Raw genomic sequence first — 57671 nt, forward strand, 5'->3', positions numbered from 1 at the left:
GACCGGTGGACGGCACCGAGCCGTCGGATGACTTGAAGAAGGGGGAGGCCTCGCGGCCTCCCCCTTTTTTGCGTTTGCGGGGCGTGAATGACTCAATTACACCAGACGATCTTGTTGTTTTCGGTATTGAGCCTTTATTTAAAGAAAATAAATCGTATAACAAGGGCAACTGCTATGGCCGCAATGATCATAAGCAGGATTGTCAGCTGATGCTGCTTGCGTCGTTTACTTGACGAAACGAAGATTGATTTTCCCTGTTTTGGAGTCTCGAGATAGCGAGCCGAATGCGTCAAGGTTTGCTTGGGTCGAGGCCCTCTTTGTTGATGAGCGGCGGATGCTTTCATCGGCTCATCACTAGCTGCGCTGTTTTTAGATAATGGTGCGTCTTTCAGATATACAGGGTCTCCCGAGGCAACGCCCATATGTTTACGTCCCGTTTGGGCTTCTTCGAGCGTTTGATATCGGTTTCTTGTCACATATTTGGGCTCTGGGTCATTGATGGGCTCTTGCGAGATATGGGGGCGATGGAACCGTGGCGGCTGCGTAGAAGTATCTTCGCCCTGCGTCGGCATAAACATATTGTTCTGGTTTTGGTCGTCCATGATGCCCTTTAGCTCGTTACCAACAACGTGTACGCGCTCATTGTAAGCCCCTTGTTATTTGTAGCTGCGAACATACTTGTTATTTAAGCTCTGGTTCAAAGAACCTTAACCTTACTAAAACCTGAGTCATACACGCTTAGATATGCTTATAGTACTGGACTCAAAAAACTTTATAGTCGATGTATATATGAGCACTGGGTGGGCATATATAAGAGCGTCAAAAGAAGTCCCAGTCACCTAGAAGATGGCTCGGCAGTCCTTAAAAGGAGTGGTAAACATGGCAAGCATGGTTCCTTATCGTTCGGTTTTTGGCGTTCGTCCTTCTGCTAGCTCGCTGTTCGATCTGTTTGATGATATGACCGACCTTGCAAACAACTCGATTGCCTCCAAGGCGTTCCCCGTTGACGTTGAGGACAAGGGTGATGGCTACGAGGTCAAGGCGTATCTGACCGGTGTCGCCAAGGATGACATCGACGTTGAGCTCAATGAGGGTCGCCTGTCCATCAGCGTGAACGTCGAGGAGAGCGCCGAAAACGAGGGTAAGAACTTCCTCCAGAAGGAGTTTAGCTCGTACAGCGCGACGCGTGGCGTGTATCTGAAGGACGCTTCGAGCGAGGGCCTCTCTGCAAAGTATGCTGACGGCATCCTCACCGTTACGGTTCCTAAGATCGTCGAGAAGAAGAACGTCACGAAGATCTCCATCGACTAACGATGGCTCTGCTTCAATCGAGAGTATGAGTTAAGGGGGCTGGGAAGTGATTCCCAGCCCCCTTTTGTTGTCTTGAGGGGCTATTGAATAGTTGTCGGTTGATACTGACTTGCAGGGCGTATCGAGAGCTTCCGTGGTCCTTGAAGACGGGTGGCAGAACTGCCGAGTTCATCATCGAGACTTGCATCAAGCGCGTTGGCATAGCTTTTGACGGTAAGGCTTGGACGATTATTGTCCTGGCTGATATGCATGGCGATGAGCTGTTCGGTGCGATCGGTAACAAGTTCGCGCGCGGCTTCGGCGGCCTGGTTGTTGGAGAGGTGCCCCTTTGTGGACAGGATGCGCTCCTGAAGAAAGCGGGGGTACGCTCCTTCGCGCAGCATAGCTACATCGTGGTTGCTTTCGAGCGCGAGAACTCGACAGTCTTTGAGGATGCCTATGGCCTTGCTCGATAACTCTCCGGTGTCGGTGGCAAACCCAATGGAATCATCGAGAGCATTAAATCGATAGCCGACAGGATTGATGACATCGTGCGATGTTGAGTAGGTTTGCACGTGGATGCCGGCAATGGGGAGCGTGTCGCCGGGGTCAAATTCCTCTACGGGCAGGCGCGCGAGGTTTTCTTTGCATGAAAGGGTGTCCCTGCTGGCAAAGAGGGGACCATGCCAGTGCTTGCACCATACATCGAGCCCCTTGATATGGTCACCATGCTCATGGGTGATTACAAGAGCGGCGACGTCGTCTGCCGAGAGGCCAAGCTCCGCCATGCGTTTAAGTGTCTCGCGGCGGGACAGGCCGTTGTCGATCATGATGAGCCCCTGAGGTCCCTCGACGAGTGCGCAGTTGCCTTTTGAGCCGCTGCCGAGGATATGAAGGTGCAGGCGAGACATAAGATTCCAAAGGATACAATGAGTGCGGACGAATAGAGGAGGAAGCGAATGCCAACGGTATCTCAGCACTATGGACATCATGCCGCGCCGAGGACGGATAAGAGCGCCCTGGCAACGCGGCAGGCCGCTGCCCCCGTAGTGCTCATGGTATCAGGCGGTGCGGACTCGACGGCGCTGCTCCTTATGGCTTGCACATCAAAGCTGGATATCCAGGACGGGCGCGGCGTCGCTCCCATTGCGCGCGAGCGATTGCACGTGCTGCATGTAAACCATCATCTGCGCGGGGAGGCATCCGATGGCGACGAGGCCTTTGTACGTGACCTGTGCGCACAATACGGTTTGCCGCTGTGTGTTGAGCATGCCTATTTTGATGACGAATCGGGCAATATCGAGGCTGCGGCTCGCGAGGTGCGCTATGCCGCGGCACGGAGATACGTTCGCGAACTTTGTGCCGAATCGGGCGCACCGCGGACGGCGGCTCGTATCTGTACCGCGCATACTTCGTCGGACCGCGCGGAAACATTTTTGATGAATGCCATTAAAGGGTCGGGTCCCGCGGGTCTATCGAGCATTCCGCGCCGTCGGAACATTGTGGTTCGCCCCTTGCTCGACCTCACGCACGATGAGCTCGTGAGCTATCTGCAGGTGCACGGTCAGCCATGGCGGGAAGATGAAAGCAACGAGGACGTTTCGTACCTGCGCAACTATGTACGCCATCGGGTGATGCCGGTGGTGGCACAGCGCAACGCGAGCGTCTGTAAGACGATTGGCGCCGCTTGCGAAATTCTGGGCGACGAAGACGCCTTTCTTTCCCAGCTTTCGGCACAGGCGTTTCGAAGCTGCCTGCGCAGGGAAGCGGCGGGCGCACTTGTGCTCGATGCGCGCCGTCTTGCCGCCGCTGAGGTTGTGATTGCACGGCGTATCGTGCGATTGGCGATTAAGCGCATCGATCCCGACGCGCGACCGGAGATGCGGCACGTGGAGCGCGTGCTCGCCTGCGTCGCTGCGGGCTCGGGCTCGGTTACGCTTCCTGCGGGAATTGATGCCCGTGTGGAGTTTGGCACGCTGGCGTTCAAGGCCCCGGCGGCGCGCGAGGGTTTAGTGGCCGATTGGATCTCCGTTCCCGGTCGTCTGCCGCTGGGGGCGGGGCATATGCTGACAGCGGAGCCGATGGCTGTGGAGCCGGGGTGCGATATCGTGCACCGTGCCCGCGAGCTTGCTGCTGCCGGAAAGGTTGCGGCCTTGGTGGATGCGGCGGCCCTGGGGTTTGCCGACCGCGATAGCGAGCGGATGTTAGCCGGCTCGCGCGGGGAGATTCCCACCGAGGCACGATCGGCGCGCCTGTGGGTGGATAGCCCTGTGCCGGGAGACGTGATGTGCCCGTTGGGGATGAACGGCCGAAGCAAGAAAGTGTCAGACCTGTTAAACGAGGCGCGCATTCCTGTTTCAGACCGCTCTGGCGTACCCGTGGTAAGAACGGCTCCGGGAGGTGCCGTAGTATGGGTCGCGGGCGTTCGCGCGGACGAGCGTTTTAAATGCACGGCCGCAACGCGCGTGGCATATCTGCTTCGTGTGGTCGATGCGGAATAGCGCTTCGCGCCAGCTATTCTGTGCGACGTTGACGGTATTCCCGCGCTGATGGCGCACGTGCTGGTAAATATACCCCGTGCGCTGCTAGAATGTGTAGTTCGCGTCCATGCGGCGGTGCGTGGGCGATAAGCACAAGAAAGGGTTGTCATGGCTTCTCAACATCCGGATATCGAGAAGGTTCTGTTTACGCAGGAGGATATCGACGGTATCGTCTCTCGCCTAGGCGAGCAGATTACTCGCGACTACGCGGGTAAGGATCTGGTGCTGATTGCGGTCCTGCGCGGCGCCGTGGTCTTTATGGGCGACCTGATGCGCAAGATCGAGCTGCCGACCAACATCGATTTCATGGCTGTTTCGAGCTATGGCGACGGTGTGAAGTCCTCGGGCATCGTGCGTATCATTAAGGACCTGGATATCGACATCCGCGGTCGCGACGTGCTGATCGTCGAGGACATTCTGGACTCGGGCCTGACGCTCAAGTATCTGATGAAGAACCTCGAGAGCCGCAAGCCCGCCTCGCTGGAGGTTGCCGCCTTCCTGTGGAAGGACGTTGAGGACCGTACCTCGGCCGTCACGCCCAAGTATGTTGGAACCCATTGCCCCGATGCCTTTGTGGTGGGCTACGGCCTCGACTATGCCGAGCGCTATCGTAACCTTCCGTATCTGGGCATTTTGAAACCGGAGGTATATTCGTAAGATGCCCGACGACCGTAACGATAACAATTCCCAGACTCCCCGGGAGCCTAAGATCCCGGGGATGCCCGGAGGCAAGAAGCCCACGCGTACGGGCTGGCTGTATTTTATTTTGGCTTGCGCGCTTCTGGGCTACGCCTTCTTTAACATGGGCTCCGGCTTTGCCAATTCCAGCAATACCGTAAAGCTCGCGACGAGCGAGATGGTCAACGCCATTAAGCAGGATCGCGTCGAAGATTTGACCTATACGGTTCAAGACGGAAGCGTGGCGGGTCATTACTGGAAGACGAAAAAGGACAAGGGTGACACGAGCGAGCTCAAGAGCTTCTCCTCGACCTACGTCGGTTCAGATTCGCTTGCCGAGCTTATGGCGGAGCACCCCGATACCAAGTACATCGTCAACACCAATGACCCCGATTTTTGGGGCGACTTGGCGATGAGCGTACTTCCGACGATCGCCCTGATCGCCATCATGTTCTACTTTATGCGCCAGATGATGGGCGCCAACAACAGGAACATGCAGTTTGGCAAGACCAACGCCAAGACCAACGAGGCAACGCGCCCCAAGGTCAAGTTTGAGGATGTTGCCGGTGTGGACGAGGCAGTCGAGGAGCTCGAGGAGATTCGCGACTTTTTGAGCGATCCGGACCGCTATCGCAAGCTGGGCGCCAAGATTCCGCGCGGCGTGTTGCTGGTTGGCCCTCCGGGTACCGGTAAAACCCTGCTGGCCAAGGCCGTTGCCGGCGAGGCGGGCGTGCCGTTCTTTAGCATCTCGGGTTCCGACTTTGTCGAGATGTTCGTGGGTGTCGGCGCCAGCCGCGTGCGCGACCTTTTTAAGGAGGCCAAGTCTCAGGCTCCGTCGATCATCTTCATCGATGAGATCGATGCCGTGGGACGTCAGCGCGGAGCCGGCTTGGGCGGCGGCCACGACGAGCGCGAGCAGACGCTCAACCAGCTGCTGGTCGAGATGGACGGTTTTGAGGAAAGCGAGTCGGTCATCCTGATCGCCGCGACCAACCGTCCTGACATCCTGGATCCGGCATTGCTGCGTCCCGGTCGTTTTGACCGTCAGGTTACGGTCGACCGTCCGGATGTGAAGGGCCGCGAGCAGATCTTGCGCGTGCATGCCGAGAACAAGCCAATGGACGAGGACGTGAAGTTTGAGAAGCTCGCCCAGATGACCGTTGGCTTCACCGGCGCCGATCTGGCAAATCTGCTCAACGAGTCTGCGCTGCTGGCTGCCCGCCGCCATCGTTCCGTGATCTCGATGGACGAGGTCGAGGAGTCGATGGAGCGCGTGATTGCCGGACCGCAACGCAAGGGTCGCGTGATGACCGAAGCCGAGCGCACCACGATTGCCTACCATGAGAGCGGTCACGCTTTGGTGGGCCACATCCTGGAGCACTCCGATCCGGTTCATAAGATCTCGATCGTCAGCCGCGGTCAGGCCCTGGGCTACACACTGCAGCTTCCGCAGGAGGATCACTTCCTCAAGACCAAGAACGAGATGCTCGACGAGCTCGCCGTGTTCTTGGGCGGTCGCGTTGCCGAGGAGCTCATGTGCGACGACATCACGTCGGGCGCGAGCAACGATCTGGAGCGCGCGACCAAGATGGCGCGCGAGATGGTCACGCGCCTGGGCATGAGCGAGGAACTGGGTACGCAAGTGTTTGGTGAGGCGCAGCATCAGGTATTCCTTGGTCGCGATTACGCCGATCACCAGGATTACTCCGAGGAGACGGCGCGCCGCATCGATATCGAGGTTCAGCGCATTATGCGTGAGGCCCATCGTCGTGCGGTCGAGATCCTGGACGCCCGTCGCGATCAGCTCGATCTGATGGCGAAGGTGCTGCTTGAGCGCGAGACTGTCGAGGGCGATGCCGTGAATGCCCTGCTCGATAACGAGTGGGACGCCTACCTTGAGCGTGAGGGCGAAATCCTGGCGGCCAAGGAGGAGCGCAATGCCAAGGCGGCCGGCATGCCGACCAAGAAGCGCGCGCCTCGTATGAGCGAGGAAGAGCTGGCGGCTGATGCCGCGGCCTTTGCGCAGGCGGCCATGCAGGAGGATGCCGAAGCCGCATCCGATGATGCCGGTGATGGCAATGCTGCCAACGCTGACGGCAACACCGACGCCGACAAATAGTTCTTGTAGCGAAAGCCTCTGCGGGGAAACCTGTGGAGGCTTTTCTTTTGAGCGATATGTTGATTGGGGACAGACTTAAATGAGCGTTTTCACGCATTTAAGTCTGTCCCCAATCAACATTGCTGCGGCACTTTGCTCAGCTAAAGCGTACAATAGCGCCTATGCGAAAGGGGAACAGATGATCAATGAAACTATGTATGCTCGCGGTGCGGAAAGCTCCATCATCCGTGAGATCTTTAGCTATGGCCTTGAGCGCAAGGCACAGATCGGCGCGGAGAACGTATTCGATTTTTCGCTGGGTAACCCGAGCGTTCCGGCACCTGCCGCCGTGGCTGAGTCCATTAAGAAGGCCTTGGAGCTGCCGAGCGACCAGCTGCATGGATACACGCCTGCGCCGGGTCTGCCGCAATGTCGAGCAGCCGTCGCCGACTCGCTCAACCGTCGCTTTGGCACGAGCTATGAGGGCAAGGACGTCTTTATGACGGTGGGTGCCGCGGCTTCGCTCACCTGCACGCTCAATGCCGTTACGAACCCGGGCGATGAGGTTGTTGTTATCGCCCCGTACTTTCCGGAGTATCGCGTGTGGATTGAGAAGGCCGGCTGCACGTGTGTTGAGGCGCTCGCCGATGAAGATACGTTCCAGCTGAGCGTGAGTAACGTGCTCAAGGCGATTACCGATAAGACGGCTGCCGTCATCATCGACTCGCCCAACAATCCGACCGGTGCCGCATATACACGCGACACGCTGACGCGACTGGCCAATGTTCTGCGCGAGGCCAACGCTCAGCGCGATCCCGAGAATCCGATTATGCTCATCTCTGATGAGCCGTATCGCGAGATTGTCTATGGCGCCGAGGTGCCTTGGGTGCCTTCGATCTACGAGCACACCATCGTGTGCTACTCGTATTCCAAGTCGCTTTCGCTACCGGGCGAGCGCGTCGGGTGGATCCTGGTTCCCAATACGAATCCTCAGGCAGCTCGTCTAATGCCCGCCGTTGCCGGTGCCGCCCGTACGCTGGGCTTCGTGTGTGCACCGGCGCTCTTCCAGCGCGTGATCATCGATTGCATCGATGAGCCGAGTGATGTCGAGGCCTATGCTCGCAACCGCACCGCGCTTACCGACGCACTAGCGGAGTACGGCTACACCTATGTTGAGCCGGATGGTGCATTCTACCTGTGGGTGAAGGCGCTGGAGCCCGATGCGAATGCGTTCTGTGAGCGCGCGAAGAAGTATGAGCTGCTTGCGGTGCCCTCGGACAGCTTTGGCATGCCTGGTTGGTTCCGCCTGGGCTATTGCGTGAGTTACGAGACGATTGTCAATTCGCTACCCGATTGGAAACAGTTGGCGGACGAGTATCGTTAAAAGTAAAGCGCTCTGCTTACAATGTTTTACGTGAAACGGGGTTTGGTGTTAAGCCAGACCCCGTTGTCTATGCCGTTGTGTGATTGGGATGAAGCAGTTTTACGACTGCCGAAAGCTATGCGTACAATGAATATACGCGACGGCCATGCTGGACAAGGAGACCTGATGCCCTACCTGCTTTCCTGTGATATCCATACTCATACGATGTTCTCCGCGCATGCGTACTCAACCATTGAGGAGAACATCTATTGGGCGGCGGAGCGTGGCCTTCAGGTGCTCGGTTCCGCCGATCATTTAAGCTCGATGGTTACGCCTTGCCCCAATGACCTGCGCAGTTTCCAGTTCTTTATTAACCAGGATATCTGGCCGCGCATTTGGAGCGGCGTGCTGGTGCTCCGCGGCGCCGAGGCCGATATCGTTTCGCTGGACGGAAGCTTGTTTGGCGAGGACATTCCCGTTTCGCTCAATATCGCCGGCGATTCGTATAGTCGTGAGCATTCGCTGTTCGATTTGGTGACGCGTAATTTGGATTATTTGGTGGCAAGCGTGCATAACCCGCAGTTTGCCGAAGGCGCGACGCTCGCCGAGACGACCGAGATGTACATCAATGCCCTGGAGCACCCCAAGGTGTTCATGCTGGGGCATGCGGGGCGCTCGGGCGTGCCGTTCGATATCGACGAGGTGCTGTTGGCGGCTAAGGCCAAGCACAAGATTATCGAGATCAACAACCATAGTCTTGAGCACGGTGCCGACACTGAGCATTGGGCCGTATGCCGCAAGATCGCCGAGCGTTGCGCCGAGCTGGGCGTGGGTATTGGCGTGTCGACCGATGCCCACATTGGCATGGCCATTGGCAAGCTCGATCACGCGCGCAAGATGCTCGACGAGATTCACTTCCCGCTGGATTTGATCGTGACGCGCGACCGCGAGACGCTGCTGCGCGAGATGGCGGCAGCCGGCGTGTGTGACCTGCGCAAGGGGATGTAGCGGAGTTCATAAACCAAGCGAAGGGGGCGGTCCAGACGGGCCGCCCCCTTTCTTGTCTCGAAAATCTACCGGGGTGGATTAGCGGCGCTCGAGGACCGCTACGGTTTCGGTGTGGTCGGTATGGGGGAACATGTCGACGGGCGTGATCTTGAGCAGGCGATAGCCTCCGTCGAGGAGCTGGTGCAGGTCGCGCTCTTGGGTCACAGGGTTGCAGCTGATATAGGTGATGCGGCGCGGCTTGAGTGCGCAGGCGGCTTCGAGGAACTCGGGGGTGGAGCCGGCGCGCGGCGGGTCGATGGAAAGGACATCGATCCGCTCGTTGTTGTCGGCGGCGTCCAGGATGTAATCGGTGGCGTCGTCGGCCATAAACCAAGCGCTGCGGGTGAGGCCGTTGAGCTCGGCATTGCGACGTGCGTCGGCAATGCCCGCCGGGTTGCGCTCCACGCCGAGCAGCATAATGCCGATGCCCTTGTCCTGGGCATCCTTCGCGGCGCACAGGCCGATGGTTCCGCTGCCGCAGTAAGCGTCCATAAGAATGTCACCCTGCTGCAGGTCCATGCCGTCAATGGCAAGTCGATAGAGCAGCTCGGTTTGCTGCGGATTGGTCTGATAGAACGCGGTGGGGGAGATATCGAACTCGCAGCCGAGCAGCTGGTCGCGCATGCATTCGGCGCCATAGACGATACGAGTCTCCTCACCCAAGATGGCATTGCCGGGGCGACCGTTGATGTTCTGAGCGACGGTGACGATATGCGGATCGAGTGCGGCGACAGCCTCAAAGAACTCCTGCGCATGCGGCAGGTCGCGCTGAGCGGTCACGAGGGTGACCATAATCTGGTCGGTGCGCCAGCCGCAGCGAACGACGGCATAGCGAAGCAGTCCCAGATGCTTGTCTTCGTTAAAGGCGGGAATATGCAGACGTTCGGCCTCGCGAGCGATGCCGTTGAGAATCTGACGAGCGCCCGGCGCCTCAACGGGGCATTTGGGAACGGCGACGATTTTGTGCGTCCCACGTTCAAAAAAGCCGCAGCGGACAGCGCCCTCTTTGCCGGGAGCAAACGGAGTGGCAGCCTTATGACGAAAACCACGCGGCGCAGGATATTTACCCGGGTCTCCCAGGGTGACTCCCATACCGCGAATGGGGTCGACGCTAATGCCCTCGCGCTCGCAGAGCTCAGCAAACAGCTCCTCCATAGCAGCCTGCTTGGCCGCCAACTGCTTCTTATAAGGACGATTGAGTGCCGTACACCCACCACAAGCTTTCATGATCGAACAGGGAGACTTGGGATCCACGGCCTTACGCGCAGGCTGAGCCGAATCCTTGCGCGAGCCTTTGGAGCGAACGTGAGGCGCCTTATCCCCGCCCTGACGAGAGCCAGAACGCTTGGTCTTAACCTTGCCCTTCGCATCCTGAGACGACTTGGATTTCTTAGAAGATTTTTTCTCTTCCGACCCCTCAGCCGCCTCGATCAAAGCACGACGAGCCTTACGCTCCGCACGAGATTCTGCCATGAATTAACTCCACTAATTTACAAATTGAAATCTGAAAGCATTGTACCGTGCCAAGCTAGCGGACGATATGCAAGCACCCATTTCATGTTAGTGATAAGCCCAACGACGTTTGCCCGCCGGGTGCCGGGGCTGGGGTTAAGTTTGTCGCGAGTTCCGCACGAACAGGAGAGCACTTAATGTGCTCTCCGTCGTGAGCAGGACTGTAGAGCAGCAAGCTTAACCCCTGCCCCGGCACCCGGCGGGCAAATCCTCCCTTGTACTCTATCAAGGTAAAGTGTATGATGCTGAACGTTACATGATTCACTTTACCTAACTAAAGTGCCATCAAGGGGGAATACCATGAATACCGATATGTCTCGTCGTCAGTTTGTTGGTCTAGCCGGCTCGTTTGCCACGGTGCTTGGCCTTGGTCTTGTCGGTTGTGGCGGCGGTGCCGGTAAGGGCTCTGCTGCCGGCTCTGCTGCGGCCAAGGATACGAAGGGTGCCGCGGAGTCCAAGAAGCTCGTCGTGGGCTTTGACAAGTCCTATCCTCCGTATGGCTTTGTGGGCGACGATGGCGAGTACATCGGCTTTGACCTCGACCTTGCCAAGGCCGTTGCCGATAAGCAAGGCTGGGAGGTCAAATACGAGGCTATCGACTGGGATGCCAAGGACACGCTGCTCAACTCGGGTGCCATCAACTGCATCTGGAACGGCTTTACCATGGAGGGCCGCGAGGACGACTACACGTTCTCCGAGTCTTACATGCTCAACGAGCAGGTGCTCGTGGTCAAGAAGGACGCGGGTATCAAGAGCTGGGACGATCTTGCCGGCAAGACCGTGATTACCCAGACTGATTCCGCCGCACAGGACGTGCTCGAGGGCGACCAGAAGGATCTGGCCGCGACGTTTGCCACGCTCGATACCATCGGTGAGTACAACACGGCGTTTATGCAGCTCGAGAGTGGTGCAGTCGATGCCGTTGCCTGTGACCTCTCGATCGCTCAGTATCAGCTTGCCGCCAAGCCCGATGCCTATACGCAGCTCGACAAGCCGTTGTCCAGCGAGCACTACGCCGTTGGCTTTAAGAAGGGCGACACCAAGTCGGCCGATGCCGTGACCGAGTCGCTCAAGGCGCTCTATGAGGACGGCACGGTCAAGGACCTGTGCGATAAGTACGCAAGCTATGGTCTGTCCTTCGACAACTGGGTTCTCAAATAGCGGCTTTCCCAGGCACCCGATTTTGCCGTTCAAACCGTCGCTTGCGTACATTTAGTACGCGGCGCTCCTCTTTCACGGCAAACTCGGGCACCTGGAAAACCCGCTTTAGCATTGGGTTCGCTGTTCCGTTACTGTGAAAGAGAGCTTGGGTTGTCTATTCAGGTCATGATGCAGATGCTTGGCCAGGGATTCTTGGTCAGTTTGCAGCTGTTTGTGCTTACTCTGCTGGGGTCGATTCCGCTGGGAATCCCCGTGGCGTTTATGCGCATGAGCAAAATTGCGCCGCTCCGCTGGATTGCGCGCATCTACATTTCGGTCATGCGCGGTACGCCGCTCATGCTGCAGATGTTTGCCATCTACTTTGCCCCGTACTACGTGTTCGGCATCTCGCTCACGCCCGATTCCAAATGGACGGCGTGCGTCGTGGCATTCATCATCAACTACGCCGGCTACTTTGCCGAGATTTATCGCTCGGGCTTGCAGTCCATTCCATGCGGTCAATACGAGGCAGCCGAGGTGCTGGGCTATTCGCGTATGCAGACGTTTCTGTATATCGTGATGCCGCAAGTCGCCAAGCGCATTTTGCCGGCGATGGGCAATGAGATCATCACGCTGGTCAAAGACACGTCGCTGGCGTTTGCCATCGGCGTGGGGGAGATGTTCTCGACGGCCAAGGCGCTGGTTGCCTCGCAAGTGAGCATGGTGCCGTTTGCGATTGCGGCGCTGATCTACTGGGTCTTTAACTTTGTGGTCGAGATGCTGCTGGGCGCCGCCGAAAAGAAGCTGGACTATTATCATGACTAGATCGTTCCGCCGTTCTAACGAACGGCGGACTGCTCGACGCTGCGCGCGTGCCTGACGGCCAATCTGCTCCTCAAACCGTCGCTTGCGTACAGAAGTACGCGGCGCTCCTCTTTCGGAGCACATTGTCTCGCCAGTCACACGCTCGCTGACTCTTTAAACACATGGAGGCTCCCGTGTCCGGAACGGTAATGAATATATCGAACGCGCGTAAGGCGTTTGGCGGCTATGAGGTGCTCAAGGATATCTCGCTCGAGGTCAAGCGCGGTGAGGTTGTGGCGATTATCGGGCCTTCGGGCGGCGGTAAGTCTACGCTGCTGCGGTGTGCCACGCTGCTCGAGACGCTCGACGGAGGATCGCTCTCGTTTGGCGACCTTGCCGTTGCGACGGACGCGGGATCGGGTGCGGTATATGCGAAAGGCGACGTGCCCAAGCAGGCACGCTCGCGATTTGGCCTGGTGTTTCAGAACTACAATCTGTTTCCGCACTATACCGTGATGAAAAACATCACCGATGCTCCGATTCGCGTGCTCAAACGCCCGCGCGAGCAGGCCGAAGCACGTGCGCGTGAGTTGATCGCGCAGATGGGGCTTGTGGGAAACGAGAACAAGGTGCCATGTGAGCTTTCGGGCGGTCAGCAACAGCGTGTGAGTATCGCCCGCGCCTTGGCGCTCGACCCGGAGATCTTGTTCTTTGACGAGCCGACCTCGGCGCTCGATCCCGAGCTAACGGCCGAGGTGCTACGTGTCATTAAAGACCTTGCCGCGCAGAATATGACGATGGTGATCGTGACCCATGCGATGCAGTTTGCGCGCGATGTTGCCGACCGCGTGGTCTTTATGGACGGCGGTCGCATTGTCGAGGAGGGTCCTGCCGAGCAGGTTATCGACCATCCGCGTGAGCAGCGCACCCGTGAGTTCTTGAGCCGTATCGAGGGCTAGGCTCAGCTATGTATTGAGAAGAAGCCGCCGCAGGTCTTATGGTCTGCGACGGCTTTTATTTGTATCGATGGGGTTTAATAATCGCCTGGCATGCTTGCCCTGTCCTCTCGCCGCCTGTATTCATACGTGCGCCGAAAGGTGTGCATGGGCAGTCACCCGTGAGGGTAGGGTGGTGGCATAGGACATTTGGAGGGTGAGCCGGCTCGGCTGCCGACCATGCTGCTTCCGGGACGGCACCGACCGCGAACTCTCCCCGTTGGCGTCGCGCATTGCGCGCGGCCCTGCAAGGAGGTCATCATGGGTGCTCCCAAGACCGGTAATGTAAGGAACGTGGTGCTCGTAGGCCAAGGCGGGGTGGGCAAGACTTCACTCGCTGAAGCCATGCTCCACCTTTCTGGCAAGACCGCCCGCCTGGGCGGCCACGACGGCACCAAGCCCACGCTCGACTATGACCCTGAAGAGGTCAAGCGTGCATTTTCCATCTCGACGACCATCGCGCCGATCGACTGGAAGGGCACACGCATCAATGTGCTTGATGCCCCGTGCTATCCCGATTTTATCGGCGACGCCTTTGCCGCTATGAGCGTCTGCGAGACGGCTCTGTTTGTGGTCGACGCCGAGGCCGGCCCGCAGCCTACGACGGTTAAGCTCTGGTATGCCGCCGAGGACCTGCGCCTGGCGCGTGCGGTGTTCGTAAACCGCCTGTCGCGTTCCGAGGCCAGCTTTACGACCACAATGAACCTGCTGCAGGAGCGCTTTGGCACGCGCCTGGGTGCCGTGACCCTTCCCTGGGGCGAGGGCGAGGACTTTGACGGCATCATCGACCTGGTGCGCATGAAGGCGCGCCATTGCAACGGCACCGAAGCCGTTGAGTCGGAGATTCCCGAGGAGTATCGTGCCCAGGCCGAACAGGCCCATGACCATCTGTGCGAGCTGGTGGCCGAGGCTGACGACGAGCTGATGATGAAATACCTGGAGGGCGAGGAGACGCTGACGCAAGAGGAGCTTGAAGGCCTGCTGTCGAAGGCGATCGCCGAGCGCATCTTTGTGCCGGTCTTTGCGGGCGATTGCATTAAGGAGCAGGGCGTCAACTCGCTGATGGACGACATTGCTACGTACTTCCCGGCGCCGACCGACTACGGCGAGATGCCACTCATCGATGGCGACTCGCTCAAGATCTCGAGTGACGATGACCGTCCGGTGGCGTTTGTGTTTAAGACCCTGGCCGATCCGCAGCAGGGCCGCATCAGCTTTATCAAGGTGCTGACGGGCACGCTTGAGCCGGGCCTTGAGCTGATCAACGCGCGTACCCGCAAGAGCGATCGTCTGGCTCACCTGTATGTGATGTGCGGCCGTGACATGACTGAGGTCGGTCACGCCTATGCCGGCGATATCATCGTGGCGCCCAAGTTGGCGGCAGAGACGGGTGACACGCTCTCCATTACCGGTAAGGTCGAGGCGGCGGCGTTTAAGTTCCCCAACTCGCAGTACCGCATTGCCATCGAGGCTGAGAACCGCGGTGACGAGGAGAAGCTCTATACGTTTATCGAGAAGGCGTGCAAGGCTGATCCGACCATGAGCATCGACCGCGACGAGGAGACCGGCCAGACCATTATCTCCGCCGTTGGTGAGGCGCAGGTTTCGGTGCTGCTCAACCGTCTGGAGGACCGCACCAAGGTCGCTGCCAAGAGCGTGCCGATCCGCATCCCGTATCGCGAGACCATCCGCCGCACGGCGAGCGCTCAGGGCCGCCACAAGAAGCAGACCGGTGGTGCCGGTCAGTACGGCGACTGCTGGCTGCGCGTGGAGCCGCTCATTGGGCCCGACGGCACGAGCGATGGCTATGAGTTTGTGGACGAGGTCGTGGGCGGCCGCATTCCGCGCTCGCTGATTCCCGCCGTGGACAAGGGCGTCCAGGAGACCATGAGGGACGGCATCATTGCCGGCTATCCGCTCACGGGCATTCGCGTGGCTGTGTACGACGGCTCGTATCACAGCGTCGACTCCAACGAGATGGCGTTCCGCGCGGCGGCTCGCATCGGCCTGCGCAAGGCATGCGCCGATGCCGACCCGGTGGTGCTGGAGCCCATCGAGGAAATCACGGTGACAATCCCCGAGAGCTACGCCGGTGCCGTGATGGGTGACATCTCGGCCTCGCGCGGTCGCGTGACGGGTATGGAGACCGATGAGCGCGGCGACACCGTGGTCATTGCCCAGGCCCCGCTGGCCGAGCTGACGGATTACTCGACGCGCCTGCGCTCTATCACGCGCGGCACGGGCGACTTTACCATGAAGCCCGCAGGCTATGAGCAGGTGCCTTATGACGTTCAGGCCAAGCTGGTCGAGCGCTATGAGGAGGGCCGCGCCAAGTAACGTGTGGTTTTGCCTGCGCCACGCATGTTGATGCAAGGGCCGCTCTGGGTGATCCGGAGCGGCCCTTTTTGATCCCTGGGGGATGCAAATCGGTTCTTGTCGTGCTGAGGGGTTAGTCCCCCGAGGCCTGGTTGCGGCCGGTGGCGTAGTCGATCTGCACATGCGGCTGCAGGTTGTAGCAGTACGCGTGGAAGCACAGCGTTTTGCCGTGGTCCTCGACCGATTGTGCCTCGAGGCGAACGCCGCGGCAGACGAGTTCCTCTTCGTTATACATGGGCGTGACGCGGTAGAGCACGTGGTTGCCCGTGTCGCGGATGTAGCCGAGGATCTGCTCTTCAAACGGCAGCATGCCCGTTTCGTTGAGATAGCGCGTGCCGGTGAGGAGATTCTTGCGATTGGCGTTTTCGCCGCAGAGCGACCAGGCGATGAGGTGGCAGCGGTTGTAGAGGCTCTGGCCTGGAATAAAGTCGTAGCGCTGCTGGTGCCAACCGGCAGGATGGATACGCGAGATATCGCCGCGCTTACCCTGACCGAGCGATTCGGGTCCTATGCAGGCGAGTGCTTTGCGGGTACGGCCCAGGCTGTCGAGCTTTGAGAACTTCTTAAAGCATCCTTCTTCGGTGGCCCGCTCGTATTCATCGAGCGTGAACGACGGTGTGCCGAGCGGGTGCGTGCCATCGGCGCGAAGGGCAACGTAGGGGTTGCCGGCGTAGTCGGGAATGCTGGTGAGGTATACGCCGCGCGCGCGGTCGAGATCGGGGTTTTCCACTTCGTCGATGGGGGTGGCGTTCGAAGAGACATCGCCAGCGGTGCCGGTTGTGGTGGATTCGGAGCCATCGCCGGTGCTTTGGCCGCCTTTGGAATCCGAGGAGCTTGCCGTCCCCGATTCGAGCCGGGCAACCAGGTCTGCTTCGTCGTCGGTGCGGTTGGGGCTCTCGCTTTGCTTCTCGGCCAGAGCCGCCGCCTGCTCGTCGCTTTGCGGCGAGAGCAGCTTGGGCGCCCCGTCGAGCGATCCCGTAAACAGCGCAAACCCCAGCACCACGGCGGTGCCGATGGAAAGTACTTGCTTGTAGGCGGATTTGCGCGGCATTGAGGCTCCTGGATGGACGGTTCGGAATCTACCAGTCTAGCAGGAGACGCTGCAGGTCGTTTTTCCAGATAAAACCTGCCAAAATAAACCTGTCCCTTTTCAGCAGCTTGGCGCGATATGATATATACGTTATATACAAGTTGCAAAGTGGGGTGGGGTTGCGGTAACGCAAGCCGGCGAAGGGGGCCGATATGATCAAGGCTGTCATTTTTGACATGGACGGAACGCTGGTCGATACCGAGCGTTTGGACATGAGGGCATGGAAGGTGGGCGCTGCCGAGCTGGGGATTGCGATTGATGATGCGCTGGTCCATCAGTTTATCGGTCGCTCGATGCCCGATGTCAGGGACATCCTTGAGGAGCATTACGGCAGCCGCGAAATCGTCGAGACGGTCGAAGCCCGCTACAGGGATGCTCTCGACGAGATGGTCAAGACCGAACTGGAGCTTAAGGCCGGCGCCGCCGAGTGCCTGGACGAACTGCTGGCTGCGGGCTATCACGTGGGCCTTGCGACGTCGTCGCGCCGCGTTGCGGCCGAGCGCAACCTAAAGACGGTCGGCCTCTTTGACAAGTTTGAGACGGTGACCTGCAACGAGGATACCCTGAACGGCAAGCCCGATCCCGAGATCTACCTGCTCGCCTGCGAGCGCGCGGGCTTTGCTCCCGAGGAATGCGCCGTGGTCGAGGATTCCCGCAACGGCTGCGTTTCGGGCATCACGGCCGGCTGCCATGTCTTTGCCGTGCCCGATATCTTGCCGCTGCCGCAGGACGTGGCGGAGGGCTGCGAGGCCGTGCTCGATACACTGTTCGATCTGACGGCGGCGGTCAAGGCCGTGCGCTAAAGGTATGTGCCGAGGCTGATGACGGTGGCTTCGGCGTGGCTGCTTGCCCGGGTGCTGACGCGCTCGGCAATCTGGCTGCCGATGCCGTAGCCGTCGGATGCGGTATTCTACTCTCCGGCGCCAATGAACTCATTTTAATATCGGGATACGGGGCGAGGGTCTTGTGGATGCCAGGTATGCGCAGAGCGAGCTGCATGAATGCCGCTCTGCCCACAACGGTGATATGGCGTGTCCTTCTTCGCGTTTTCCCCGATAAAAATCCGCCAAAATAAACCTGCCCCTTTTTTAGTAGGTTGCGGGGGCTCGGGTTTGCTTGTTTCGCGTGACGTTGCGTGGAATAATCGAGGCGAACCATCTTAACTAGAATTCATTGCGCTTGCCCTTCGGCTGCGCCTATTTTCGGAGGCATCATGAGGGTCGTTAAGCGCATTAATCACAATGCCGCCTTGCTTGTCAACGATAAGGGAACCGAGCTTGTGGCACTGGGGAAAGGCATTGGTTTTCCTGACGGCCCCGATGAGGTTTCGCTTGCGCAGATTGAGCGCACGTTTTACAACGTTGATGCGCGCTATCTGCCACTTCTTAACGAGATCGATCCCAAGGTAATGGAGTTTAGTGCGCAGATTGCCGATGTCGCGCGCACCAACATTTCGCGCGAGCTGTCGGCGAACCTTCCTTTTACGCTCGCCGACCACATTAGTTTCGCCATCAAGCGCTGCCGTGAGCACATGTATGTTCAGATGCCGCTTTCTTGTGACGTTCAACAGCAATATCCCATTGAATTTAAGATTGCGATGCTTGCCCATGCTGGCATAGAGCGCGAATTCGGCATATCTATGCCACGCGGGGAGAGGGCGGGCATCGCACTCTGCATCGTTAACAGCGTTATGGCAAGTTCTAGTAAGGCGAAGTCAAACGACGTCCGCCGCGAGGAACGCCTGATCGAAAAGCTCGTAGCGATCATCGAGAAAGATCTTGCTATCGCCGTTGACCGCGATGCTTTTGACTATGCACGCTATGACACTCATGTACGCTACTTGTTAGAGCGCGTCCGCACCGGGGAGCCGCTTAATACCGATAATGCGGCGCTCTATCGTCCTCTCTGTGAGGAGCATCCGGCTATAGCGGCTTGTGTTGACAAAATGGCAGAAGCTATCGAGGAAACGTATCATGCCTCCATCGTGCCCGAGGAGAAGGTGTATCTCATGCTCCATGTCAATCGGGTCTATGCCGGCAACGTAACGGGCGAGGTGCCAGCCGACAAATAGGCGCTTTCTATGCCGTTCATCAAAGAAAGCGTACCGTTCGCAGACTTTTGGGCATCATGAGGCCGCCGTTCGCATGGTGAAGCTGATACCCTTAGCGCGACATAAGGTGTTATTCGAGAGCTGAGCTTCCGAAGCGTGACGTAAAGACAGGGCGACCTGTCGATGTCTCGTTTTGGAGCTTTTGTCTTTACGCCGTTTCCCTCAACAATCGAATACTTCCGTGCGGGCGACGGGCCACCGTCCGCTTTGTCTCCTCGCGCGCGCAGCGAGGGAGGAACCGGATCGTTCGAAAGGGAAGATGATATGGCTGACAATAAGAAGATCGCAGCCGATGTGCTCGAGGCGCTGGGTGGCAAAGACAACATCACCTTTGCAGCCCACTGCATGACGCGTCTGCGTTTTAACCTTAAGGATATGGAGTTGCCCGACATTAACGCTGTTAAAAAAATTAACGGCGTCATCGGCGCTCAAATATCTGGCGGGCAGTTCCAGGTGATTATTGGGCAAAACGTGCCTAAGGTATATGACGAGCTCATCAAGATGAGCGGCTTAGCCAAGCAGGAGAGCATCGACGAGAACCTCGACGCAAGTGGAGTCAAAACACCGCTTACCCCGGCAGCCGTCGGCAATGCGATTCTTAACTACCTCTCGGGCTCCATGGTTCCGATGATTCCATTGCTGCTCGCGTCGGGCATGTTCAAAACCGTTGCCGTCGTACTCGGGCCAACGATGCTCAATCTCATTGCGGATACGAGCGATCTTTATGTCCTGCTCAATATGCTCTACAACGTGACGTTCTATTTCATTCCGATCTTCTTGGGCTTTACGGCTGCCAAGAACATTGGCGCCACGCCCATGTACGGCGCTTTTATGGGCGGTGTGCTTATCGAACCGACGTTTATGCAAATGGCAGCCGAGGGAAAAGCCTTTAGCATTTATGGCATCCCTTGCGTGCCTGCAAACTATGCGCAGACGGTTATTCCCATTCTGCTCACGGTTGCGTTGATGTCCGTGTTCGAGAAGTTCTTGCGCAAGCACATGCCCGATTCGCTCACCACGGTCTTTACGCCGCTTTGCACGCTTGCCCTGACTGTCCCCTTTGCGCTTTGCCTGCTTGCTCCTCTTGGTTCTTGGTGCGGTAACGGTTTGGCGGTTGTCTTTGAGTTCCTCGGTGCCGAGGGAGGTATCGTGGCGATTATTGGTGGCGGCTTGCTTGCAGCAATTTGGTTGCCCATGGTCATTACGGGCATGCATGTTGCGGTCATCATGATTGCCATTGCAAACTTTATGTTGACGGGTTCCGATGGCTTCATTTTGGTTGCCCCCACGGTTGCGCTGTGGGCAGCCTACGGAGTGGAGATTGCATCATGGCTTAAACTCCGCAACAAGGAGGAAAAGAGCCAATGCGCCGGCTATCTTGTCGCACAGCTTGTTGGGGGCGTTGGCGAGCCGTTCATCTACGGCATGCTGTTCCGCTACCGTAAACTGTTTGCTGCCTGCATGGCAGGTTCGTTTGTCGCCGGTGCCGTGGCGCTCGCCTTGCATGTCAATGCTTACCTCGCCGGTGCTGCCTCCAACGTGCTCAATATTATGACGTTTGTTGGCGGCGGCAACGAGAACCTGATCAGTGCCGTCATCGCTTCGGCGGCTGGCTTTGTCGTAAGCTTTGCTGTGGCTTGGTTCTTTGGCTTTAGCGAGGATGAGCTCGAGAACGGTCCGATTTCCGAGCGCTAGAAAAGCGGTCGTAGACAGGCGGTCTAGTTCAAAATGTGCCGTCTAAAGATGATTTTGCAGGGCGGTATGTATGTTGCCCCCCCCGCATATTATGTCGAAGGGATTATTGTTACACATGCTTATCAGCGAGGCTATTCAAGCTATCCAGGACTACTGTGACGGCATTGATGCTTTTACCGGGAAGCCCATCGAGCTTGCGACGACGCGCGATCAGGTGCTTTACGGCGACATCGATCAGCAATGTACCGGAATAGTTACATGCATTTGGGCTACGGCGGAGGTGATTCGTCGTGCCAAGGAGCTTGGCGCTAACCTGATTGTTCCTCACGAGGCACTGTTCTGGAACCACGGAGACCGCCGTGAAGTGGTTGCGGGGAACAAGACCTTTGAGGCAAAGTGCGCTTTGCTTGACGAATGGGGTGGCGCGGTCTGGCGTTGCCATGACTATATCCACTCGGGTGTGCCGCTCGCCTCGGACGGTTCGATGGTCGACGGCGTCTTTTACGGATTCGCGGTCAAGATGGACTGGCTTGGCTCCGCGGTAGACGAGACATTCATGAGGTACCGCATTGAGCCAACGCCGGCCCGCGATCTTGCGCAGGCGCTCGTACACAAGCTTGGATTAAACGGGACGCGCTTGATCGGCGACGGTGACGCGCTCGTCCGCAATGTCGAGATTCCAATGCACATCATGGGGCGAGATAACGACGAGATTGCCCATATCGACTCCGAAGGCATCGATTGCATTTTGACTATGGAGTTTGTCGACTTTACGGTGAGCGAGTACATCCGCGACGCCGCAATGCTCGGTCAGGGAAAATGCGCCATCCATATGGGTCACTTTAATGGCGAGGAGCCGGGCATGGAGTATATGGCGAAATGGCTGCCCGCCGCGCTCGGGGACGCTGGCACAGGTCTGCCGGTTACCTTTGTCCCCATGGGAGATACGTATCAGTACGTGCTGGCATAAATAGAACAAGGCCGCGACGCCATATAGGTGTCGCGGCCTTGTCTGCGTTTCCCCAGATAAAACCTGCCAAAATAAACCTGTCCCCTTTCGGAAGGTCGGCAACTATTAATGTGGTTCAGGTTGAGCATACGCGAGCGAGCAGGTTCCGGGTGCGGCAAGGTGACGTGAAACAAGCGTGCGCTGACCTTTTGGTCGCGCCCGTGCAGTTGAACGTCAGATTGCCGTGCCCGGAACCTGCGCAGCGCCGAGCGGTTACGCCGTTTGTAAAACGGCGTAACTTAAAGATTCATGTCGCCGTGGATGTAGGGGGTGACCTCGGGGGAGATATGGCCGCAGCCTAGGTTGCGCAGCGCGGACTCGATAACGGCGGGCAGCGGGGTTTTGCCCTCGGCATCGACGGCGTTGCCACCGAGGGCGGCAATCTTGGCAACGTCTGCCGGCGCGGCCTCGATATGCATGCAGCCGCCGACCAGGCGTGCGCGGACCTGAGCCAGGTCAAGATCATGCAGGTAATCCTCGCAGGCGCGGATTACATCGACCTTCTCGCGTGTGAGCTCCTCGCCCGTGGGGACGCGCGTGGCCAGGCAGGCTCCTGCCGGCAGGTTCCAGACGGGGTATCCCCAGGCGCGCAGCAACTCGCGTTCCTCGTCCTTGGTAAAGCCGACCTCCATAAGCGGCGAGCGCACGCCGAGCTCCTGGGCGGCGCGCATGCCGGGGCGGTAGTCGCCGCGGTCGCTTGCGTTGCTGCCGTCGATGACGGTGGGAAAGCCCAGCGACTTGGCGTGGTTGACGATGGCGGTAAAGCCGGCGCGCTTGCAGTGGTAGCAGCGGTCGGCGTCGTTGCAGGCTACCTGGGGGAGCTGCAGCTGATCGACCGAGAGGTTGAGCACGGGGAGCTTAAAATGCGGCCCCTCATCGGCCTGCCCGTCAACCGCCCGCTCAAACGAAGCCTGCTCGGGCGTGCCGATGAACGGCGTGGTGAGGTGAACGAGAAGCGTACTGGTGGGCATGATGCGGGCGCAGACCGCGGCCAGAAAGCTGCTGTCGACGCCACCGGAAAAGCCGATGGCGACGCGTCCGTATGCCAAAAGCAGCTGCTCGAGCGCTGTGAGTTTGTCCTGAAGCCCCTCTGCAGGTGCGGTGGTGTCTGAAAGCATGAATCGATCCTTGCCGTTGAGTACTCGGTCGAAAACTATAATCCTACCGAGCCGCTTGTCATAAGACTTCTATCTATGTAACGAAAGTGCAATATGCTATATACGTTATATACAAGTTTACAAGTGCGGTAAAGTTGCGGGAGTACAGCAGCGCGAAGCGATGGGGGACCGATATGATCAAGGCTGTTATTTTTGATATGGACGGAACGCTGGTCGATACCGAGCGTTTGGGTATCAAGGCGTGGAAGGCGGGAGCGGCCGAGCTGGGATTCGCGATTGATGGTGCGCTGATCCATCAGTTTATCGGTCGCACGCTGCCCGATGTCATGGAGATCCTTGATGGGCATTACGGCAGCCGCGAAACCGCTGAGGCAATCTATCGTCGCCATAGGGAGATTCGCGACGAGATGGTCAAGACCGATCTGGAGCTTAAGGCTGGCGCTGCCGAGTGCCTGGACGAGCTGCTGGCTGCGGGCTATCACGTGGGTCTTGCGACGTCGTCGCGCCATGTTACCGCCGAGCGCAACCTTAAGATGGTCGGCCTCTTTGACAAGTTTGAGATGGTGACCTGCGGCGAGGACGTCGCGCACGGCAAGCCCGATCCCGAGATGTACCTGCTCGCCTGCGAGCGCGCGGGCTTTGCTCCCGAGGAGTGCGCCGTGGTCGAGGATTCCCGCAACGGCTGCGTCTCGGGCATCACGGCTGGCTGCCACGTCTTTGCCGTTCCCGATATCGTGCCACTGCCGCAGGACGTGGTGGATGGCTGCGAGGCTGTGCTCGATACGCTGTTCGATCTGCCGGCCGCGGTCAAGGCCGTGCGCTAGCGTTTGCACGCGAGTCGCCATGCCCCGCGCCCGATCTCGCAGGACGGTGACGGTAACGGCGCCTGCGCGGAGGCACTGTTCTAAAAAATGGAATTGAATCTATTTTAACAAAAAAGCTAATGAAAAATGGATTACATTCCATAAATATCCGTAGCCGCAGATCCGGCTAAACGGGGAAGGCCCGTGGGGTCAGCAAAAACGCCGCAGCGGGGCTGTTTCCGTTGCGGCGTTTTTTGTTACAAGTAGGCGCCCAGGTTGATGTCGGTTATTGGGGCCGCGGATGGGCCCGTCGGGTGCTGCTCGGCCTTTTGGGTGCTCACACGCTCGAGCAAGAAGGGGCGCACGAGCTCCTGACGGTTAATGTCCTCGGTGGCCGTGGCCGTGGTGACGGTACGCGCGGCGGAGCCGATGCGGACTCGTTTGGTCTTGGCGGCAGGTTTATCCTCGATTTGTTCCATGAGCAGCTGCACGCCCTTGCGGCCGATCTCGTAGCCCGGTGGTGCTACCGTGGTGAGGGGGACCGATCCGCTCCAGGCAAGTGGGTTGCCATCGCAGCCGGCAACAAGAATCTGGCCGGGGACGGAAATGCCCTTGTCGGTCAGCGCCGAGATAACGCCCGAGGCTAATACGTCGGTCAGACCGATGACAAAATCGGGGCGCTCGTCAGCAGGGCGCTCGGCAATCTGGGCACCGATACTGTAGCCGTCGGCTGCGGTATTCCATTCGCCGGCGTCGATGACCTCAATTTTGATATCGGGATGCAGGGCAAGTGCCTTGTGGATGCCAAGGACGCGCAGAGTGAGCTGCATGAATGCTGCTCGACCCACAACGACAATATGGCGTGCGCCGCGGGCGATGGCGAGCTCGGCGATAATGCGCCCCTGTGCCTCGTTGTCGGCGGCCACGTAGTAACCGGGTTCTGAACAATGGACGTCCAGATGGACGATCGGCACGGGCATTTTAGTCATGGCCGGGTGCCGGTCGGGGGATGCCATGGGCTGAACCATGACGCCGGACATCTGCGTGCCCATAAAGTAGCGCAGGTAATGATCCTCGAGAATATCGTCGTTATCGGCATTGGCGATGAGCAGATCGTAGCCGTGCTTGCGGGCCTCGTTGTGGGCGCCGCTGGCGATTTGGAGCGAAAAGCCGTGATCGAGACGGGGGAGCACCAGGCCAAAGGACTTGGTGGCGCCGCCCGCGAGCTGACGAGCGCTTTGGTTGGGCAGGTAGCCCAAGCGATTGATGGTCTCGTTGATGAGCTTGAGGGTCTCGGGACGCAGCTTTTCGGGGTGGTTGAGCGCGTTGGAAACCGTGCCCAGCGAAACCCCGGCCTCGCGCGCGACGTCGCTGATTTTCACCTTTGCCATAGCGGCCCCTTTGATGCGTTTCAAGTACAAACCAGATTGTAGCATCGCCCACCCCTAGGGTGTCAAAACCTGCCAATTAGGGACAGGTTTATTTTGGTAGGTTTTATCTGGGCAAACGCTGGAGCCCAAACCACCACAAAGGTGCCTGTCCCCATCGTGGTGGTTTGGGCATGTGTGCATCGAGTGGTATCTAAGTTGAGATACCACTTCTGGTATATCAGCTTGCGCTTGCGTGAGTACAATACTCGAACGTTATACGTCTCAGCGCCCCCTGTGCGTGGACGTCTTGCAGTCACGCGAACGAAGGGATTTATCCTATGTGCGGAATTGTCGGCTACACCGGCTCTGATATTGCAAAGAACATACTGGTCACAGGCCTTAAGCGCATGGAGTATCGCGGCTATGACTCCTCGGGCGTTGCGCTCGAGGTGGGCGAGGGCGCCGCGGCACACCTCGACGTCATCCGCCGCGTGGGCAAGGTTGCGGGCCTGGAGAGCGAGCTTTCCAACATCGACAGCGACGCTACCTGCGGTATCGGTCACACCCGTTGGGCCACCCACGGCAAGCCCTCCGTCGTTAACGCTCACCCCCACACCAGCTGCGACGGTCGTATCGCCATCGTCCACAACGGCATCATCGAGAACTTCGCCGAGCTGCGCGAAGAGCTGGAGGGCCGCGGCCACCACTTTAAGAGCGAGACCGATACCGAGGTCTTCGCGCATCTGATCGAAGAGGCTTATGCTGAGACGCACGACCTGATGGCCTCCGTGCGCGAGGCTTGCACCCACGTGGTCGGTGCCTATGGTCTGGCCGCCGTGTGCGCTGACGAGCCCGGCGTGATCGCCGTGGCCCGCAAGGATTCCCCGATCGTAGTCGGCGTGGGCGAAACCGGCTCCTATGTTGCTTCCGATGTCATCGCGCTCATCGACGCCACCCGCGATGTCGTGGTGCTCGAAGACGGTCAGTTTGCCAAGCTCACGCCCGCGGGCGTCGAGTACACCGACGAGGCCGGCAACGTTATCGAGCCCAAGGTCACCCACATCGACTGGGACCTAGACATGGCCGAAAAGGGTGGCTACCCCGACTTTATGCTCAAGGAGATCCACGAGCAGCCTCGCGTTGTGCGCGACACGCTGGTCGGTCGTATGACGCCGGCCGGCGAGCTCGACATCGACGAGCTGGGCCTTTCGCTCGAGGAGCTCAACGACATCGACCGCGTCTACGTGATCGCCTGCGGCACCAGCTACCACGCCGGACTCATCGCCAAGAACCTTATCGAGGGTTGGGCTCGCATCCCCACCGAGGTTGAGGCGGCCAGCGAGTTCCGTTACCGCAATCCCATCATTACGCCGACGACGCTCGTCGTTGCCGTGTCCCAGTCGGGCGAGACGGCCGATACCCTTGCCGCCATTCGCGACGCGCGCATCAAGGGCGCCAAGGTCTTCGGCATCACCAACGTGGTGGGCAGCCCCGTGGCGCGTGAGAGCGACGGCGTCATCTACACCAAGGCCAACAAGGAGATCGCGGTCGCCTCGACCAAGAGCTTCATCGGCCAGGTCGTGAGCCTTACGCTTTTGGCCCTGCTGCTAGCGCAGGTCAAGTACCGCCTGACCACCAAGCAGGCGCGCATGCTGTTCCGCGAGCTTTCCGATACGGCCGAGCAGATCCAGTGGATTTTGGATACCCAGACCGAGGCCGTGCATGAGGCCGCCCTGCTGTGCAAGGACGCGCAGTCCGCACTGTTCGTGGGTCGCGGCATGGGTGCCGCTATTTCCTACGAGGGCGCGCTCAAGCTCAAAGAGGTCAGCTACCTGCACGCCGAGGCCTACGCCGCCGGTGAGATGAAGCACGGCCCCATTGCCCTGATCGACCCGGGCTTCCCCGTCATCGCCGTGGCCACCAAGAGTGCCACCTACGACAAGACCGTGTCGAACCTTATGGAGTGCAAGGCGCGCGGCGCCAAGGTCATCGTCGTTGCCACTGAGGGCGACGAGGAGATCAACAAGATCGCCGACTGCATCATCCGCGTGCCGGCAGTCCGCGACGTGTTCAGCCCCATCACGGCGAGCGTTCCGCTGCAGTTGCTCGCCCGCGAGGTGGCCATCCTGCGCGGTTGCGACGTTGACCAACCTCGCAACCTGGCGAAAAGCGTCACGGTCGAATAATTGTTGTTCCGCCGTTCTAGTGACCGAGGCCCGGCTCCGTTGCAGCGGAGCCGGGCCTTTTCTGCATTTGCCCAGATAAAACCTGCCAAAATAAACCTGTCCCTTTTTGGCAGGTTAGCGGAGCTTGCTGGTCTCGAAGTACTTGGGATATTGGTCCAGGACCTCGGTCTGGTTGCGGAACATCATATGCAGGTGCTTGCTGACCAAAAAGCTCGCCTCGATGGGGTCGCGACCGGCGATGGCGCGGCGGATTTGCTTATGCTCGTTAACAGTCTCCTGATTGTCGAGCGTCTGTGTGGCGGCACGCAGCCAGCGGAAGCGCTCCAGGTCGGCATTGGTCTCTTCGAGCCACGACCACACGGTGCTACGGCATGCGATGCTAAAGATTATGCGGTGCATGAGGTTGTCGCTTAAAAAGAAGCCGATGCGATCCTCTTCGGCCATGGCCTTTTCCTGCAGCACGATGGCGCGGTCGAGCTGCTCGATGCCTGCCGAGGTGGCACGGGCGCAGCACTCTACAATCACCTGCTTTTCCAGGTGCTCGCGAATGTAGCAGGCGCTCTCGGCAAGAGTGAGGTTGATGGGCGAGACATAGGTGCCGCTTTGGGGCACGGTGCGCACCAGGCCTTCCTGCGCCAAGCGAACCAAAGCCTCGCGCACAGGGGTGCGCCCCATATCCAGGTCGTCGCAAAGTTGCTTGACGCCCAGCTTTTCGCCCGGCTTGTAGTCCAGGTAGACGATTTTGCGTCGAATGGTGTGGTAGGACTGGTCCTGTAGGCTCGTTTCCTGCTCGCCGACGTGCATCGATTCTTCCATAGCGCCTCGCAACTGTTCTATCAAACTCATATGTCAGTTGTTAATTATGCCGCGAATCAGCTCTCCGCGGTGGGTAATTCGGCTGTTGCCCAAGAACTATTGCGGCATCTTAGTCTGTGTTTGCGCAAGGCTGCGCTCAATGTTGCCGTATCATAAGCCGTCGCAAACGTGAAATAGAAAGAAGGAATCCCATATGCAACTGGCAAATATCGTACGCGAGCGCTGGAAAGGCGTTTTGTTCTGCCTGATCATCGCCATTCCCGCGACGTTGCTCGGCAAACAAATTGAGGTGGTCGGCGGTCCGGTATTCGCCATCCTCTTTGGCATGGTCCTGGCGCTCGTCTTTTCCAAGAATCGTCGTGAACAGCTCGCCGCCGGCGTCACCTATACGTCTAAAAAAGTCTTGCAGTACGCGGTTATCCTGCTTGGCTTTGGCATGAACCTCTCCCAGATTCTGTCCAAGGGCGCCCAGTCGCTGCCGATTATCGTGGCGACGATCTCGACCTCGCTTGTCATCGCCTTTGTGCTCTGCCGCGTTATGAACGTGCCGGGTAAGATCTCGACGCTTGTGGGTGTGGGTTCGTCGATTTGCGGCGGTTCTGCCATCGCCGCTACCGCGCCCGTCATCGATGCCGACGATCGCGAGATTGCCCAGGCTATTTCGGTCATCTTCCTGTTTAACGTTATCGCGGCGCTCGTGTTTCCAACGCTCGGCGGTATGCTCGGGCTGACCAACGAGGGCTTTGGCCTGTTTGCCGGCACCGCCATCAACGACACCTCGTCCGTAACGGCTGCGGCGAGCGCTTGGGACAGCATGCATCCCGGCGCCAATGTGCTCGAGAGCGCCACGGTGGTCAAGCTCACCAGGACACTGGCCATTATTCCCATCACGTTGGTCCTCGCATGCTGGCAGATGCATCTGGCGCGCAAGGCCGGCGGCGACGCCAAAAGCACGTTCTCGCTTAAACGCGCGTTTCCCATGTTTGTGCTGTTCTTTGTGCTGGCGAGCGTAATCACCACGGTGCTTCAGCTTCCCGTGTCCATCACGGCGCCCATCAAGGAGCTGTCGAAGTTCTTTATCGTGATGGCCATGGCGGCTATTGGCTTTAATACCGATATCGTCGAGCTGGTCAAAAAGGGCGGAAAGCCTATCGCGCTGGGCTTTTGCTGCTGGATTGGCATTGCGTGCATGAGTTTGGGAATGCAGCACGTGCTGGGAATCTGGTAGAGAAGTAGCTTATTTGCGTGCTGCGTGCTGGTGAGCGCATTCTCACGGTGGAGCGATAGGAGCTCTTGCGGGTATGGCTTGTCCGCAGGTTTATAAGTCCCGAAGAGCTCTTATCGCCCCGCCAGGATGGCGATGCGGGGCAACACCTATACTCGCAGGACGGCGCTCTCTGCCCTATAGTGTTTGGTGAGCAATATCGTTCAATTTTGAAACACTTGGTCGTGCGACCGTCGGCGGTTGCACGTCGCCACGGACAGGGGCAAATCATGGATAGCGATGCCAAGCTGAACATCTTGACCGAGGCCCTGGCTGCTGCCGGGGCCTCGGCATTGGCAATCGATGCGCGTGGGGACGTCGCGATCTCGACCATGAATGACGCGGCGCTTGAGCGGGATGTGGCGGCTTTTGTCGCTGAGCGCCTCGACCGTATAGGAGACGGCGCGCGCCTGGTTATGGGGCGTGCGGGTACGCGCCTGAGCCTGACCGTTCGCCCCACCGACAAAGAGGGCGGGGGCCTTTGGGTCGTCGTGGTCCGCGAGGTGCGCGGCGCCGCGGCGCATGCGGGCATCGAGTGGCTCAACGCCGACGAAGTTGAGGCCCGCTACGAATCGAGCGCGTACGGCATCGTTGAAGGCGCCGCTGCGGTAGCCGCACCGGTTGCCGAGAGCTATGCGCGCGGGGTGCCCCTTATGTTCGAGGGCGAGTTGGGCGCGGGCCAGGCCGAGATCGCCATGCGCCTCTATCTGGATGGCCCTTTTGCCGATCAACCCTTTGTTTCCGTCGCGCTCGATGAGCTCACCGAGCGCGGTTGGCGCCACGTGCTCAAAAGCGCCGAATCGCCGTTGTTCCAAACGGGGCTGACCCTTTGCATTGAGGGCTGGAACGCGGTTGGCCCCCAGCGCCTCCGCGAGCTGGTTTCCACGATGGCCGACACCGCGTTGGCGACGCGCTGCCATGTGGTGCTGACGGCGAATGACATGCCGGGCGGCAGCGAAAGCGATCAGGCTGCTTTTGTGACCGAGCGCTTCGCCTGCGCGGTGAGCGTGGCGCCGGCAATCGCCGAGCAGGGAGCCGCGTCGACGAAGGTCGCGTGCTATTTGGAATATCTCGCTGATGCATTTGGGACGACAGCGCCCACGCTGTCTGCCGCGGCGACGAAGACGCTCGATGCTTACCGCTGGCCGCGCAATTATCTGCAGCTCCGCGAGGTCTCGGAACGACTGTATATATTGGTGGGGGCGGGCGCGGTGGACCGCGCTGTGGCGGAGGAAGTGCTCGCCCAAGAGGACGTGATTAAGACCGCAACCTTTGGCGCCCCGACGCTCGAAAGTGACCTGTATATCCTGCGACCGCTGGCCGATACCGAGCGAGATATCGCGCATCTGGTTGTAGACCATCTCCACGGCAACCGAACCCGTGCGGCGGAGGTGCTGGGCATAAGCCGTACAACGCTGTGGCGCTTGCTGAAGGACGATGACCGTTGAGCGAGGCACCCGTGACCGCGCGCGACGCGTGTGCTACAGTCCAAAGCGTTATTGTTTCGATTTGGTTACGGCGTGCGAGGGCATATGGCTGAGACTTCAAAACCGAGCCGCAGAAGGCGGAGTGCCGCGCCGGTTAACCGACGCACGACATCGGTGACGTGGGGCAAACACGCCTCGGGGTTTGATGGCTCGTTCAAGCGCACTAAATATGGCTACCCTTCGGCAAGCGCTCGCTTGGCCATGCAGGCCGAGTCGTCGCTGTGGGGCCGCAAGCGCGTGGTGGGCTCAAAGCTCAAGCACGACGGAACGCTCGGTTACATCAGCCGCGGGGCGGCTCGTCGCAGCGGGCTCAATCCCGCCGGCTGGCATCGCTACGTGCCGATCGTGGCTGTCGTTGCAGCGATCGTCATCGCACTTGCTGCGCTTGGCTACGCCGGCGGCGGCGCCAACTTGGACGCAATGTTTAAATCGCCCGAGCTCGCGCATGCAGGCACAGAAGTTGTCGAGGGCGCTCAGGTCCAGACGGGCGTTGCGCCCCAACGCGGTATCGTTGCGGCAGCTTCCACTATCGCCGATGCGCAAAAGGACGAGGACGAACAAGGCAGCGAAGCCGAAACAACTCACACGAACGAAACGACGACAACTCCATCGGCAAGATAAGTTGCGAGCGGAGCAGCAAATTTGGGACGGGGCCTTTTAGCTGCCCAAGTGTCGAATGTCAACAGTGGCGCACCTGATGTCAGTCGCCAACAGCGAGCGAGCCGCATTTGCGCCAAGGTGACGTGAAATGAGAGGGCGCTGACCTTCTGGTCGCGCCCTTGAAATTGAACGTCAGATTGACGTGAATGCGGCCCGCGCAGCGTCAGCGGGTCCGCCGTTCGTTAGAACGGCGGAACTAATTACTTCACGTACACCACGTTGTCGCGGCGCGGCTTTGCCTCGGGAAGCGCGTCCTCGGCATAGCCCAGAATGCAGTGACCGACACCGCGCAGGCTGCCGTCGGCGGGCAGGCCCCAGCTTGCCAGCAGTTCCAAGCCTTCGGGCGAGTCGAAGACCTCGTGCGCGCGATGAATCCAGCACGAATCAACGCCCAGCGCATAGGCAGCATTGAGCAGGTTGCCCATGGCGAGCGAACCGTCTTCCAGATGCGTTGGCACGCTGCGGTCAACCAGCACCACCACAACGGTCTTGGCGCCATAGAAGGGGTCACCGTTGCTGCCCATGACCTGGGCGTTGAGCTGTGAGAGACGCTCAACGGTTGCGGGGTCGGTGACGGCGACAAACGTCACCGGCTGGCGGCCCATGCCGCTCGGTGCATATTGGCCGGCTTCGATAATACGTGCAAGCTTCTCGGCCTCGACGGGACGATCGCTGTATTTGCGGCAGCTGCGGCGGTGAATGAGCGCTTCGATGGTTTCCATGGTGTCTCCTTGTGGTGGCGTTGCAGATGCCACGTTCATACCCGTCGGGCTCAAACGATAGACGGTCAATTGCCCGGCCAAAAGGATAGATTCCAATTGGGAAAGTAGGTTTGCATAAAAGTACCTTCAGAATGTGACAAACCAATGGGATGGTTAAACGTTTTATCCCGTCTACCCTGCGGTTTTTTACCACTTGCCTAAATGACGAACGCATAACCTCTGATAAAGGTTTTACTAAAGGAGTACCAACGTTTATCAATGCGCCGTGGTGGCGCCGGGCCAGGAGGTAACATCATGTTCCAGGCTGGAGATGTCGTCGAGACCGATTTCGAAGGATTTCTGAAGCTGCTGCGTTCCAAGACGCGCGCTTTCGTGTCGATCAACGATCACGAGTACTACATCACGCACACCGATGGCTATTGGCGTGTTCAGGATTGCGAGGCCCTCAACGACAAGGGCCACTTTACTGACTGCTCCGAGCTGGTCAACACGGTCTGCGAGGTCGTCGAGCTGCCGTGGATCTGTGGCAAGAGCCTGCATGATAGCTTCTCGGGCGCTACGGTCTATGAGGCCGTTGCCGCTTAACAGGCAATAAAACCCGATTTTCACGTGACCGCTGGCGCCGCCCCCGCGCCGGCGGTCTTTTTCTGCCGATGGGCCATAAAAGTGCACGCATTTGCGGAGAGCCTGTTGACGATAGTCAAAACTCGGACTAATCTAGAGACACAAAATTGGTCAAAAGTCGGACAATCGAATGGTGGGATAGATGAATAGTGCGGTTACACTGGTCGACTTCGACCGGTTGCTCAATGGACTCGACCATATCTATTCGGAGTTCTCGCGCGCCTGCGGCCTTTCGGACTGCGCTTACTGGATGCTCGTCGATACCAGCACGGCGGGCGGCAGTATTGCCGTAAGCCGTCTGACAAGCGAATGGTTCTACAGCAAGCAGACTATCAACTCGGCAATTAAAACCTTGACGGCGCGGGGCTTCGCAACGTTGGAGTTTGCCGAAGGCAGCCGTAAGAACAAGGTTGTGAGCCTGACCGAAGAGGGCAGGCGATTTGCCGAGCGTTATGCGCTGCCGGCACTCAAGGCCGAGCAGCGAGCCTTTGGCGCGCTTGAGCCGTGTGAGCAGCGCGAAATCATGCGCTTGATCGGCAAATTCTCTCAGGTGCTCGGCGAGGAGTGCGATGTCTTTAAGCAGCATATCGCTGTCGAGAGCCAGGCCGAGAATCAAGGTGAGGGGGAGTCGTGCGACTCTTAATGAGGTTTATGAAGCCGTATCGCAGGCTTGTCGCGGTGACGTTGTTGGTGCTGCTAATCGACAACGTTGGTACGCTGTTGGTTCCCACGATGCTGGCGAACATGGTCAACACCGGTATCACCACGGGCGATGTCGACTACATCCTGCGCAACGGCCTCTACATGCTTATCGCGACCGGCATGGCCAGCGGCGGCGCGGTGCTGGGCTGCTACCTTTCGGCCCGTCTGGCGGCCAATGTGGCCTGCGACATCCGCAACGCCGTCTACGATAAGTCGCTCGAGCTGTCCGCCAGCGACTTTGAGCGCTTTGGCACGGGCTCGATGATCACGCGCTCGCTCAACGACATCAACGTGATCCAGCAAGCGATCCTGCAGACGATTCAGCTGGTGCTGCCGGTACCGTTTTTGGCCGTGGCGGGCATCATCTTCGCCTGGCATATCGATCCCGCCATGGGTACGCTGCTGGGTGCAGTCGTGGCGATTGTACTGGTGGCGGCGGTCTTTACGGTGGCTAATGCCGCGCCGATCTTTATGCGCCTGCAGAGTTTTATCGACCGCATGAACGTCGTGCTGCGCGAGAACATCGTGGGCGTGCGCGTCATCCGCGCGTTTAACAAGGAGCGCCATGAGGAGCAGCGCCTAGACGAGGTGTTTAGCGATTACGCGGCCAACGCCATCAAGGTCAACCACCTGTTTGTGGGCCTCGACAGCTCCACCTTCTTTTTGATGAATATCGCAGAGGTGGCGGTACTGTGGGTGGGCGGCAACCGCGTAGGCGTCCACGCCATGCAAATCGGCAGCATCTCGGCCGTGCTGGAATACGCGATTCTGATCCTGTTCTTTGTGATGATGGCGCAGATGGTGATTCTGACGCTTCCGCGCGCCGCGGCGTGCCTCAACCGTGCACAGCAGGTGCTCCAGATTGAGCCGAGCATCGTCGATGGCGAGCGAACGCTGGGTGACGGGGCGCCTGCCTCCGGGGGCGATGCGGATGCGGTCGCTGAGTTCGATCACATGTCGTTTCGCTTTGACGATGCCGACGAGGACACCCTGTGCGACCTGAGCTTTGCCTGTCGTCGCGGGCAGACCACCGCGATCGTGGGCTCGACCGGTTCGGGTAAGTCGACGGTGGCAAAGCTCTTGCTGCGTTTTCACGATGCCACGAAGGGCGCCGTTCGCCTGGACGGTGTTGACCTGCGCGACCTTTCGCAAGACGAGATTCGCGGGCGCATTGCCTATGTGCCGCAGAAGGCGTGGCTGTTCTCGGGCACCGTGGCAAGCAATCTGCGCTTTGGCAACGAGGACGCGACCGAGGCGGACATGATTCATGCGCTGCAGGTTGCCCAGAGCACCTTTGTGCTCGATCAACCGCAGGGGCTCGATACCCCGGTTGCCCAGGGCGGTACGAACTTCTCGGGTGGTCAGCGCCAGCGCCTGGCCATTGCTCGCGCGCTCATGAAGCGCGCCGACCTGTATATCTTCGACGACAGTTTTTCGGCCCTGGACTTTAAGACCGATGCGGCACTGCGCCATGCGCTGCAGGACGAGACGCGCGATGCCGCGGTGCTCATCATCGCCCAGCGCATCTCGACGATCTTGCATGCCGACCAGATCGTGGTGCTCAAAGACGGCGAGATTGTGGGCCTGGGCACGCACGACGAGCTCATGGAAACCTGCGAGGTGTACCGCGCTATCGCGGAATCGCAGATGAAGGGAGGTGAGTAGCATGACCGAGGAGCTCAAGAAGCAGGGCGGCGTTGATGACGCCGTTGCCGCGGGGCTGGTTGAGGAAACGGCTGCCGCGGTACCCGAGCCAGATGACGCCGCCAAGGCAGCGGCGGAGCGCGAGGCTCGCCGCCAAGCGCTGTACGAGGAAAACGAACGCGCCGAGGACGAGCGTGCCCGCGCCGAGGCAGAGCGCATGCGCGATGTGGACGACGAGGACGAGGACGAGAAGCCCCGCGACACCTGGGCGACGGTGCGCCGCCTGTGGAGCGAGGCTGCCGGCGACCATTGGCGCTTCTATATCGTGTTCGCGAGCATCGTGTTCTATGTCATCTTTAACACCGCGGCGCCGGCTTACAGCGCTCGCGTGATCGATGAGCTGTGGGGGCATATGAAGCTGGCGTTTGCCAACAACACTACCTTCAGCATTACCTGGGAGAACTGCGGCAGGACCATCTTCATCTACTTTATGATCTGGACTGCCGCCGCCTCGTTCTACGCACTCCAGAGCTTTTTGATGTCGAGCGTTGCCGAGCGTCTCAACCTGCGTCTACGCAACCGCATCGCACAAAAGCTCAACCGTCTGCCGCTTGCCTACTTTGACGCGCATCGTCCCGGCGAGGTCGTCAGCCGTGCGACCAACGACTTGGACAAGATGTCCGAGAGCATGCAGCGCGGACTGCTGCAGTTGCTGGTGTCGATCGGTACCGTGGTGGGCGCCGTGAGCGTGATGTTCGTGTTTAGCGTGCCGCTCACGCTCGTCTTTTTGTTCTTTACGGCGCTTTCGCTGCTGGTGACGAAGGTCGTGTCGCGCCGCACGCACGATGTGACGGGCGAGCGCCAGGAGTGGGTGTCCAAGATTACGAGCGCGGTCGAGGAAGGCTACTCGGGCCGTCTGGTGATCCGTGCGTTTAACCGCGAGCGCCAGAGCTCTGCCGAGGTACGCGAGGCTTCGAAGGAGCTGGCGCGCGTGAGCACCAAGGCCGACTTTATGATTAACGCCGTCGGCCCTGCGGTGCGCTTTATCGGCCGTTTGGCGCAGATCGTGATTGCGCTGGTGGGCTGCAGCATGCTGGTTGCCGGGCATATGACCGTCGGCGTGTTCCAGGCGTTCTTCCAGTTTATCTACGAGGCGTCCGAACCCATGACGCAGTTGTCGTTTACCTTTAACTCGCTGCAGAGCGCGCTGGCGAGCGCAGAGCGCGTGTTCGACCTGCTCGATGAGCCCGAGATGGAGGCCGATCCGCAGCCGGGCGCGGCTGCCAAGCTGCCGGGCAAGGTGGAGGGCCGCGTCGCTTTTGAGCACGTGCGCTTTGGCTATGCGCCCGACAAGCCGCTCATGCGCGACGTGTCGTTTGCCGCCGAGCCGGGTCAGAAGATCGCCGTGGTGGGAACCACGGGTGCGGGTAAGACCACGCTCATCAATCTGCTCATGCGCTTCTACGAGATCGACGGTGGCCGCATTACCCTCGACGGTGTGGACACGAGCCGCATGGACCGCGGCGAGCTGCGCCAGCAGTTTGGCATGGTGTTGCAGGACGCCTGGCTGTTCGATGGCACCATTGCCGAGAACATCGCCTATGGCTGTCCCGAGGCGACGCGCGAGGAGATTGTCGCGGCCGCACGTGCCGCTCAGGTCGACTTCTTTGTGCGCACTATGCCGCAGGGCTACGACACACGGGTGGCTAACGATGCCGAGAGCATCAGCCAGGGCCAACGTCAGCTGCTGACCATCGCGCGCGTGCTGCTCAACAACCCGGCGATCCTCATCCTGGACGAGGCGACGTCGAGCGTGGACACGCGCACCGAGCTTGCCATCGGCCGCGCCATGGACGCGCTCATGCGCGGGCGCACCAGTTTTGTGATCGCGCATCGCCTGTCAACGATCGTGGACGCCGACCTGATCTTGGTCATGGACCACGGCAACATCATCGAGCAAGGCACGCACCAAGAACTGTTGGCTGCCGAAGGGGCCTACGCCGACCTCTACCTGAGCCAGTTCGCATAATGTGACAAAGGGACAGTTCCTTTATCACATCAAGAGGAATGGCGCGCCGGGGATGAATTCCCTGGCGCGCCTTCTTGCGTTGATGCCGATGTCGTTTTGTGCCGCTTGCGTCCCTAGCGCTCGTCCACGAGCTTGGTGACGAGGGCTTTGAGCTCGGCCACCTCTCGCTCGAGTTCTTTGACGCGGCGGGCGTTCTCGGTGATGCCTTGGCGGTTGAGGGCACTCTGCTCGGCGGCGTCATCGGGCATGTACTCGCGATGCTGCTTGGCGTCGAAACTCTCCTCGAACACACGGCAGCCGTTGCGCTTGATGATGCGTCCCGGCACGCCCACGACGGTGCAGTTGTCGGGCACGTCCTTGACGACAACCGAGTTGCCGCCGATTTTGACGTTGTTGCCGATGCGAATGTTGCCGAGCACCTTGGCGCCCGTGCCCACGGTGACGTTGTTGCCCAGGGTGGGGTGGCGCTTACCGGTCTCGTTGCCGGTGCCGCCGAGCGTGACGCCCTGATAGAGTACGCAGTTGTCGCCCACAATGGTGGTCTCGCCGATGACGACGCCCATGGCATGGTCGATAAAGAAGTGCTTGCCAATCTGCGCGGCAGGGTGAATCTCGACGCCGGTGATATGACGGGTGAGCTGCGAGAGCGCACGGGCGAGCGATCGGTGGCCGTGCTCCCAGAGCCAATGCTCGGGTACGTGGTTCCACTTGGCGTGAAGACCGGGGTACGAAAGGAAAATGACCAGACCGTTTTGCGCGGCGGGGTCCTGTGCCTGGACGGTCTTGATGTCCTCGCGAATGGTATTGATAAAGCTCACCGGCCGCCCTCCCTTAGCGCCATGGCAATGCGATTCAATAAAGTATAGCGATTCGCTAGGGATTAGGAAGAGCAATCTTCCACGGCTTAGCGTGACAGATGTCAGTTATGCATACTTGCTGGTAATGGAGTCATGCTTTTGTGCGGTCGTGTGCATGGCCGCGCCGCAACCGTATACTGGTCAACTTGGACGTATCCGCGCCCACAACTGAGAGGTTTTACTTCATGGGTTTCATTAATTTTATCGCCGAGTTGCTCAAAGACCCGCGCACCGCGATCGCCAGCTGGATCGCTGCCGGCCCGCTTATGGCCTATGGCTGCGTGTTCCTGATCATCTTTATCGAGACGGGCGTGGTGTTCTTCCCGTTCCTTCCCGGCGATTCGCTGCTGTTTGCCTCAGGTTTCTTTGCCCACAACGGCGGCTTTAACATCGTGGCTCTGCTGGCCGTCGCATGGACGGCTGCTATCTTGGGCGATCAGTGCAACTTTATGATCGGTCATTTCTTTGGCCAAAAGATCATCGCCTCGGGCAAGGTGAAGGCCATGACGCCCGAGCGTATCAAAAAGTCCGAGGACTTCCTGGACAAGTGGGGCCACCTGGCCATCTTCCTGGGTCGCTTCTTCCCGTTTATCCGCACCTTTGTGCCTTTCATCGCCGGCATGGGCGGCATGCACTGGCGCAACTTTGTCATCTTTAACGTGCTGGGCGGCATTACCTGGTCGACGGTCTTCACGCTGCTGGGCTACTTCTTTGGCGGCATTCCCTTTGTGCAGGAGCACTTTGAGCTGCTGATTATCGGCATCGTCGCCGTGTCGATCATTCCGACCGTGGTCGGTCTGGTTAAGGCTAAGCTGGGCAAAAAGAACGCGTAGCTCGAGCCAGCGCGTAAACCGTGCAGTTGAGGCCCGTCACCGCTTACGGTGGCGGGCCTCTTTAGTTTCGGTCAAATGAAAATACTTTACTTAGTTAAAGAAAAGCGTTTTATCAGACGCGTACGGGGAGTACAATCTCGTGCATGCGAATCGACGTGCCATCGGCTTTGATGCCGTCCGCGTGTCCCGTCCGGCTCTACGCTCCGGGCGTGCGGCGTTGCGACGCGGCCGGCCTCGGTCCTTGCGTGCGAGTTCGCGAGTATACAACTGTGTATGTAAGGAGCGACATATGACTGTCGAGAAGAAGGATATCGATTGGGGTAGCCTCGGCTTTGGCTACATGAAGACCGATTACAGCTACGAGGCCCATTGGAAGGACGGCGAGTGGGACGAGGGCGGTCTGACCACCGACCACACCTTGCATGTCTCCGAGTGCGGTGGCATCTTCCATTACTGTCAGGAGGTCTTCGAGGGCCTGAAGGCCTACACCGCCGAGGATGGCAGCATCGTCTGCTTCCGTCCCGACATGAACGCTGAGCGTATGTACAACTCTGCCCAGCGCCTCGAGATGCCCCCGTTCCCCAAGGATAAGTTCGTTGAGGCCGTCAAGCAGGTCGTTTCTGCCAACGCCGCCTGGGTTCCGCCCTTCGGTTCCGGCGCGACCCTGTACGTGCGTCCGTTTATGATCGGCTCCGGTGACGTGATCGGCGTGGCTCCCGCTCCTGAGTACACGTTCCGCATTCTCGTGACCCCGGTCGGTCCGTACTTTAAGGGTGGCCTCAAGCCCGTCAAGCTGCGCGTTTCCGAGTATGACCGCGCTGCACCGCACGGCACCGGTAACATCAAGGCCGGCCTGAACTACGCCATGTCCCTTAAACCCACGATGGAGGCCCATCGCGAGGGTTATGCCGAGAACCTGTATCTCGACTCCGAGTCCCGCACCTATGTCGAGGAGACCGGCGGCGCCAACGTGCTGTTCGTGAAGGAGGACGGCACCCTCGTCGTTCCGCAGTCGCACACCGACTCCATCCTGCCCTCCATCACCCGTCGTTCGCTCGTTCAGGTTGCTCAGGACCTGGGCATTACCGTCGACCAACGCCCTGTCGAGTGGGCCGAGGTCAAGGCCGGTACCTTTGTCGAGTGCGGCCTGTGCGGCACCGCTGCCGTTATCTCCCCGGTCGGCGAGATCGACAACAAGGTTTACGGCGCCGACGAGACCGTGACCTTCCCGGCTGGCTACACCGAGATCGGCCCTGTGATGAAGAAGCTTCGCGAGACCCTGACTGGTATCCAGTCTGGTGCTGTTGAAGATAAGCACAACTGGGTTTACACCGTCGCGTAAGCTGCCATAGCTGTTCGGCCCGAGGGCAACCTTCCTTTCCGGCGCGTCCTCGGACATGAAAGAACCTCCGCTGCGCACTTCGTGCGGCGGAGGTTCTTTCGTCCTGCGGAGTGCGCCGGAAAGGAAGGCCGCGCTTTTGTTTTGGTTCGCGCCATGTGGGGGTGGTGGCGACGTGCATTTTTGCGAGTATTCTGCAATCGAAGGCCCCTGCATACCGACCTCGGGCAAAAAATCGGGATTTCTCGATGTTTTCTACGAATGATGGGCGGGGTTATGGGCCGACAGCGTTTGATTTGCAGGGATATTTGCGCTCTTTGGCATTTATCGCGGCGCCCGAAGTCCTTGGTTATGTTGAATACTCCTAAAAATGCACGGCGCTTAGAGGGGGACCTTCGCGAAAAAGGAAACCGCCCCGTCGAAGTATGCATTCGACGGGGCGGTTTATACATTTGTCCGATTAAGGATGCGCTGTCAAACTACTAGAACTTGACGGTCGGTGCCTGGTGGGCGGCCTCAGCTGCTTCGAAGCCCTGACGCTCCTTAAACTGGAAGATGCCGGCAAAGATGACAGCCGGGAACGTCTGAATGGCGTTATTGTAGCTGAGCACGCAATCGTTGTAGCTCTGGCGTGCATAGCTAATCTTGTTCTCAGTATCCTCGAGCGATGCCTGCAGCTGCGTAAAGTTGGTGTTCGCCTTAAGGTCGGGGTAGGCCTCGGCTACGGCGAAGAGCTGGCGCAGCGCACCGGTCAGCACGTTGTCGGCTTCCATTTTGGCCTCGGGCGTGGTGGCCTTGACGGCGGTGTTACGCGCGCTGATCACGGCGGAGAGCGTCTCCTGCTCGTGCTTGGCGTAGCCCTTGACGGTCTCGACCAGGTTGGGGATCAGGTCGTTGCGGCGCTGCAGCTGCGTATCGATGTTCTGCCAAGCGTTATCGATGCGGTTACGCTTGGTGACCATGTTGTTGTAGATGCCGGCGATGGCGCAGACAATCACAATGACAACAACGATGCCGATGATGACGGTAATCATGATGTCTCCGTTTCGAATGGCCGCGGCGGCATGCGCCAGCTGCCGTTGGTATAACGCTACTAGTATACCCGCAACGTTTTGCCGTGCCGAACTTTCCGGTAAGCGTTATGTTTTCGGCGGGGTTGGCACCGGGGCAAAGCGCGCGAGGTACAGGTGTAAGATATGCGACAGATTGTCGAGTGTTGTCTTTGCCCTGAGGATGGCGATACCAGTGGACCTTCGCATTAAGAAAACCTACCGCGCCCTGTTCGATGCCTTCACCGAACTTCTCGAGGAGCATCGTTTTGAGGACCTGACGGTTGCCATGCTGTGCGACCGCGCCATGATTCGCCGCACGACGTTCTACAAGCACTTTCGCGACAAGAACGATTACTTTGCCTTTTATATCGATGAGCTCATGTCCGGCTTGCCGCAAAAACAGCCCGATGAGGCCGGCACAGTGTCTGCCGAGGACGTGCGCGCGCTTCGGCACGCGATTTTGGACGATGCCATGGACCTGATTCTGGCCCATGAGCAGCTCATGGACAACATTTTGGCGAGCAGCATGTCGGGAATGCTGACCAACGTTATTTGCGACCGTATTGCCCGCTCCATCCGCGAGCGTGTGATGAACGTGCTTGCCGAGGATGCCCTGGCCCCCGTGTCACTCGAGACGACGTCTGAGTTTGTCGCCGGCGGTATTATTCGACTTTTCACGATATGGTGGGAATCGGGCCACGATCTTGAGCGTCGACCCGAGATGGCCGACGTGGTCGATGCGCTGTTTGAGCGGACCATGACACCGGTGCATCACTAAAAGTGGCGGAGAGAGGGGGATTCGAACCCCCGGAACGCTCTCGCGCTCAACGGTTTTCAAGACCGCCGCATTCAACCGCTCTGCCATCTCTCCGTGAGTCGTAATGATAGCATCGTTTTGAATTTGCAACAGGGAAGGCGAACGATGACGATCACCGAAATCGACGAGAAGTTCATGCGCGAGGCGTTGGCGGAGGCGCGAGCCGCCGCGGCGGTGGGCGAGGTTCCCATCGGAGCTGTAGTGGTGCGCGACGGCGAGATCGTCGCGAGGGCGCATAATCGTCGCGAGCTCGACCAGGACCCTTCGGCGCATGCCGAGTTTGCGGCCCTGTGCGCCGCTGCCCAGGCGCTTGGCCGCTGGCGCCTTTCCGACTGTACGGTCTACGTGACGCTTGAACCCTGCTGCATGTGTGCGGGGCTTATGGTCAACGCGCGCGTGGGGCGCTGCGTGTATGGCGCGAGCGACGCCAAGGCGGGCGCGTTGGGATCCCTATACGATTTGAATGCCGACTCGCGCCTGAATCATCGGTTTAATGTGACCGCCGGCGTGCTGGCAGACGAGTGTCGTGAGGTGTTGAGCAGCTATTTTAGTGGGCTGCGTGGCACCGATGGTGCTGGCTGCGGTTGTGGGGCCGATCTTGAGGCGCATGCCGCTCATGCCGAGGCGCTCGCGTGTGCCGAAGATATTGCCGTTGAGGCGGTCGATTTTGGTGCCGCGTGCCGCCGGCCCCGCCGTGTGCTGTTGGCGATCGATTCCTTTAAGGGTAGCGTGTCGAGTGCACAGGCGGAGGCGGCGGTTGCCGGAGGCGTGCGACGCGTTTGGCCCGATGCCGAGGCGTGCACATTGCCGCTGGCAGATGGCGGCGAGGGAACGCTCGATGCCGTTGCCGCGTGCGGCGGTGAGATAGTGACCTGCGAGGTGGCAGGTCCCTTGGGCAAGCGTGTGCCTGCCCGGATGCTGGTTGATGTCGAGCGCGAGTCCGCGGTCATCGAGATGGCCGAGGCGGCCGGCATTGGGTATTCGCCTTGCACGGAGTCGGCGGCGTTGGCGGCCACAACCTATGGCGTGGGCGAGCTCATGCTTCGCGCGGTTCGCGCGGGCGCAAAGACACTCTATATTGGTCTGGGCGGCAGTGCCACCAACGATGGTGGCGCCGGTATGCTGCAGGCGCTTGGCGCCCGCCTGGTCGATGAGTGTGGCTGCAATATCGCGCCGGGGCTCGCGGGCCTTGAACACGTGGCGAGTATCGATTTGGCACCGGCGCTTCGGGCACTGAATGGCGCGCGTGTCGTGGTGCTTTCCGATGTCGAGAATCCGCTCGTGGGACGTCGCGGGGCACTTGCGGTGTTTGGCGGGCAAAAGGGCCTGCCGACAGACGATGTCGAAACACTGGGCGGGTACGACGGCTGGATGGTCGGCTACGGTCGCCTGCTCGATACGGCGATTGCCGAGGCTCGGGCTCGGGGATTGCTGCGCGTGCCCGAGGGCGCGCGGACGTTTGGCTCGGTGCTCGGCGTGCCCGGCGCCGGTGCTGCTGGCGGTCTGGGCGCCGCGCTGCTAGCACTCGGTGCAGAGCTATGCTCGGGCGTGGAGACGGTGCTCGACCTCGTGGGGTTTGACGAGCGCGTGCGCGATGTCGATCTGGTCATAACGGGCGAGGGCAACATGGATGAGCAGTCTGCCGCCGGCAAGGCGCCGGTGGGTGTGGCCCGCCGCGCCAAGCGATATGGCAAGCCGGTGGCCGCTGTCGTGGGCGGTCGCGCCGACTATCTGGACGCGGTGTATGGGCAGGGCATCGACTTGGTGCTTCCGATCTGCCGCAAGCCCATGCCCCTCGACCAGGCGCTCGGTGTGCAAGAGGCCACAACCAACCTCATCTGCGCCGGCGAGGCAGCTGCCCAAGCCTATGACCTCGCTCGCCTCTAAAACCCATCCCCTCGATAAGTTGCGGTGAAATACGGAGTGTTTTTGCCTTTAAGGTGCCAATTCAGTCCGTATTCCACCGCAACTTCGTGAATGGTCATGCGAGGCTGGTCGCCTTGGGCCTTGGGTCGGACCGTCCGCCACGAAATGCGGCCATCTACTACGTTTAACCGACCACCCTCGACCATCTCGGAATTTGCAAAAATAAAACCGCAGGTAGAGAGCTTGCCGGTTTTCGAAAAAACCGGCTATGGTTGACCCCTGCGGCCTAAACGTAGTAGATAGGCCACTTTCGTGGCACAGCGTCAGACCAGTCTTTTTGGAACGGGGCTATTATGACTACTTGCCGATTCGATTGCCCGAGTAGTCAAAAAAGCTTCGTCCCAAATTAGCTACCTTGCCCCATCGGGCGGGAGCGGGTAAGATATATCGAGCGCCTAGCGCGTTCGATGGGTTCGGATGACGACATGTTCCGAATCTGGTCAGGTCCGGAAGGAAGCAGCCATAAGGAGCCTCTGTCGGGCATCCGAATCCATCGAGCGCGCTTTTTTGCGCGGTTTTCCAAACCGCGCAATGTTCGACGCTGCGCGCCACCCAGAGCGACAATTTGTCATTCAAAAGGCAAGGCATGACCGGAAGGTCTATGCCTTGCCTTTTGAATGACAAATTGTCGCTCTGGGTGGCGCTCGCTGGCTTTGCCAAAACATCGACGGCTACGTGCTTCAAGAGGCGATGAAGTGTTTGGTGTCTCGCTGGTCCTCGGCTTCGCCTGCGGGATCGCTCGACTACCAAGCGCCCTGCCGGCACTCGCGGGTAGCCGACCAAAACTGCCTGAAGGGTCACATTTATCTGATAATTGAATCCCTGGCGTTATGTCGCTCGCTGACTGCGCCAAAACAGTGGCGTTTTTTACCACCGCTCAAGACTCTTCTGTAACGAGTTGCTTACGCATCTTCAGGGTTCGCCGTACTATCATGAATCAGATTGAAGAGAGATGATGATAGGGAGCGCCTTTTTATGATTGAGCTGCTCAGGCGTTTTGGTGGTAAGTTTCGCCGGTATATGGTGATTGGCCCTGCGTGCAAGCTGATCGAAGTGATCTTTGACCTGCTTACGCCGCTGGTGATTGCCCAGATGATCGATAAGGGCATCGGCGCACACGATGTCAACGCCGTCGTCCGTTACGGCGCGGTGCTCGCCGCCATGGCTGTAATCGGCATCTCGTTTACGCTCGTCTGCCAAAAGATGGCGGCGCTGACCTCGCAGGGCATGGGCACCGACATCCGCGGTGCGCTCTACGGGCACATTAATAAGCTGAGCTATGCCGAGCTCGACCGCTTTGGCACGCCGTCGCTTATCACCCGCATCACCAACGACGTCAACCAGGTGCAGCTCGCTGTGGCGCTGGGCGTGCGCATGCTCATCCGCTGGCCCTTCCTGGCGGTGGGCTCCATGGTCGCGGCCCTTGCCATCGACCTTAAGCTCGGCATTATCTTTTTGATTTGCACGCCCGCCATCGGCCTGGTGTTTTGGTTTGTCATGGCGCGCTGTATCCCGTACTACAAGCAGCTGCAGGCAAAGCTTGACCGCATCGCGCTTATCTGCCGCGAGGGCCTTTCGGGCGCCCGCGTGGTTCGCGCCTTCGTGCGCGAGGACCATGAGCGCGAGCGCTTTGCCCAGGCAGCCGACGACCAGGCCAATACTGCCATCGCGGTGGGCAAGCTCTCGTCGATTCTCAACCCCGTCACGTTTCTTGTGATGAACCTGGGCGTGTGCGCCATCCTGTGGGTGGGCGGTATCCAGGTCAACGTGGGCGAGCTCACGCAGGGCCAGGTCATGGCGTTTGTGAACTACATGACGCAGACGCTCACCTCCATCGTGTACGTCGCCAACCTGGTTGTGGTCTTTACCAAGGCGAGCGCCAGCGCGTCGCGCATCAACGAGGTGCTCAATTGCATGCCGAGCATCACCGACGAGGACAACGAGACGGTCGCACTGCCCGAGCCGGGCAATGTCGCTCCCGTTCCTGCGCTGAGCTTTGACCATACGAGCTTCTCGTTTGGCGCCGGCGCGGCCAATGCTGTCAACGATGTGACGCTGGAGCTCCCGCTGGGCAAGACGCTCGGTATTATCGGCGGCACGGGTAGCGGCAAGTCCACGCTCGTTTCGCTTATTCCGCGCCTCTACGATGCGAGCACCGGCAGCGTGAGCGTGATGGGTGCCGACGTGCGCACCTGGCCGCTCGACCAGCTGCGCCACGTGGTCGCGACCGTACCGCAGCGCGCGTCGCTGGTGAGCGGCACGATCCGCAGCAACCTGACCTGGCGTGACGAGTCGGCAACCGACGAGGAGCTCTGGGCGGCGCTCGACATGGCGCAGGCGAGCGAGTTCGTGCGCAACAAACCGCAGGGGCTCGATGCCCCGGTCGAGGCGGGCGGCAAGAACTTTAGCGGTGGCCAGCGCCAGCGCCTGACCATCGCGCGCGCCTTGGTGGGTTCGCCTCGGATATTGATCATGGACGATTCTGCCTCGGCGCTCGACTTTAAGACCGACGCGGCGCTTCGCCATGCCATTCGCGAGCGCAGCGTGCGCGGTGCCGCCGAGGGCGGGCTGCCGCTGACCACGGTGATTGTGAGCCAGCGCGTCTCGACCGTGCGCGACGCCGACATGATCTGCGTGCTCGATCACGGTTCGGTCGCGGACCTGGGCACGCATGGCGAGCTGTATGCAAGCTGCCAGCTCTACCGAGAGATCTGCCAGTCGCAGCTTCGCCGCGAGGAGCTCGAGGGCCGGCAGGGGAGTGCGACACCCGCGTCCGCCCCAACCGCCCCCGCATCCGTCTGCGCAAAGGAGGGCTGCTAGATGAATCCGTATACTTCCTCCGGTTCGGTCGCCACGATGACCGCTAACGTGTCCGGCAACGATAACCTTAACGACCTGGGCGACGGTCCGCGCCAACCCGGTGATCCCGAGCGCTATCCCGTGGGTGCGGTGACCCGCCGCCTGCTGGGCTATGTTCGCCCGCACCGCGTCTCGTTTGCGGCTTCGTTTGTGAGTGCCGCCATCTCCGTTATCCTGCAGCTCTACACGCCCATCCTCATCGGCGAGGGCATCGACCTCATCGTTGCCGCCGGGCAGGTGGACTTTGACGCGCTGCTGCCGCTCGTCACCAAACTCGCGATTGTCGTCGTAGGTGCCGCGGCCTTCCAGTGGCTGCAGGGCTACTGCGTTAACCGTCTGTCCTACGAGACGGTGCGCGACATGCGCGTGGAGGCGAGCGACAAGCTCAGCCGTATGCCGCTCAGCTTTATCGACAGCCATGCCCACGGTGACCTTATGAGCCGCGTAGTCAACGACGTCGACCAGGTGGGCGATGGTCTGCTGCAGGGCTTTACCCAGCTCTTTACCGGCGTCATCACCATCGTGGGCACGCTCGCGTTTATGCTTTCCATCAACCTGACCATGACGCTCGTGGTGGTGCTCGTCACGCCGCTCTCCATCTTTGCAGCCGGTGCTATTGCCAAGCTCTCCAACAAGAGCTTTACGGCGCAGCAGCGTATTCAAGGCCAACTCGGCGGTCATATCGAGGAGTATGTGGGTGAGCAAAAGCTGGTGGACGCCTTCGCCTACGGCCCGAGCGCTCAGCAGCGCTTCGATGCCCTTAACGCCGAGCTCTATACGGCAGGTGAGCGCGCGCAGTTTATGGGCTCGCTCTCCAACCCCGGCACGCGCTTTATCAATAACATCATCTATGCCGTGGTCGCTGTGATCGGCTGCGTGGGCGTGATCACGGGTGTGCCGGCGGCGCTTACGGTGGGCGGCGTGCAGATTTTCCTGTCCTACGCCAACCAGTACACCAAGCCGTTCAACGAGGTCACCAACGTTATTACGCAGATTCAGACCGCGTACGCCTCGGCGCGCCGCATGTTTGCGCTGCTCGATGCGCGCGAGCAGGAGCCCGATGCGCCAGATGCCGTGGAGCTTGCCGCCCCACGGGGCGAGGTGACCTTTGAGCATGTGGACTTTAGCTACGTTCCCGACCGCAAGCTGCTGCAGGACATCTGCATCGAGGCTAAGCCCGGTATGCGCTTTGCCCTGGTCGGTCCTACGGGCTGTGGCAAGACGACGCTCATCAATTTGCTACTGCGTTTTTACGATATCGATGCCGGTCGCATTGCGGTCGATGGCCGTTCCTCGCGTGACTACACGCGCGCAAGCCTGCGCCGCGCCTTTGGCATGGTGCTGCAGGACACATGGCTGTTCGAGGGCACGGTGGCGGACAACATCGCTTACGGTTGCCCGGATGCCGCGCGCGAGCAGGTTATCGAGGCCGCCAAGCGCGCGCATGCGCACAAGTTTATCGTGCAGCTGCCAGGCGGCTACGATACGGTGATCGGCGAGGACGGCGGCACGTTTAGCCAGGGTCAAAAACAGCTGCTGTGCATCGCGCGCGTCATGCTCACCGACCCGGCGATTCTGCTGCTGGACGAGGCGACGTCGAGCATCGATACCCGCACCGAGCTGCAGGTTCAGGCGGCATTTGACGAGCTCATGGCAGGTCGCACAAGCTTTGTGGTGGCGCATCGCCTGAGCACCATCCGCAACGCCGACTGCATTCTGGTGATGCGCGACGGCGAGATTATCGAGCGCGGCACGCACGACGAGCTGCTAGTGGCAGGCGGCTTCTACGCCGAGCTCTACCGCAGCCAATTCGCCCAGTGAGCAAGCCCGTGGGGCATGTAATGCAGCGCTAGGGCGCGAGTGTGTCAACGGGGGCAACGATAATGCCCTCGGGCATTGTATGGGCTGGCATGCCGAACCCGATGACGATGAGCTTGGCCGCGGGTGGTCTCTCGCCACGCTCGACAAGTTTGCGCTCGAGTCGAAGCAGGTTTGCAGATGCCTCGGGGATCTGCGGACTTCCGAGTTTTATTTCCACGGCAATCCAAGTTCCATCGCGCCTGTGTATAACGGCATCGACCTCGAGATCGTCGGCGTCATGGTAGTGGGACACCGATGAGTCATTTGCGGCTGCATAGACCTTAAGGTCGTGCAGGACGAGGGATTCGAAGAGCAGTCCCAGCGTCTTAGGGTCGGATGCCAATGACTCCGGATTTGCTCCGAGCAGTGCGACGGCAAGCGAAGGGTCGGCGAGGTGCCTTTTTGCACTTTGCCGCAGCTTTACCGGAGACCTGAGCGCCGGATGCCAAGCCGGGATATCATCGATGATGTGTATTCTGCGCAAGGCATCCGTATAGCGCCGCAGCGTACTTCTCGATACATCACCGCCGAGGTCTTTCTCAAGAGACTTTTCGCCGGCAAGAGTGGATTCGTTGCGCGCAAGCGAAGACAGAAGAGCCCTGACTTTCTCCGGGTCACGCTTCACGCCGTCAACCCTCGAAACATCCGATTCGCAGACACCGTCGATGTAGGCAGCGGATATACGCATTGCATCGGCAGTCGTCTTGCCAACCGCCTGAGGCCAACCACCACGACATAGCAAATCGGCGATATCGGCGATGCCGTTGATGGATCCAAGTGCCGCTTTGATGGGGCATCCGTTAAGCAGCGATTCGAGCGAGACCGCCCCTGAGGAAACCCCGAGTTCGGCCAGAGTCATTGTTTCCATGCGCAAGCGTGATATGCGTCCGATGCCGCTGTGCATCGGTTGGTCGGCGTCGTTTGGTGTTGCCGACCCCGTAAGCAAAAACTGCCCTGGCTCACCGGTCCGACGATCGCATTCGAAACGTATTGCGTCCCACAGTTTTGGCTCTTCCTGCCACTCATCGATGAGTCTCGGCGTTGCGCCGACTATTGCTTGAGCTGGGTCGATCCTGGCAAGCTGCAGTGCGGCAAAGTCTCCGGCAGGGTCGGAGAGAGACAGCGATGATTCAGCGAATCGCTGGGCCGTAGTCGTCTTTCCGCACCACTTCGGTCCCTGAATGAGCACGGCACCAAAAATGCCAAGATCGCGTTCGATTGAGCGATCGATACATCTACTCATATACCTAGTCATCGTACTTCCCGCCATTCAAAGAAACATTTTGTTTTATAGCATCTTACCAGCGCGTAAAACATTTTGACGAAAAACCATGACACAATCTGACGGTATTTCGTGAAACAAATTGACGATATTATATGAAACAATTTGACGGCGTTTTGTGAAACAGTTTTTCGGCCATTCGTGAAACGTTCTGCGGCGGTTTCAATCCGAAGTACATACTGTTCGAAATCTGTCCAAAGATGTCGTCTGCGTCGCCAATCGACAGACGGTGGTTTACATCTGTCACGTTAGTACTAAGATATTCATCTAATAAATTGCATTAGTGGCTTTAGTTTTGGGGGAAACGAGGCAACGTGACTATGACGTGCTCTTTGGTGGTTAACAGCAAGAGCGGTAATACCAGGATGGTTTCGGGTGCGATCAAGCGCGCTCTACAGGCTGCGGGCGTTGAGTTTGTCCACGCCGCGGCGTTGAGCGACGATGCGGATGCAGATCAGGTTGCGCTCGAGGCACGGGGCGCCTGCGCGGCCGACACGGTGCTTGTCGGCTTTTGGTGCGACAAGGGCGCGTGCACGCCTTCGGTCGCGGCGTTGCTCTCCGCCTTGCACGGTAAGCGCGTCTTTTTGTTTGGCACCTGCGGTTTTGGCGCCGACCAGAGCTACTATCAGCAGATTATCGACCGCGTAACTTCCAATTTGGCCGAGGATGCCGAGCTTGCGGGCTGGGCGATGTGCCAGGGCAAGATGGGCCCCGCGGTCAAGCAGCGCTACGAGGCAATGCTCGAGCAAGATCCCGACAACGCCCGATTTAAGATGCTGCTCGACAACTGGGTTGCCGCGAAGGACCATCCCACCAAGGAAGATATGGATAACATGGCTGCAGCCGCAAAAAAGGCCGTTTTGGGCGAATAACTTCGCCGCTTGCGGTGCCGCGCGTTCAATCGTACAAACGTGAAAGCCTCGAGATTCTCGGGGCTTTTTTCATGACACGAGGGCGCCCCTTTATTGATGGAAGGCCTAATAAGCTGATTGTTCTATGCCCGGATGTGTGCGGAGTGGGATGGGATTTCCGGATGGGTGGGGTTGCGGAAGCTGCGTCCCGGAATTTGCCTTTGGAATGGGATGCGGTTTCCCGTTGAGGGGCTCTGTGGAAACCGCATCCCAGTTTTCGGCCGAGAAATGGGATGCCGTTTCCGGTTGAGGGCCTTGGCGGAAAGCGCGACCCGGAATTTGCGATCGGAGTGGGATGTGGTTTCCCAACGGGGCCACAAGCGGAAACCGCATCCCACTCCGGACGTGAATTCTGGGACACGGTTCTCAGAGGATTATGGGCTGCGAACTACATGGGGCTGTCATAAAACTCCGGCAAGGGGAGGGTCGGAAATAAATGACACTTCCAGTAGTTTGTTTTAATGTGGGGGGGGGTACCATTATTTTAGTTTCGCAAAAAAATCGAACCTCCTATGGGGAAGTTGCGTAGGGGGTTAGTCGTAAGTATTGGATAAAACAGACTAATTTGGGGATAAATGGCCACTTACGCCAAAATAAGTAGCATTTAGCGATAAAACATTGAAAAATGTGTAGCACATCGCTATGTTTTTATTACGAAAAGATTCCAAATTGGCTTATTTCGGACTCACTTTTCAAGCGCCTTGCGGTTCCTGTTGAAACTTGCTGACCTTTGGATGGGTAGAATAGGTCCTCAAGGGGGATGAATTATCACTTTGACGGCGCGCAGACTCAAACGATTTATTACGCTTTTGAGTAGCTTGGCGTTCGCGCTTGTCATAGCCCTTGCCGTTGTTTCTTTTGTGCCTCGCGCATTTGGATACACACCCTTTGCTGTGCTTTCGGGCTCTATGGAGCCCGAGTTTCCCGTCGGCTCCATGGTGTTTGTTCGCCAAGTTGAGCCAACGGATATTGCCGTGGGCGACAATGCAACCTTTTACCGCTCCGACGGTGCCGTGGTGACGCACCAGGTGTACGAGATCGACCCTGTGGCACAGACGATCGGTACGCAGGGAATCGCAAACAAAAATGCAGATGGAACCATCATGCACGACGCCGAGCAGACGCCTTTTTCACGCGTGATCGGTGTCGTTTCTTTTTGTGTCCCTTACCTGGGCTTCGTTAACGCATATTGCACGACGATGCCCGGTTTGCTTGTTGTGGTGGCCGTTCTGGCGCTGCTGGTCGCGGCGTCGATAGTGCTCGATCGGGTGGTTTCCGACGAGCCTGCGGGTAAGCATGCCCGCGTGCATGCGAGGGAGCGGCGTTCATAGCGGCAGGGAAAAGCGTCGGCGGCGGTAGGGGCCGTTGCCGGGGAAGACGATTCTCGAAAGGAAGAGAACGATGGAAAACAAGAAGAAAAAGCGCTACGGCATCATTGCCGCCCTGTTGCTGTTGGTGCTGGCTGCCGGCGTGGGTACCTATGCATGGCTGACGGCGACCCAAACCAAGGTGAATGAGTTCACGGTCGGCAGCATTGACAAGCCTGAAGTGAAGCCCGACCCCGATCAGCCGAACAAGCCCGGCACTGATCCCACGAACCCCTCAGTGGACGGATATCTGTTCGAGACCAAATGGACTGATAAGTCGAAGATGGTCCCTGGCACTGTAATCAATAAGAATCCGAACGTGGGTATCGGCAAAGATTCTGACTCTTCTTATGTGTTTATCTATGTGAAAAACGCCATTGTGAAAGATGTAGAAGGCAAACTTGCCAAGACTCCATACTTCACTATCAATAATGGATGGACGAAAGTCGATGGGGAATTTACCGGAAAGGCTGTGACTAACGGCACTGAAGGCCAGTACGTGAGCGGTCTGTTCGTGTACACCAATAACACCAGCGCGCCGGCTGCGCTTGCTCCCTCCGACGGAAAGGCAGCCTATACCGGCGAGCTGTTCAGCCAGGTGAGTATTCCGAATACGCTGAACAGCACGGATGTTGTTCAAAGTCCCGCTATGACAGTCTCCTGCTACATCTTCGGCGCTGATCAGAAGGGCGACAAGGCCGATGCGGCCACCAACGCCCTTGAGCAGGCCAAGGAATGGGCTAAGACTCAGGCTCAGGCTTAATCCCTCCCCACCGAGATCCCGGCCCGCTCCCCATCCCCATTTTCGGGCCGGGATCTCGGCTCCCCTTTAATCGACGATTGGCGAACGTAATGCTCAACAATCTTTCCGACAATCAGAAACGCACCTTGGCGCTTGCCGCGATGGCGCTGTTGGCCCTGGCGTGCCTGTGCAGCACGCTGGCTTTTACCGTTGATATGGTTCCGGCGAACAACGTCCTATCGTTTGGCAGCGTGAAGGTACGAGTCTGCGAATACACTCTCAACGAGCAGGGCGAGGAGATTCCGTTTGAGCCCAACGAGCACGGGGACTATCCCGACACCAAGGCCGGGGGCTCTGACATCAGCCGCATTGTGCGCGTGGAGAACGTCGGCGCGCAGCCTGAGTACGTTCGCGCGCGTCTGCGCATGACGTCAGTGGCGCCCGACGGTTCGAGCGCGGATGCCTCGGGCAGCGTTGCGTTTCATGTGAACGTGGGCGAGGGATCCCCGTGGATCGATGGCAGCGATGGGTGGTACTACTACCGCGGCTTGGCCGGACGTGGCGGCATGCTCGACCCCGGCGCCATGACGGAAAGCCTTATGGACTCGCTGCGCTTTGTGGGCGACTACCACGATGCCGCGCGCGGCGGCTCATTCAGGCTCGATATCGATGTTCAGGCCGTGCAGGCCAAAAACCAGCATGCAAGCGATACCGTCCTCGACGTGCTTGACGTCGTGGGCTGGCCGGAGGCGAACTAGCCTATGAAGATCAAGAACATAAACCGGGGCATGCTTAGCAGGCTGGTTGCCGTCGCAGCGATTGTCCTTTGCTGCGTTATGGCGCTGCCAACGTCAGTGCATGCCGAGGACGTGCCCGAGAACAAAAACGAATATCACATCAAAAATGCGAACGACTTTTTGGCGTACGTGGCGCTGTCGCGCGAGCGCGATACGTCCGGCTGGCACGTTTATCTCGATAACGACATTGAGCTCGACAGCGACGACATGAAAGACATCGTTGCAAGCACCGTTAAGCATCTGTCGTTTGGCAACAAGGAGCATCCGTTTAAGGGCGTGTTCGATGGTCAAAACCACACCGTTGAGGGCCTGAACTACGATAAAGACGCTTTTGACCCCGAGCGCGATACGGGATTTTTTGCCGAGACCAACGGTGCCACCATCAAAAACTTCCTGGTCAAGGACGCCAACGTGTGGGCGGACTTCCGCGGTGGCATTATCGTGGGCAAGGCCGTCAATACGCGCTTCGAAAACGTTATGGTCATGGAGAGCACGCTGCACGTGACCTGCGCCAACAATGCTCTCAACCTCATTACCAACGCAGGCTTTGAGGGCGGTCTCATCGCCGGCGAGCTCGACGGCTGCACCCTCTACAACTGCGAGGTCCGTGGCGGCCGTGCCGTCAACAATGCGACCTCGGGCGTGCAGGCGCTCGGCGGTGAGGGTCTGTATATGGCGGCGTTTGCCGGCTACGTTAAGAACTCGACTATCGAGTACTGCCGCGTGACGCCGACGCGTAAGGACGACGGCTCGATTGCCGAGAAGGGCATGACCGACGTCACCAATAAGTACGACGTGGCCATTGGCGCCCTGGGCGGCAACAACGTGTACGCCTCGGGTTTTGTGGGCTGCATGGCGGGCGAGGCCAAGATTATCGACTGCTTCTCGACGGCGCAGTGCTACAGCTATGCCGCGTCATATGTGGGCGTCGTCGCCGTGACGCGTGCGTGGACGGGTGGCTTGGCGGGTCGTATTCTAACCGAAAAGGGCAACGAGCTCGTTCGAAGCCATTTTGCGGGTGACTTGAGCTCGCGTCAGTACAATCCCATCGCCGTGATTCCCATCATTCAAAACGACGTGAACCTGGGCGGTATTGCTGCGCGCGCCAACAAGGATGATGCCACGGTCACCGAGTGCTACTTTAAGCCGAGCGTGAGCCTTTCTGGCAACAGCCAGGGCAACCCTGCCAAAAAGAAAATCCCCTCGTTTGGCGGCGATGGCACCACCAAGGGTGATGGCTATGGTCCATGGGATGACGAGCGCTACACCACGCGCGAGCTATGGGAAGAGCACGACTACGACTTCTGTGCCGGCACCATGCGCTCGACTGCCAATAACGATTATCTGGGCGGCGACCATGCAAACGAATGGGCGATGGATTACAAGCTGAATATCCCCGTGCATGGCCAAAGCGTTAAGGCGACGATCGATTTTCCCGGTGCGGGTACTGCGACTATTACGGCAACCAAACTCGGTATTGATCAGGCGACCTCGGATCCGTATGCCTTTGCCGTGAGCGCCGTGCTGGCGGGAACGGCTCAGGGCTTGGCCCAGGGCGATACATCGGTAACGTTTAAGCAGGATACCTCCGCAAAGCCTGATGGCCTGACCAAGGAGAACGGCGGCTACCGTTTTATGGGCTGGTTCCGCGAGCCCGGGGTTAAAGTGAACCGCATCGATCATGACAACAGCTGGTTTAACGGCAAGACCGATGACGCTGCGGTGACTGCCGGCAAGCAGGTCCAGAAGAGCGAGGCGCACGAGAAAACGTCAACCTATACCGCCGATAATGCCAAGGGGGCCGACGGTTTTAAGGGCAACGACCTGTTTATCGCTTCGTACGAGGCGCAGGTGCTGTTCTATAACGTTAAGGGCGAGACGCTTGATTGTAAGAGTGGCGCCGCGCACGACAAGTCGACGGATTGGTATCGCTATGGTGTCGGTTTAAAGCCGGCTGCCCCTGCGGACCGCGGTACTCTGTCTGCCAGTGCCACCTTTATCGGCTGGACGACGCAGCCGAGTGACGAGGCTGGGATGAACGGCGGCTATGCGGCCATCACCTCGCCTAAGCTTGCCGAGCTAAAAAACGCCGGTGCGTTCTATCCTGCCGGCACCGAGATCACTGTGCTTGGTCCTACCGATTTTTATCCGGTGTACACCGACTATGTGTCGAACATCATGACGGTGTTTGAGGGCAATGAGCAGGATGCAACCGACGATCAGACTCGGCGCGACGGTGTGGGCAAAACTGACGTTAAGGTTGAGACTGCAGAAGATGGCACAAGCGCGTATACCGTACAGGTGCTCGACGTATCCGGTAAAGCTATATCCGAGGAGGGCCAGCTGCCCGACGGCTATCGTTTCCTGGGTTGGTATGAAAACAAGGGAACCGAGGATGCCCCGCTCGAGGTGCGCGTAAGCCGCGACCCCAGCTATACGCTCCCCGCCGATGTCGATTTAACCGCGCCGCATACCTACATCGCCCGCTTTGAGTACCGAGTGGATTATTACGTTCGGGCTTATACCAACCATGAGTTTACGGACAGCAAGCTACTTTGTTCCGTTTGGAATCGCTATCAAACGCCCTTTGAGGAAAACGTCGGTAGTACCTTCGTGCGTGAAAACGTCGTCCACTGGGGCCCGGAGCATGTTGACCACGGTATAAAGGATAGTTATGAAACGTGTGGCACGCGCTTCACGAAGGAAACCCTTGTCGTGAGTCCCCTTAACGCGTACTCGCACAACGTTAAAAACGATACGGGAGCCGATACTCTAAAAAACCTCTATGCCGATACCGATTTTCCAGGCGCTGCAACGCTAAGCGATACTTGGACTTCGGCTTCGCTGAACGTAACGGTCAAACCGGTGAATGATCGCTATCGCCTGAATTTCTGGACGCTTGAGCGCGATGGTGAATATTGGACATATGTGAAAAATCCCATCGAGAGCATGGTGCGTACAGATAAGAAGTACTACGTTCGCGCGATGATTACCACGGACGTTAATTTCTACAACAAGGGCGATAATGTCGTGAGGACTGCCACGCGGCGCTATGAGAGTAACTTGCTGCAGACCAAGGTGAACGGGGCGGATCCGACGTTCACGTATTACTACCCGCATGTTAATAAGTCGGTTAAAGTGGCCGAAAAGCCAGAAGATGGTGAGAAGGGATCGTATGAGAGCCCCCTGACCCTCGAAGCTTCCCCGACCGATGCCGACATGGCCGTGCCGGGCTATAAGTTCCTGGGCTGGATTTCGACCGCCGAGGTCAAGAAGGATTCTGCCGTCTGGGACTATATCTACGATGTCAAGGGTGATTCCTTCACCACTTCTGACCCGGATAAGGCCGAACCGTATCTGGTGAAACCAGATTTCAAGGTCACCCAGTACCAGGATGCCTATCCGGTGTACGCGAAGTACGACGTTAACTACACCACCAACCTGCACCGCGCCGGTTTTGAGGGTACTTCCGAGGTGAATGTTCCTAGGTATGACATCACCCCTAATCTCAATGTGGACACCGATCCCGCCACGGCAACGGTGACTCCTGATATCGAAACGACGGTATACAAGTCCGGCGGCGAGTTATATAAGCTAAATAAGGTCGAGGTCGAACTTCCGAATGGTGAGGTCAAGGAGCTCGATTCTGCCGACGGTAACTCATATTCCTATCAGGTGGAGCCCGGCGGGACCTATACATTTGTGGCGTACTATTCGCCGTTGGCGGTTGTGTACCATCTCAATGCCAGGGATGTGGACGGTAAGGTAGCCCAGCAGGGCGATTCTCTCGGCAGCCTTAAGGACGGCATGCCGCTGCCAACGTATAACATTGGAGACATCGATGCTGCAACGGGCGC

Annotated in this window: 45 protein-coding genes, 1 tRNA gene and 1 other RNA gene (1 of these 47 running past the window's edge); 35 read left to right on the forward strand and 12 right to left on the reverse strand. The window is 59.0% G+C overall.

What is annotated here, in order from left to right:
* Nucleotides 1–134: 134 nt before the first annotated feature.
* Entirely contained in the window at nucleotides 135–602 is a 468-nt protein-coding gene (locus DW112_RS08135; RefSeq protein WP_118328724.1) for a hypothetical protein, read from the reverse strand.
* 277 nt (nucleotides 603–879) lie between these two features.
* Here DW112_RS08135 and DW112_RS08140 point away from each other — a divergent pair, with 277 nt between their 5' ends.
* Nucleotides 880–1311 (forward strand): Hsp20/alpha crystallin family protein, encoded by a 432-nt coding sequence (locus DW112_RS08140; protein WP_117635977.1) that lies wholly within the window; start codon nucleotides 880–882, stop codon nucleotides 1309–1311.
* Nucleotides 1312–1391: 80 nt separating this feature from the next.
* Here the strand turns inward: DW112_RS08140 and DW112_RS08145 are convergent, their stop codons facing one another.
* Complete coding sequence (locus DW112_RS08145; protein ID WP_118094359.1) at nucleotides 1392–2201, reverse strand: MBL fold metallo-hydrolase; 810 nt, start codon at nucleotides 2199–2201, stop codon at nucleotides 1392–1394.
* Nucleotides 2202–2249: 48 nt separating this feature from the next.
* Between DW112_RS08145 and tilS the strand changes: the two genes are divergently transcribed.
* From tilS to DW112_RS08170, 5 genes are all read left to right on the forward strand, one after another.
* Nucleotides 2250–3791, forward strand: coding sequence for a tRNA lysidine(34) synthetase TilS (tilS, locus tag DW112_RS08150; RefSeq protein WP_199585346.1), 1542 nt, complete (start codon nucleotides 2250–2252; stop codon nucleotides 3789–3791).
* A 147-nt stretch (nucleotides 3792–3938) separates the two neighbouring features.
* Nucleotides 3939–4487, forward strand: a complete 549-nt coding sequence (gene hpt, locus DW112_RS08155; protein ID WP_055251779.1) for a hypoxanthine phosphoribosyltransferase — start codon at nucleotides 3939–3941, stop codon at nucleotides 4485–4487.
* 61 nt (nucleotides 4488–4548) lie between these two features.
* Complete coding sequence (ftsH, locus tag DW112_RS08160) at nucleotides 4549–6627, forward strand: ATP-dependent zinc metalloprotease FtsH (protein ID WP_255413652.1); 2079 nt, start codon at nucleotides 4549–4551, stop codon at nucleotides 6625–6627.
* A gap of 178 nt (nucleotides 6628–6805) precedes the next feature.
* Nucleotides 6806–7990, forward strand: a complete 1185-nt coding sequence (locus tag DW112_RS08165; RefSeq protein ID WP_118328726.1) for a pyridoxal phosphate-dependent aminotransferase — start codon at nucleotides 6806–6808, stop codon at nucleotides 7988–7990.
* A 126-nt stretch (nucleotides 7991–8116) separates the two neighbouring features.
* The gene (locus DW112_RS08170; protein WP_233545898.1) at nucleotides 8117–8977 is read left to right on the forward strand and encodes a phosphatase; all 861 of its coding nucleotides are present in this window, start codon (nucleotides 8117–8119) and stop codon (nucleotides 8975–8977) included.
* A gap of 78 nt (nucleotides 8978–9055) precedes the next feature.
* On the opposite strand, the gene rlmD is transcribed toward DW112_RS08170, so the two are convergent.
* Nucleotides 9056–10489 carry a 23S rRNA (uracil(1939)-C(5))-methyltransferase RlmD gene (rlmD, locus tag DW112_RS08175; protein WP_117736946.1) on the reverse strand — a complete coding sequence of 478 codons (1434 nt, stop codon included), beginning with the start codon at nucleotides 10487–10489 and terminating at the stop codon, nucleotides 9056–9058.
* Between the two features lie 339 nt (nucleotides 10490–10828).
* On the opposite strand from rlmD, the gene DW112_RS08180 reads away from it, so the two are divergent.
* The 4 genes from DW112_RS08180 (at nucleotide 10829) to DW112_RS08195 (ending at nucleotide 15804) form a co-directional block, all read left to right on the forward strand.
* Nucleotides 10829–11689 carry a transporter substrate-binding domain-containing protein gene (locus DW112_RS08180; protein WP_118328727.1) on the forward strand — a complete coding sequence of 287 codons (861 nt, stop codon included), beginning with the start codon at nucleotides 10829–10831 and terminating at the stop codon, nucleotides 11687–11689.
* 150 nt (nucleotides 11690–11839) lie between these two features.
* Nucleotides 11840–12493, forward strand: a complete 654-nt coding sequence (locus tag DW112_RS08185; RefSeq protein ID WP_117774127.1) for an amino acid ABC transporter permease — start codon at nucleotides 11840–11842, stop codon at nucleotides 12491–12493.
* 188 nt (nucleotides 12494–12681) lie between these two features.
* Complete coding sequence (locus tag DW112_RS08190; RefSeq protein ID WP_199585356.1) at nucleotides 12682–13431, forward strand: amino acid ABC transporter ATP-binding protein; 750 nt, start codon at nucleotides 12682–12684, stop codon at nucleotides 13429–13431.
* A 297-nt stretch (nucleotides 13432–13728) separates the two neighbouring features.
* Entirely contained in the window at nucleotides 13729–15804 is a 2076-nt protein-coding gene (locus DW112_RS08195) for a translation factor GTPase family protein (protein ID WP_118328730.1), read from the forward strand.
* Nucleotides 15805–15916: 112 nt separating this feature from the next.
* Here DW112_RS08195 and DW112_RS08200 read toward each other — a convergent pair whose 3' ends face one another.
* A complete protein-coding gene (locus tag DW112_RS08200) occupies nucleotides 15917–16894 on the reverse strand; it encodes a DNA/RNA non-specific endonuclease (protein ID WP_118328731.1) in 978 nt (325 codons plus the stop codon).
* A 191-nt stretch (nucleotides 16895–17085) separates the two neighbouring features.
* Here DW112_RS08200 and DW112_RS08205 point away from each other — a divergent pair, with 191 nt between their 5' ends.
* The 4 genes from DW112_RS08205 to DW112_RS08220 all read left to right on the forward strand — a co-directional run bounded on the left by DW112_RS08205 (nucleotide 17086) and on the right by DW112_RS08220 (nucleotide 21708).
* The gene (locus DW112_RS08205; protein WP_118328732.1) at nucleotides 17086–17736 is read left to right on the forward strand and encodes an HAD family phosphatase; all 651 of its coding nucleotides are present in this window, start codon (nucleotides 17086–17088) and stop codon (nucleotides 17734–17736) included.
* Nucleotides 17737–18146: 410 nt separating this feature from the next.
* Nucleotides 18147–19004 carry a PRD domain-containing protein gene (locus DW112_RS08210; protein ID WP_118328733.1) on the forward strand — a complete coding sequence of 286 codons (858 nt, stop codon included), beginning with the start codon at nucleotides 18147–18149 and terminating at the stop codon, nucleotides 19002–19004.
* Nucleotides 19005–19307: 303 nt separating this feature from the next.
* The gene (locus DW112_RS08215) at nucleotides 19308–20738 is read left to right on the forward strand and encodes a PTS transporter subunit EIIC (protein ID WP_158571747.1); all 1431 of its coding nucleotides are present in this window, start codon (nucleotides 19308–19310) and stop codon (nucleotides 20736–20738) included.
* Between the two features lie 115 nt (nucleotides 20739–20853).
* A complete protein-coding gene (locus DW112_RS08220) occupies nucleotides 20854–21708 on the forward strand; it encodes a Nif3-like dinuclear metal center hexameric protein (RefSeq protein ID WP_118328735.1) in 855 nt (284 codons plus the stop codon).
* Nucleotides 21709–21986: 278 nt separating this feature from the next.
* Here the strand turns inward: DW112_RS08220 and DW112_RS08225 are convergent, their stop codons facing one another.
* Complete coding sequence (locus DW112_RS08225) at nucleotides 21987–22865, reverse strand: ATP-dependent sacrificial sulfur transferase LarE (protein ID WP_118328736.1); 879 nt, start codon at nucleotides 22863–22865, stop codon at nucleotides 21987–21989.
* A gap of 173 nt (nucleotides 22866–23038) precedes the next feature.
* Between DW112_RS08225 and DW112_RS08230 the strand changes: the two genes are divergently transcribed.
* Nucleotides 23039–23689 (forward strand): HAD family phosphatase, encoded by a 651-nt coding sequence (locus DW112_RS08230; protein ID WP_117646317.1) that lies wholly within the window; start codon nucleotides 23039–23041, stop codon nucleotides 23687–23689.
* Between the two features lie 236 nt (nucleotides 23690–23925).
* On the opposite strand, the gene DW112_RS08235 is transcribed toward DW112_RS08230, so the two are convergent.
* Nucleotides 23926–25059 (reverse strand): LacI family DNA-binding transcriptional regulator, encoded by a 1134-nt coding sequence (locus tag DW112_RS08235; RefSeq protein WP_118328737.1) that lies wholly within the window; start codon nucleotides 25057–25059, stop codon nucleotides 23926–23928.
* A 317-nt stretch (nucleotides 25060–25376) separates the two neighbouring features.
* Between DW112_RS08235 and glmS the strand changes: the two genes are divergently transcribed.
* Entirely contained in the window at nucleotides 25377–27224 is a 1848-nt protein-coding gene (gene glmS, locus DW112_RS08240; RefSeq protein ID WP_117582939.1) for a glutamine--fructose-6-phosphate transaminase (isomerizing), read from the forward strand.
* A gap of 114 nt (nucleotides 27225–27338) precedes the next feature.
* Here glmS and DW112_RS08245 read toward each other — a convergent pair whose 3' ends face one another.
* On the reverse strand, nucleotides 27339–28040 hold the full coding sequence (locus tag DW112_RS08245; protein ID WP_118328738.1) for a GntR family transcriptional regulator: 702 nt from the start codon (nucleotides 28038–28040) through the stop codon (nucleotides 27339–27341).
* 193 nt (nucleotides 28041–28233) lie between these two features.
* On the opposite strand from DW112_RS08245, the gene DW112_RS08250 reads away from it, so the two are divergent.
* The 3 genes from DW112_RS08250 to DW112_RS08260 all read left to right on the forward strand — a co-directional run bounded on the left by DW112_RS08250 (nucleotide 28234) and on the right by DW112_RS08260 (nucleotide 31412).
* Entirely contained in the window at nucleotides 28234–29268 is a 1035-nt protein-coding gene (locus DW112_RS08250; protein WP_118328739.1) for a YeiH family protein, read from the forward strand.
* A 266-nt stretch (nucleotides 29269–29534) separates the two neighbouring features.
* Complete coding sequence (locus tag DW112_RS08255; RefSeq protein WP_118328740.1) at nucleotides 29535–30752, forward strand: helix-turn-helix domain-containing protein; 1218 nt, start codon at nucleotides 29535–29537, stop codon at nucleotides 30750–30752.
* An 84-nt stretch (nucleotides 30753–30836) separates the two neighbouring features.
* Nucleotides 30837–31412: a hypothetical protein gene (locus DW112_RS08260; RefSeq protein WP_147351845.1), complete on the forward strand. Its 576-nt coding sequence runs from the start codon at nucleotides 30837–30839 to the stop codon at nucleotides 31410–31412.
* Between the two features lie 239 nt (nucleotides 31413–31651).
* On the opposite strand, the gene DW112_RS08265 is transcribed toward DW112_RS08260, so the two are convergent.
* Nucleotides 31652–32173, reverse strand: a complete 522-nt coding sequence (locus DW112_RS08265) for a nitroreductase (RefSeq protein WP_118328742.1) — start codon at nucleotides 32171–32173, stop codon at nucleotides 31652–31654.
* Nucleotides 32174–32467: 294 nt separating this feature from the next.
* Here DW112_RS08265 and DW112_RS08270 point away from each other — a divergent pair, with 294 nt between their 5' ends.
* From DW112_RS08270 to DW112_RS08285, 4 genes are all read left to right on the forward strand, one after another.
* The gene (locus tag DW112_RS08270; protein WP_118260475.1) at nucleotides 32468–32758 is read left to right on the forward strand and encodes a CDP-alcohol phosphatidyltransferase; all 291 of its coding nucleotides are present in this window, start codon (nucleotides 32468–32470) and stop codon (nucleotides 32756–32758) included.
* Nucleotides 32759–32939: 181 nt separating this feature from the next.
* Nucleotides 32940–33440: a MarR family winged helix-turn-helix transcriptional regulator gene (locus DW112_RS08275; RefSeq protein WP_118328743.1), complete on the forward strand. Its 501-nt coding sequence runs from the start codon at nucleotides 32940–32942 to the stop codon at nucleotides 33438–33440.
* Nucleotides 33440–35164, forward strand: coding sequence for an ABC transporter ATP-binding protein (locus DW112_RS08280; RefSeq protein WP_118328744.1), 1725 nt, complete (start codon nucleotides 33440–33442; stop codon nucleotides 35162–35164). Before DW112_RS08275 ends, DW112_RS08280 begins: the two co-directional genes overlap by 1 nt.
* 1 nt (nucleotide 35165) lies before the next feature.
* Nucleotides 35166–37172: an ABC transporter ATP-binding protein gene (locus DW112_RS08285; RefSeq protein WP_118328745.1), complete on the forward strand. Its 2007-nt coding sequence runs from the start codon at nucleotides 35166–35168 to the stop codon at nucleotides 37170–37172.
* A gap of 113 nt (nucleotides 37173–37285) precedes the next feature.
* On the opposite strand, the gene cysE is transcribed toward DW112_RS08285, so the two are convergent.
* Nucleotides 37286–37990, reverse strand: a complete 705-nt coding sequence (gene cysE, locus DW112_RS08290; RefSeq protein ID WP_117646308.1) for a serine O-acetyltransferase — start codon at nucleotides 37988–37990, stop codon at nucleotides 37286–37288.
* Between the two features lie 224 nt (nucleotides 37991–38214).
* On the opposite strand from cysE, the gene DW112_RS08295 reads away from it, so the two are divergent.
* Both DW112_RS08295 and DW112_RS08300 read left to right on the forward strand, forming a co-directional pair.
* On the forward strand, nucleotides 38215–38862 hold the full coding sequence (locus tag DW112_RS08295; RefSeq protein ID WP_117582947.1) for a DedA family protein: 648 nt from the start codon (nucleotides 38215–38217) through the stop codon (nucleotides 38860–38862).
* 289 nt (nucleotides 38863–39151) lie between these two features.
* Entirely contained in the window at nucleotides 39152–40204 is a 1053-nt protein-coding gene (locus tag DW112_RS08300) for a branched-chain amino acid aminotransferase (protein ID WP_117582948.1), read from the forward strand.
* Nucleotides 40205–40683: 479 nt separating this feature from the next.
* On the opposite strand, the gene DW112_RS08305 is transcribed toward DW112_RS08300, so the two are convergent.
* The gene (locus tag DW112_RS08305; protein ID WP_199585352.1) at nucleotides 40684–41235 is read right to left on the reverse strand and encodes a LemA family protein; all 552 of its coding nucleotides are present in this window, start codon (nucleotides 41233–41235) and stop codon (nucleotides 40684–40686) included.
* A gap of 211 nt (nucleotides 41236–41446) precedes the next feature.
* On the opposite strand from DW112_RS08305, the gene DW112_RS08310 reads away from it, so the two are divergent.
* Nucleotides 41447–42031, forward strand: a complete 585-nt coding sequence (locus DW112_RS08310) for a TetR/AcrR family transcriptional regulator (RefSeq protein ID WP_099432361.1) — start codon at nucleotides 41447–41449, stop codon at nucleotides 42029–42031.
* A gap of 3 nt (nucleotides 42032–42034) precedes the next feature.
* On the opposite strand, the gene DW112_RS08315 is transcribed toward DW112_RS08310, so the two are convergent.
* A tRNA-Ser gene (locus DW112_RS08315) sits at nucleotides 42035–42124 on the reverse strand.
* A 51-nt stretch (nucleotides 42125–42175) separates the two neighbouring features.
* Between DW112_RS08315 and tadA the strand changes: the two genes are divergently transcribed.
* The 4 genes from tadA (at nucleotide 42176) to DW112_RS08335 (ending at nucleotide 48676) form a co-directional block, all read left to right on the forward strand.
* On the forward strand, nucleotides 42176–43957 hold the full coding sequence (gene tadA / locus DW112_RS08320) for a tRNA adenosine(34) deaminase TadA (protein ID WP_117635595.1): 1782 nt from the start codon (nucleotides 42176–42178) through the stop codon (nucleotides 43955–43957).
* Between the two features lie 443 nt (nucleotides 43958–44400).
* Nucleotides 44401–44496: signal recognition particle sRNA small type (gene ffs / locus DW112_RS08325), an RNA gene on the forward strand.
* A gap of 475 nt (nucleotides 44497–44971) precedes the next feature.
* Entirely contained in the window at nucleotides 44972–46816 is a 1845-nt protein-coding gene (locus DW112_RS08330; protein WP_118328747.1) for an ABC transporter ATP-binding protein, read from the forward strand.
* Nucleotides 46817–48676 (forward strand): ABC transporter ATP-binding protein, encoded by a 1860-nt coding sequence (locus tag DW112_RS08335; RefSeq protein WP_118328748.1) that lies wholly within the window; start codon nucleotides 46817–46819, stop codon nucleotides 48674–48676.
* Between the two features lie 28 nt (nucleotides 48677–48704).
* Here DW112_RS08335 and DW112_RS08340 read toward each other — a convergent pair whose 3' ends face one another.
* A complete protein-coding gene (locus tag DW112_RS08340; protein ID WP_158571745.1) occupies nucleotides 48705–49970 on the reverse strand; it encodes an ATP-binding protein in 1266 nt (421 codons plus the stop codon).
* Between the two features lie 347 nt (nucleotides 49971–50317).
* On the opposite strand from DW112_RS08340, the gene bilS reads away from it, so the two are divergent.
* The 5 genes from bilS to DW112_RS08365 all read left to right on the forward strand — a co-directional run.
* Entirely contained in the window at nucleotides 50318–50869 is a 552-nt protein-coding gene (bilS, locus tag DW112_RS08345; RefSeq protein WP_118328750.1) for a flavodoxin family protein BilS, read from the forward strand.
* 857 nt (nucleotides 50870–51726) lie between these two features.
* Entirely contained in the window at nucleotides 51727–52239 is a 513-nt protein-coding gene (locus DW112_RS08350; protein WP_158570924.1) for a signal peptidase I, read from the forward strand.
* Nucleotides 52240–52309: 70 nt separating this feature from the next.
* Complete coding sequence (locus DW112_RS08355) at nucleotides 52310–53038, forward strand: SipW-dependent-type signal peptide-containing protein (RefSeq protein WP_118328751.1); 729 nt, start codon at nucleotides 52310–52312, stop codon at nucleotides 53036–53038.
* A gap of 89 nt (nucleotides 53039–53127) precedes the next feature.
* Nucleotides 53128–53775 (forward strand): hypothetical protein, encoded by a 648-nt coding sequence (locus DW112_RS08360; RefSeq protein ID WP_118328752.1) that lies wholly within the window; start codon nucleotides 53128–53130, stop codon nucleotides 53773–53775.
* A 3-nt stretch (nucleotides 53776–53778) separates the two neighbouring features.
* A protein-coding gene (locus DW112_RS08365; RefSeq protein WP_118328753.1) for a hypothetical protein crosses the window boundary here: on the forward strand, nucleotides 53779–57671 show its 5' portion. It continues 1564 nt past the right edge of the window; 3893 of the gene's 5457 nt are visible here — the first part of the coding sequence; the start codon lies at nucleotides 53779–53781; the stop codon falls past the right edge of the window.

Source organism: Collinsella sp. AM09-41 (assembly GCF_003473245.1).
GTDB lineage: Bacteria > Actinomycetota > Coriobacteriia > Coriobacteriales > Coriobacteriaceae > Collinsella.

Bases quoted from the DNA above. Each gene is read 5' to 3' on its own strand.
- DW112_RS08360 (WP_118328752.1), top strand. From the start codon at position 53,128: ATGCTCAACAATCTTTCCGACAATCAGAAACGCACCTTGGCGCTTGCC.
- DW112_RS08195 (WP_118328730.1), top strand. From the start codon at position 13,729: ATGGGTGCTCCCAAGACCGGTAATGTAAGGAACGTGGTGCTCGTAGGC.
- DW112_RS08275 (WP_118328743.1), top strand. From the start codon at position 32,940: ATGAATAGTGCGGTTACACTGGTCGACTTCGACCGGTTGCTCAATGGA.
- DW112_RS08145 (WP_118094359.1), bottom strand. From the start codon at position 2,201: ATGTCTCGCCTGCACCTTCATATCCTCGGCAGCGGCTCAAAAGGCAAC.
- DW112_RS08230 (WP_117646317.1), top strand. From the start codon at position 23,039: ATGATCAAGGCTGTTATTTTTGATATGGACGGAACGCTGGTCGATACC.
- DW112_RS08270 (WP_118260475.1), top strand. From the start codon at position 32,468: ATGTTCCAGGCTGGAGATGTCGTCGAGACCGATTTCGAAGGATTTCTG.
- DW112_RS08220 (WP_118328735.1), top strand. From the start codon at position 20,854: ATGCTTATCAGCGAGGCTATTCAAGCTATCCAGGACTACTGTGACGGC.
- DW112_RS08205 (WP_118328732.1), top strand. From the start codon at position 17,086: ATGATCAAGGCTGTCATTTTTGACATGGACGGAACGCTGGTCGATACC.
- bilS (WP_118328750.1), top strand. From the start codon at position 50,318: ATGACGTGCTCTTTGGTGGTTAACAGCAAGAGCGGTAATACCAGGATG.
- DW112_RS08330 (WP_118328747.1), top strand. From the start codon at position 44,972: ATGATTGAGCTGCTCAGGCGTTTTGGTGGTAAGTTTCGCCGGTATATG.
- DW112_RS08250 (WP_118328739.1), top strand. From the start codon at position 28,234: ATGCAACTGGCAAATATCGTACGCGAGCGCTGGAAAGGCGTTTTGTTC.
- DW112_RS08165 (WP_118328726.1), top strand. From the start codon at position 6,806: ATGATCAATGAAACTATGTATGCTCGCGGTGCGGAAAGCTCCATCATC.
- DW112_RS08355 (WP_118328751.1), top strand. From the start codon at position 52,310: ATGGAAAACAAGAAGAAAAAGCGCTACGGCATCATTGCCGCCCTGTTG.
- DW112_RS08305 (WP_199585352.1), bottom strand. From the start codon at position 41,235: ATGATTACCGTCATCATCGGCATCGTTGTTGTCATTGTGATTGTCTGC.
- DW112_RS08225 (WP_118328736.1), bottom strand. From the start codon at position 22,865: ATGCTTTCAGACACCACCGCACCTGCAGAGGGGCTTCAGGACAAACTC.
- DW112_RS08215 (WP_158571747.1), top strand. From the start codon at position 19,308: ATGGCTGACAATAAGAAGATCGCAGCCGATGTGCTCGAGGCGCTGGGT.
- DW112_RS08235 (WP_118328737.1), bottom strand. From the start codon at position 25,059: ATGGCAAAGGTGAAAATCAGCGACGTCGCGCGCGAGGCCGGGGTTTCG.
- DW112_RS08190 (WP_199585356.1), top strand. From the start codon at position 12,682: ATGAATATATCGAACGCGCGTAAGGCGTTTGGCGGCTATGAGGTGCTC.
- DW112_RS08285 (WP_118328745.1), top strand. From the start codon at position 35,166: ATGACCGAGGAGCTCAAGAAGCAGGGCGGCGTTGATGACGCCGTTGCC.
- DW112_RS08295 (WP_117582947.1), top strand. From the start codon at position 38,215: ATGGGTTTCATTAATTTTATCGCCGAGTTGCTCAAAGACCCGCGCACC.
- DW112_RS08280 (WP_118328744.1), top strand. From the start codon at position 33,440: ATGAGGTTTATGAAGCCGTATCGCAGGCTTGTCGCGGTGACGTTGTTG.
- DW112_RS08180 (WP_118328727.1), top strand. From the start codon at position 10,829: ATGAATACCGATATGTCTCGTCGTCAGTTTGTTGGTCTAGCCGGCTCG.
- DW112_RS08340 (WP_158571745.1), bottom strand. From the start codon at position 49,970: ATGACTAGGTATATGAGTAGATGTATCGATCGCTCAATCGAACGCGAT.
- rlmD (WP_117736946.1), bottom strand. From the start codon at position 10,489: ATGGCAGAATCTCGTGCGGAGCGTAAGGCTCGTCGTGCTTTGATCGAG.
- glmS (WP_117582939.1), top strand. From the start codon at position 25,377: ATGTGCGGAATTGTCGGCTACACCGGCTCTGATATTGCAAAGAACATA.
- DW112_RS08135 (WP_118328724.1), bottom strand. From the start codon at position 602: ATGGACGACCAAAACCAGAACAATATGTTTATGCCGACGCAGGGCGAA.
- tilS (WP_199585346.1), top strand. From the start codon at position 2,250: ATGCCAACGGTATCTCAGCACTATGGACATCATGCCGCGCCGAGGACG.
- ftsH (WP_255413652.1), top strand. From the start codon at position 4,549: ATGCCCGGAGGCAAGAAGCCCACGCGTACGGGCTGGCTGTATTTTATT.
- DW112_RS08260 (WP_147351845.1), top strand. From the start codon at position 30,837: ATGGCTGAGACTTCAAAACCGAGCCGCAGAAGGCGGAGTGCCGCGCCG.
- DW112_RS08335 (WP_118328748.1), top strand. From the start codon at position 46,817: ATGAATCCGTATACTTCCTCCGGTTCGGTCGCCACGATGACCGCTAAC.
- DW112_RS08200 (WP_118328731.1), bottom strand. From the start codon at position 16,894: ATGCCGCGCAAATCCGCCTACAAGCAAGTACTTTCCATCGGCACCGCC.
- DW112_RS08255 (WP_118328740.1), top strand. From the start codon at position 29,535: ATGGATAGCGATGCCAAGCTGAACATCTTGACCGAGGCCCTGGCTGCT.
- DW112_RS08245 (WP_118328738.1), bottom strand. From the start codon at position 28,040: ATGGAAGAATCGATGCACGTCGGCGAGCAGGAAACGAGCCTACAGGAC.
- DW112_RS08140 (WP_117635977.1), top strand. From the start codon at position 880: ATGGCAAGCATGGTTCCTTATCGTTCGGTTTTTGGCGTTCGTCCTTCT.
- tadA (WP_117635595.1), top strand. From the start codon at position 42,176: ATGACGATCACCGAAATCGACGAGAAGTTCATGCGCGAGGCGTTGGCG.
- DW112_RS08210 (WP_118328733.1), top strand. From the start codon at position 18,147: ATGAGGGTCGTTAAGCGCATTAATCACAATGCCGCCTTGCTTGTCAAC.
- DW112_RS08170 (WP_233545898.1), top strand. From the start codon at position 8,117: ATGAATATACGCGACGGCCATGCTGGACAAGGAGACCTGATGCCCTAC.
- hpt (WP_055251779.1), top strand. From the start codon at position 3,939: ATGGCTTCTCAACATCCGGATATCGAGAAGGTTCTGTTTACGCAGGAG.
- DW112_RS08265 (WP_118328742.1), bottom strand. From the start codon at position 32,173: ATGGAAACCATCGAAGCGCTCATTCACCGCCGCAGCTGCCGCAAATAC.
- DW112_RS08300 (WP_117582948.1), top strand. From the start codon at position 39,152: ATGACTGTCGAGAAGAAGGATATCGATTGGGGTAGCCTCGGCTTTGGC.